Here is a 55698-nt window from a genome sequence, read left to right on the forward strand (position 1 = left end):
AAATCGAATTTTACCCGGCGAAATCCGGCCCACAAAGTGGACATTCCGGGAAATTTGACATACAGACATCTCGCTTTTGAAAAATTATCCGTTCGCGGACTAAGGGAAGGGGCGCCCGAGAGGGGTCCCGTTCTCTTTTTCCGCTCCCGGGCACAGGGGCGCGCCGCTCCTCCGGCCCGCACGGCAGCCGCGCCGAAGCCGCGCGGCCCACGCTTAAAAAACGCAGGTGAAATATGGCTCAACGTGAACAATGGGGCTCCCGCACAGGCTTTGTCCTGGCTGCGGTCGGGTCCGCCATCGGGCTGGGGAACATCTGGCGCTTCCCCTACATGGCCTACGAGAACGGCGGCGGCGCCTTTCTCATCCCGTACATCTTCGCCCTGCTGACCGCGGGCATCCCCTTCATGATCCTCGAATTCGGCATGGGCCAGAAGTTCCGGGGTTCCGCGCCCAAGGTCTTCCGCGCCCTGGGCGGGAAATGGGAGTGGCTCGGCTGGATGCAGGTCATGGTCGCCCTGATCATCTCCATATACTACGTGGCCGTCATCGGCTGGACGATCAACTACACCGGGTTCGCCCTGAACCAGTCCTGGGGCGCCGATCCCAAGGCGTTCTTCTTCGGCGACTATCTGGGCCTGAGCGATTCGCCCCTTGCCCTGGGCGGTATCCGCTGGCCCATCCTGGCCGCCTGCACCCTGGCCTGGGGCATCACCTGGCTGGCCATCACCTCGGGCGTACGCAAGGGCATCGAGCGGGCCTGCAAGATCCTCATCCCCCTGCTCTTCGTCCTGGTCCTGGTGCTCATCGCCCGCGTGGTCAACCTGCCCGGCGCCCTGACCGGCCTGAACTACCTGTTCCACCCCGACTTCTCCAAGCTGGCCGACTTCACGGTCTGGGCCGACGCGTACGGCCAGATATTCTTCTCCCTGTCCATCGGCTTCTCCATCATGCTGGCCTACTCCAGCTACCTGCCCGAGGACTCGGACATCAACAACAACGCGGCCATGACCGTGTTCATCAACTGCGGCTTCTCCCTGCTGGCGGGCATCATGATCTTCTCGGTGCTCGGCAACATGGCCCACGCCACCGGGCAGGACGTGTCCGACGTGGCCGGCGCGGGCGTGGGGCTGGCCTTCATCACCATCCCGGCGGCCATCAACACCATGCCCGCCCCCGCGTTCGTGGGCACCCTGTTCTTCCTCTGCCTGACCATGGCCGGGGTCAGCTCGCACATCTCCATCGTCGAGGCCGTGTGCTCGTCCTTTATCGACAAGTTCGGCCTGAGCCGCAAGCGGACCGCCACCCTGGTCTGCGGCTTCGGGTTCCTCATGACCCTGGTCTTCACCACCGGCAGCGGGCTGCTCATCCTCGACATCGTCGACCACTTCGTCAACAACCTCTGCATCCTCGGCCTGGCCCTGGCCGAGATCCTGCTGATGAGCTACATCGTCGGGCTGGACGACATGAACGCGCACGTCAACGCGGTCTCGGACTTCAAGGTCGGCACCGCCTGGCGGCTCTGCCTCAAGCTCGTCACCGTGGCCGTACTCGGCTACACCTTCGTCATGAACATCGTCACCGACCTGGGCACCCCCTACGGCGGCTACGCGCAACCCGACCTGGCCCTGCTCGGCTGGTCCCTGCTGCCCGTGGCCTTCGTCCTGGCCCTGTGCCTGAGCCGTCGCGAGGCCACCTACGGCTTCGTCCGCCAAAACTAAGGAGACACCATGACCACATCCGCCATCATCATGTTGTGCATCGGCATCGGCGTCACCTGGGGCGGCGCCGCCTTCTGCATCCGCCTGGCCATACGGAACAACCGCCACTAGGCTGCGCTTGGTACGTACCTGACAAGCGGTGCGGCATCTGCGATGCCGCACCGCTTTTTTTGCCTCCCCTTACCCCGGAGCCGTTGCATCCGCCCGAACCGCTGGCATTCGCGGGGCGGCGGGTTGACAACCGGGCCCCGGCCTGGGTACATAATTGCTGCTCTGGCACAAAAGGGTCCTTTTGTGCGTCTCATTTCCATACCCTTTCGCTTCCGGTCCTCTTTCCGGCGCTTTGTGCCGCAGTGGAGTCCGATCATGTACCTGAAGCGCTATCTCTTCGCCCTGGCCCTGTACTACCTGCCCTACATCCTGTTGGTGCAGTGGGTGAACGCCAAGGGCGCCCAGCCCGATGAAGCCCATGCCGTCGCCCAGGTCATCATGGCCCTTATCTTCGTGCTCATGAGCCTGCACCTGGTGGTCCTCCGCCCCCAGGCGCGCTTCGCCTTCGAATCCCGGATGCGGCGGGTCATGCGCTGGGCGCTGTACCTGGTCCTCTACGCCGGACTGGTCCTGCTGCCCGCCCTGTTGCTGCTGTTCAACGATTCCGATGCGTTCCACATCACCTTGGCGATGCCGTCCCTGCTCTTTCTGGGCATGCTCTATTCGCCCGGGGAAGAGAACGAGCCGGAGGGAGGCGAGGTGGACAGGGTCCTGGCCGACGACGGCCCCAGGCGCTGGCTGACCTATTACGGCCTGTATCTGGCCGTGCCCTTTGCCGGGGGGCTGCTCATCGCCATGCTGGTTCCCAAGGCGTACGCCCTCCCGGCCCTGGCCCTGTTCGGCCTGTTCGTGATGGGCATGGGACTGTGGATGCTCTACCGGCTGACCGTGGCCCGGCCCAACGTCCGCTTCGTCGCCCTGACACGCGGGCAGCGCTGGAAGCGGTTCGGGATCTACGCGGGCCTGTACCTGGCCCTGGTCCTCGTCCTGCCCCGCGTGCTGGCGACCCTGTTCGGCCATGGCCCGGCCATGGACACCTGGGTCATGCTTCCGCTCCTGGCCTCGGCCGCCTACGGCCCGGACATGGCCCATGCGGGCCTCATCTTCCGCCCCCGCACCCCCGAACAGCCCCGCCCGGAGAGCGACGGCGAGCGCCTGCAGCGCCGCATCCGCGAAATCCGGGCCAAATACCCCCTCTCCCCCGACCGCTGACCCGGCAACGCCACACACCTCCAAAAGAAGCAGGGCACCGGCGGCCAACCCCCGGTGCCCCGCTTCCCCCCAACGTCGGCAGCAAGCGCCCCGACGCCCCTCTTCACGCCCGAAAACGTCGGCAGCCAAGCGCCACGACGCCCCTCCCCCGCACCCGACAACGTCGGCAGCGCAGCGCCCCGACGCCCCCGACGCATCGAGGCTTTCGAGAGTGGTGTGGCAGTGCATTTTTCGAGGGCGCGGCCGACCGCAGCGTATTGCGGCATACGTGAGAATCGGCCGCGTCCTCGAAAAATGTGCTGACGCGCCGCTATCGGAAGCCGACGCTACACGTACCAGTACATGACAACGTAGTGGCAGAACGAGCCGCCGATGACGAAGAGGTGGAATATCTCGTGGAAGCCGAAGCGCCTGGGGAACGGGTCGGGCCACCTGACGGCGTAGATGACCGCGCCCAGGGAATAGACCAGGCCGCCCGCCACGAGCCAGATGAGGGAGGCGGCGGACATGGCCTTGACCAGCGGGTAGATGCCCACCAGGACGAGCCAGCCCATGGCCAGGTAGATGCCGGTGGACAGCCAGCGCGGGGCGTTCATCCAGAAGACCTTCATGACGATCCCGCCCAGGGCCAGGGCCCAGACGCCCCCGAACATGGACCAGCCCCAGGGACCGCGCAGGGGAATGAGGCAGATGGGCGTGTAGGTGGCCGCGATGTAGAAGAAGATCATGGAGTGGTCCACGCGGCGCAGGATGCCGACCCAGTGGTCGCTGACCGGCAGCCAGTGGTACAGGGTCGAGGCGGTGTAGAGCAGGATCATGCCCCCGCCGAAAATGGAGAATGTGACGATGTGCCACGGCAGGGCCGGGCTGGCGGCGCGGACGATGAGCAGGACCGTGCCGAGCACGGCCAGCACCGCGGCGATGCAGTGGGTCAACCCGCTGACCGGGTCACGAAGGGATAAGGTCATGATGGCTCCCTGGCAATTGTGCCAGTTTCACTGTTACACAATCGGCGGAAGCAAACAAGCGTTTGACGATACGCGTTTCGCGGCCGGGGACCGGTTCAGAACCCGCCCCGGCTCCACGGCTCGATGGTGGAGCTCCCGCACTGCTCGGCGTCGTTGATCAGGTCGGCCAGGGTGAAGGTGTTCAGCCGGTCGTACATGGCGTCCGCGGCCTCCTGCCACAACCGGCGGGTCAGGCACTCCTTCATGCGCGCGCACCCCTTGTCGCCGGAGCGGCACTCCACCAGGGAACCGTCGCCCTCCAGGGCGTGGACCACTTCGCCGATGGGAATCTCTGCCGCGGGCTTGGCCAGGGAGTGGCCGCCGCGGGGGCCGCGCTTGGACTTGACGAAACCCACGTCCTTGAGCTTGCGGATGAGCTTTTCCAGGTACTTGGCCGAGACGCCTTGGCGGTCGGCGATGTCCTGGATGCGCACCGGCCCCTCCTTCCCGTTCTGGGCGATGTCGAGCATCATGCGGGTCCCGTAGCGGCTCCGTGTGGTCAGTTTCATATGTTGCCCCCTTTTATGGTTTGCGATCCCAAACAACGTCGGCCCATCGCGGCCGGTCAGCCCACCCCGAACAGGGAGAACACGGTCTGGATGGCCCCCAGCAGGACCACGGCCTTGGCCATGAAGGGCCAGCCCTTGTAGCCCTCGTAGCGGTTCGCGCTGCGCCAGATGGCCACGGAAATGAACACCTGGTAGACGATCATGAAGACCAGGTAGGCCAGCAAGGCCATGGCAAAACCCGCCCGCTGCCCGGCCATGGACAGCAGCAGCAACGACACGCCCTTGAGCGCCACGTTGACGGCAAAACCCCAGCCCCAGAATGTCCGCGCGAGGCCTTCCTCGCCCCGCCAGATTCTTGCAATCAGGCCCATGCCCGTTCCTCCGGCAAACACCGTCCGGATAATTCCGAATGTTTCCGTAGGGGAATTAGCACAAAAAAAAGGCCGCGACAACAATCGCGACCTTTGGGGTCTGATTTTTTGCAGAACCGCGCGGCTTACGGGTTGCGGCGGCTCTTCATGTAGGCGGCCACGCCGAACAGGCCGAAAATCCAGCCAATGCCGCCGAAGATGTCGGTCATGGACGGGCCGGAATCGTACATTTCGGCGAGCATGTGCTTGATGGGGTCCACCTCGCGCCTGACGATGGCCTCCACCTGGGCGGCAGTCAGGCCCCCGGCGGATACGGCCGGGGCGGCTCCGGCGGCGGGAGCGGCGGCCGGGGCGGCTTCGGAAACGGCGGGGTTCTCCTCCGCGACCATGTCGGACACCGGCCGGGGCGCGTCGGCGAACTCGTCGTACTGGACGGTCCATTCGGCCTGGTGCCCCTGCCCGGCCTTGAGCAGCAGGCGCAGGTCCATCTTCTTCTCCCTGGCCGCCTCGGGGATGACGAAGGCGAACTTGCCCTCGGTGTCGGTCTTACCGCTCAACAGCAGGGTCCCGGTGGCGGCATCAAAGACCTCCACCTCGCCGTCGTAGACCCGCTTGGTCCGGCTGTAGCCGCTGTCGGTGACGATCCGGTCGCCGTCGACGTAGGCGAAGATGTTCACCTTGTGGGCCTCGGATACGGCGGACAGGCACAGGGTCGCGGCCAGGGCCAGGCAGGCGGCGATGATCAGACGGTTCATGACGACTCCTCAGGTTGATCGTGTGAAGATTGGGGCAGGATCAGCAGCCCAGGACCTCGGGCTTGACCTTGGACAGGAACGAATAGGCAAAGCCGGTGATGACGCCCTCGATGGCCATGATGGGCAGGTGGGCGACGAACAGCGCCTGGGCCGCCCCGACGAACTCGTCCCCGGACAGGGCCAGGGCCGCGGCGGTCAGGGTGGCGCTGAGCAGCATGGCCAGGAACCCGCAGGCAAAGGCCCCGGCGAATCGGCTGCCCGCCCCGCGCAGCAGCATGGGCCGGAAGAGATAATAGCAGAGCACGGCGGGCGCGGCCATGTTGAAGCAGTTGACCCCGAGCACGGTCAGGCCGCCGTACTGAAAGAGCACGGCCTGGAGGGCCAGGGCCACCAGGATGGACGGAAAGGCCGCCCAGCCCAGGACCACGCCGAGCAGGCCGCCCAGGATCAAGTGCGCGCTGGAAGGGCCGATGGGCACGTGGATGAGCGAGGCAATGAAAAACGTGGCGGACAGGATGGCCACGGACATGATCCGGTCGTAGTCGATCTTCCGCAGGCCGATGGCCGTTCCTGCCACGGTGAGCGCCGCTCCGCCCGCGAGTACCGGCCAGGATAGAACCCCTTCCGAGATGTGCATAGGACCCGCTTTTCGTAATCGCCGGTCAAACAACTACCCGGATTTCGAGAAGATTATACCAGCGTGTTAACAATTGGAAATTTGTATACACCTGCTGCGACGTTTTTACAAGCGGTGTTTGCGCCCTCTCCGCGGGCGGGCGTATTGCCATCCCCGGCCCTTTCCGGCACTGTTGGTGCGCACAGCAACCAAAGGGAGCGTCCATGTCGGTCATCATTCGAAAGAGCCTGCTCGAACTCATCTTTTCCGGCGCGTTCATGAAGCGCTGGAACGACAAGCTGCGGCCCATGGAGCTGGTGGAGGTGGACAAGCAGGGGCACAAGATGATCGTGGCCTGGCTGCTCTTTTTGCTCAACTCGCGGGACATGGACGTGGCCCGCAAGCGGGCGCTCGGCGAGTCGATCATCGAAGGGGGCATCTTCGACTATCTCTATCGGCTGGTCATCACGGACATCAAGCCGCCGGTCTTCTATCGCATCAAGGAAAACGCCGACGACTACCGCACCCTGACCAACTGGGTGCTCAAGGAGCTGAACCCGCGCATCATGCCGCTGGGCAAGGACTTCATGCGCCGCATGGGCGAGTATCTGATGCACCCCGAAGACAGGGGGCTGGCCCGGCGCATCCTGCACGCCGCCCACCTGTACGCCAGCTACTCGGAGTTCAAGCTGCTCAAGTCCATCAACCGCATGGACCACGAGCTGACCGAGATCGAGCAGAGCTTCATCGACCGGCTGGAGGCCATGCGCGACCTGAACGGCGTGGCCGAACTGCTCGACGAGGACGGCACGGTACTCGGCGGGTTCGCGCGCATGTGCGGGCGGCTGCGGTTCCAGAAGCGCTGGTCCCAGACACCGCGCGTGCCCGAGACCTCGGTCCTGGGCCACATGTTCATCGTGGCCGCCTATTCCTGGTTCTTCTCCATGGAGGTCGGCGCGTGCCGCGCCCGCAGCCAGAACAATTTCTTCTCCGGCCTGTTCCACGACCTGCCCGAGCTGCTGACCAGAGACATCATCTCCCCGGTCAAGGCGGCCTCCCACGACATCAGCGAGCTGATCCACGAGTACGAGATCCTGGAGCTGCACCGGGTGGTCCTCAACCCTCTCAAGGAGGGCGGGTACACCGACATCACCGAGCGGCTGGAATATTTCCTGGGTCTGGAGGTGGGCAGCGAATTCAAGGCCACCGTGGTCCTGGACGGCATCATTACCGAGGCCCCGGAATCCGACCTGGCCGGGAAGTTCAACCACGACACCCTGGACCCCAAGGACGGCCCCCTGCTCAAGGTCTCGGACTCCATCGCGGCCTATATCGAGGCCCACACCGCGCTCAGGAACGGCATCTCCTCGGGTCAGCTGCACCACGCCCTGTACCGCATCCAGCAGACCTACAAGGAGCGCCCGGTGGTGGCCGGGGTCCAGGTCAGCGCCCTGCTGGCGGATTTCGACTAAGGTCCGCCACTGAGGGCCTATGCCCGAATCACCTCCGCCAAGGGACATTCCTTGCTCGAAATCACCCTTTTGGGCTAGGCTTAACGCCATAATATGCTGTTACCCACTACACCAAGCCGGACAGTGGAAATGCGGCCATATCGCATCCTCCTGCTTGTCCTCCTCATGTCCCTCGGAGCTCAGGCTTCGGCACGGGCCATGGATAGGCTCATCCTCCCGGCGGACACCTCGCCCAAGGACACACGCTGGCAGTTTCCCATCAAGGCCCTGACCAAGGCCATGCAGGCCACGGAGGACACCGACGGCCCGTTCTCCATCGAACGGCACCGGTTGTCCATGCACTACGACCGCGCTCTGTACGAGCTGAGCGATGGCAATCTGATCAATGTCACCATCGCCTCGGCCAACAAAAGATGGGACCAGCGGGCAATTCCGGTGTGCGTTCCCATCTTCAGGGGGCTGAAAAGTTACCGCCTGCTGCTGGTCAACAGCCACTCCCTCCACAGCTTCCACGACATTCGGACCCTGGAAGATTTACGCCCGTGTAGGGCCGGGGTAGTCTATCAATGGGCCACCGAAAACATTCTCGACAAGGCCGGATGCAAGCTGGTCAGGGCCTCGACTTACGAGGGGCTGTTCTCCATGCTCGCCGCCCGCCGCTTCGACTACATCCCGAGGGCTGTCAGCGACATCTATCGTGAAATCGAGATACGGACCAAGAAGAACCCGGACCTTCGCGTGGAGCCGACCCTGGCCCTCTACATCCCGAACCCGCAGTACTTCTACGTCGCGCCCGCCTTTCCCCGCCTGGCCGACCGCATCCGGCGAGGCATGGGCATTATCGCAGCCAACGGGACCCAGGAGCGAATATTTCACGAGGCCTTCGACGAGGCTATTCGCCGGGCCGACCTCAACCACCGCCGCATCATCCGCATCGAAAACCCCGACCTGCCCGAAGACATCCCGCCGGACGACCCCATCCTGCGTATCCGACCGTGACCCGTCCGCCCAGCACACGGTCCCCGGCGGCGATCTCCATGCATTGATGCGTGACGGACGACGGCGGACGCGAGGATTCCCGCGCCCGGCCAAAGAAAGGACGGATCATCGGATCGACCGCGTCAGGCCCGGCACGCGCCCGGCAGCACGCCGGGAGCCCGCCTAGAAGCCGACCGGGCAGCCGACGAACCGACGGCAGTAATCCATCCCCACATCCCCGAGCCCCATCTCCTTGGCGTTCTCGCGGCGGCTGCGCAGCGCCAGTTCCTGCACGTAGCCCGGCATTTCCGGGAACAGGCCCAGACAATGGGCGAGCGTCTCCCGACGGGACCCGTCGCCGCTCAGGTGGCGGTCCATGTTGTCCTCCACGTGCCGGGAATGCAGCAGCAGCGAGTGGGTGATGCAGGGCAGATACTCGGACGCGTCCTCTTCCTGGTAGCGCAGGCTGCACCGCTCCATGGCCCGCCGGGTCCCCTGGGACATGGGGTGCATGAAGCTCCAGGGAGTCAGGCGGCGGCTCAATTGCGGGGGGAGCATCCGGGTCTTGAGCCCGTGCGCCCCGGCGGCCCCGGCCCAGGTCTCGGGATAGATCTGGAAGATCAGGGGCCAGATCAGGCTGTAGGGGAACTCCCAGAAATCGTGGGAATAGCCGATCCGGCTGTGGTTGAAGAAAAGGCCGTCGGGCGAAAGCTTGGAAAAGATGTCGTCCGCGCTCCGCTTCTGGTCGCAGGCGTAGGCCAGGGCGTTGATGCTGACCAGGAGGTCGATGGCTCCCTCTTCGAAATCGAGGGGGGTGGAGATGTCGTGCTTGAGGAAGGTCAGGTTCGGCTCGTCAAAGGAGGTGCGGGCCATCTCCAGGGCGGCGTCCGACAGTTCGAGCCCGAAGACCTGCGCATCGGGGTAGCACCGGGCCAGGCCCGCGGTGGTGTAGCCCAGGCCGCTGCCGAGGTCGACAATGAGCCGGGGCGGCCGGGGCAGGATCGGCTCGGCGAACCGTTCGACCAGGTGCGCGTAGTTGCCGGTATTGACTGCTGTCTTCCGGCCCCATTCCTCGGGCGGCGTGTCGGCCAGGAGGCTCTTGTCCCGGACCCAGGCCTGCTCGTTGTAGTTGACCGTGTTGCGCGGGATGGTCACGTGATATTCGCCCTCGCGGGGCTCCTGGGGCACGGCGCCGGTCAGTTGCCGGAACGGTATCAACTCGGCCTCCTCGCCCGTGGCCGCCGCATGATCGGCCAGGGCCGCTATGAAGACCGCCTTGTCGCCGCCGAGATACAGCCAGTCCACTTCCTCCAGGCAATGCATGGGCTGCCGGAATTCACCGCGCAGAAGCGACATGACGAAGGGGAAGGCGAACGGCGTCCTGGCGTAGGCGTCGATCCCCTCGAAGGAGAGGAACATGCAGCGCAGGCCGCCGAGATCGAGTTCGGGTCGGGGCCTGCCCTTGCGGTTGGGGATGCGGGCTTCGAGGATGCCGGGGAGCAGTCCGACGTAGTCGTCCATCGGGATATAGACTTTGGTAACCATGATTCACCATGCGAGCGGAGGTTGCGGCCGCCCCCTGTGGGGCGTGCCAAATTTTCCCACCGGGGGAGCCTCCGCGAGAGGTGCTAATAATGTGCCAAACAGGCTGAAGGGCGGGATTCCCGATGGCTACTCCGCCTCGGGCCGGAGCTCCCCGGCCTCGGTGACGAGCTTCACCCTGGTGACGATGCGTTTGGGGACCCGCCGGCCTTCGAGGGCGTCGCAGGCCGTGCTCACCCCGAGGTAGCCCATGCGGTAGGGCTGCTGGATCATGAAGGCGTCGATGAGCCCGTCGCGCAGGGCCTGGCGGATCTCCGGGGTCTGGTCGAAGACCAGAGCGTGGACCTTGTGCGCCAGGTTCACCTCGCGGAGCGCCTGGACGCACCCGATGGATAATCTTTCCGACGAGGCGAAGACGGCCGTGACGTCCGGGTGACGCCGCAGCAGGGCCAGGGTATGGTGGTAGGCATTGCCGGTGCTGACGCCGATGAACCCGGAGGCGATGAGTTCGGTGCCCGGTGACCGGGCCGCCATGGCTTCCGCAAAGCCCTCCTCCCGGTCAAGGGTGGACCCGTTGTCGTCCGAATGACGCAGGAGCAGCACAGCCCCATTGCCGCGGGTGCGCCCGAGCAGGTACGCTGCGGCCTCCCGCCCGGCCGCCTTGTTGTCCGTGGCGATGAAGCTGGTCAGCTTCACCCCTTTCATGGAAGAATCGATGCCCAACACGAGAGCGCCGCGTTGTCGGGCCTCGTTCAGGGTGTCGGCCAAGAGCGTGGTATGGGTCGGTGCGATGACGATGGCGTCGAACCTGCTCTGCATCTCCTCGGCGATGATGGCCCGTTGCGCCTTGGCCTCCTCATGGAGCATCGGCCCCCGGAAGACGACCTCCGCGCCCCGCTCCCTGCCCGCGTCCATGGCCCCCCGCTTGACGGCCTGCCAATACCGGCTCGATTCGGCCTTGGGAACGACCAGGACCTTGAATTCGCCGGCCATTGCGGCCGCCGGGAGTGAGGCCCAAAAGACAAGGCACAACAACACCTTCAGCAGGGACGCTCCGCCCGCGTTGGCGCCGCGTCCGGCGCCGGATCGTCTCGACCTATCCGTCATGGGTAAAACTCGCACCTTTTCATCTTCAAAATCATTACGCTCCGTTCCGTTGCGACCGGATCCCGGCCGGGAAACGGTCCTCCGGGCTATCTCAATTCCAGCAGCGCCACGGTCTCGATGTGGTGTGTGTGCGGGAACATGTCCACGGCGCGGGCGCGCTTGAGCGCGTATTTGTCCGAGAGCCGCTTCACGTCGCGGGCCAGGGTAGCAGGGTCGCAGGACACGGCGATGATCTTCGGGGAGCCCAGGTCCAGGATGGCCCGGGCCGTATTTTCGTGCAGGCCCGCGCGCGGCGGGTCGATGATCAGCACGTCGTTCTCGGGCAGCCCCTTGAGGTTGGCGGCGGTGTCCAGGGTGCCCACGGCGAACTCGCAGTTCTCCAGGCCGTTGAGCTTGGCGCTGGACCACGCCTTAGCCACCGCCTCCTCGCTGATCTCGAAGCCGATGACCCGCTCGACCTTGTCCGCCAGGAAGATGCCGATGGCGCCGATGCCGCAGTACAGATCGAGCACGGTCTCGGCCCCGGTGAACCCGCCGAACTCGCGGACGGTGCCGAACAGCTCGCCCGCGGCCGCGGTGTTGGTCTGGAAAAAGGCGTTGGGCCCGATGTGGTAGCGGGCCTGCCGATCATCGTGTTCGACCATCTCCTCCACCGCGCGGGTCCCCAGGCGGAAGACCAACTTCTCGCCCACGGCCGCCAGGGAGCGGCGGGCGCGCGAGGAATGAACGAAGGAGGTCAGGTCCGGGAAACGGTCCACCAGAAGCTTGCCCAACTCCTCGGCCCGGGCGTAGTGGCGCGTCTCCTCGGCGGTGATCAGATGGACCATGATCTCGTTGAGTGCGGTGTGGCGGACGACCAGGTGCCGCCAGAAGCCGGCGTTCTCCGCGGGGTCGAAGGCGGGCAGGCCCGAGGCGCGGGCGAACTCGCGGGCCGCGCGCAGGATCTCCACGTCCCGCCGGGCGCAGAGGTGGCACTCCTCGATGTCCAGGACCGGGGCGAGCCCCTTTCCCCCGGCCGGGAGGTTGGAGCGCAACCCCAGGTGCGGGCCGTCCGGACGTTGCTCAAAGGCGAACTCCATCTTGTTGCGGTAGTTCCAGACGGCGGGCGACGGCGCCGGAGCGTCCATGACGAACCCTTCCGCCCCGCCGATGCGCTTGAGGGCGTTCTCCACCTGGGCCGCCTTCTGGGCCACCTGCTCGGGGTAGTCCAGGTCCTGCACGGCGCAGCCGCCGCACTGGCCGAAATGCGGGCACTTGGGCTTCACGCGGTGGACGGACGGCGTGACCAGGGATTCGAGCGCGGCCTCGGCAAAGCGCTTCTTGGCCTTGACCACGCGGGCCGTGACCGTGTCGCCGGGCAGGCCGCCCGCCACGAACACGGCCATGCCGTCCACGTGGGCCACACCCCGGCCGCCAAAGGCCAGGGACTCGATGGAACATTTTATGATTTCGTCTTTCTGCAAGGGCATGAAGCGCCTCCTGTGGTTCCGGGTATTCTCTATTGTGGCACGCCGGGACGCTGTATACAATGATTGGTCGCGGAAAGCGGGTTTGACACGGATCGGAGCGGCTGTCTATGGTTTACGCCATGCTCGACAAGGCCACCGCCCTGCCCGCCCTGCTGCGCACACTCGACCGGTTGCCCCTGGGCCACGCCCTGGACCTGCGCACCTACAAGCGCAACCGCTCGGTGCTCGTCCGGCGCGTGGGCGAGGACGCCTTTGCCGTGGCCGAGGACGGCTTCCACCGCGAGGACTTCCGCGTCCCGTTCTCCGGCCTGAAAAAACTGCTCAAGACCCTGCTGAAGCGGGAGTTCCCCCGCTCGACCAAGATCCGGGTCTACGATCTCGGCGCGGCCTGCGGCGAGGCCCTGCCCACGGGGCGCAAGGTCATATGATCGACCTCGGCGCGGCCCTGTCCACGGCCCTCTCCCGGCTGAAGAAGCTGCCCGACGGCGCCGTGCTGGAGCTCCTGACCTTCAAGCGCGACCGCGGCGTGGCCGTACGCCGGGTCGGTGCGGCCTTCGAGGTCCGCGAATTCGGCTACCGGGACGAGACCGGCACCGAGGACGCCGCCGGGCTCCGCAAGCGGCTCAAGGCCATCCTCAAGCGGGAGTTCCCCCGGTCCAACAAGGTTCACCTGCGCGAACGCCGGGCGGAAGAACGCTAGCCCCTGGCGGGCGGGTAGTACTCGCGCAGGGTCATGGAGAAGTAGCCGACCACCACCTTGGACTTGACCTTGACCGGGATGCGCCGTTCGTCGGCCGAGAACCAGACGTACAGCTCGGCCTTCTTGGACTTCTTGAACACCCCGGACAGGTGCTTGATGTCCAGGCGCACGCGAAAGGCCTCCACGTCGCCGATGCCGGTCTCCACGGTCTCCTTGTCCTCCACGAAGGCCTTGCCCACCACCGACACCTTGCCGTCCGACACGTTGGCGTCGAACTCCATGCCCTTGTACAGGGGCTGCTTGCGGAAGGCGAACAGGATGGACATGGGGTCGAAGACGTCCTCGGGCTGGTCCAGGGTGTGCTGGAGCGTGCCCCTGGCCCAGCGGTAGGACTTGCCGGCCTTTCTGTCGAAGACCAGCTCCACCTTCTTGTGGTAGGAGCCCTCGTTCTGATCCTTCTTGTAGCGCAGAGCGTAGTTCACATCCATGTCGGTCCAGGCCTCCATGGTGTCCCGGACCTTGTAGAAGTTGTCCACCCAGCCCAGGGTCCGGGCCTTGGCGAAGAAGTAGCGGGCGGGCTCGCCGTCCATCTTCGTGTCCGCCATGCAGAGCAGCTCGGCCTTGCCCGCGTGGATCACGGTCCAGTAGATGTCGTAATAGAGCCTTTCGCCCGGTCCGAAAGGAGGGGACGGGTCCTCTGCGGACAGGGCCGGAACGGCCAGGAGGCATACCAAAACGGCGGTCAGGAGAATTTTACGCATGCCACATAGTCGCCACGAACCGCGCCCAAGTCAAGGACACCCCGTAAACACGCCGTTGTAATGGACAAATATCCGTACACGCGGTACGAGAGGCAAAGAAGAGGCCCTGACTCAAGCAAGTTATCGGAGGAATAGCCCCTATGATGCTCAGAAAACGCGCCTGGGACATGATGCGCGACGAATACCCTACGGTACAGGAAGACGCCAGTCTGGCCGAGGCCATCCGCGTCATGCGCGAGGCCATGGTCGAGGCTCCGGACTCGCAGGTGGTGGTGGTCAAGACCAAGGGCGGCAAGCTCAAGGGGACCATCAACCTCTGGCAGCTCTTCAAGGCGGTCAAGCAGTCCGTACTCAAGGACGAGAACCTGACCCTGGACGGCGAGGTCGACTGGGACCAGCAGTTCGCCAACGCCTGTCTGATCTGCACCCAGCTTCGGCTCGACGAGTACATCATCCCCAACCCGCCCCGGCTCAAACCCAACGACCCCATCCTGGTGGTCCTGGACGTGTTCCTCAAGTCCCGCCGGGACTGGGCCCTGGTGGTCGAGGCCGAAAAGGTCATGGGCGTTGTCTACGTGACCGACGTGTACCGCGACATGACCCGCGACATGGTCCAGATCTTCAAAAAGTAGCCGGCCTCGCTGCCGGACTGCGTCCAAGGACGACAAACCGATGCAACTCGACGACGACATTCTGGGATTCCTCCGGGGGGAGCAGTTCTCCTCCGGCTGCTGCCTCAGACTCTCCGGCGACTTCAAGGAGCGCAGCAGGCTCACCTACATGCAGCGGGTGGTCAAGGGCGCGTCCGTGCTGCACATCGGATGCGTGGACCATACCCCGGAGAAGGTCCGCCGGAAACTCGCGCGCGGCGTCTGGCTGCACAAGCTGCTCATGGACAGCGCCGAACTGTGCGCCGGGGTGGACATCAACGAATCCGGCGTCAAGTACCTGAGCGAGGACATGGGCCTGCCGCACATCCACTGCGGCGATATCCTGCGCGACACCATCCCGGGGGTGAACGACCGGCAGTGGGACTTCGTGGTCCTCGGCGAACTGCTGGAGCACACGGACAACCCGGTGGACTTCCTGGCCACCCTGCGCAGCCGTCCAGGCCTGGAGCGGGCCGCCTGCATCATCACCGTGCCCAACGCCTTCTACTACAAGAATTTCAAAAAGGCCCTGAAGCAATACGAGGACATCAACTCCGACCACCGCTACTGGTTCACCCCGTACACCCTGGCCAAGGTGCTGACCAGGGCCGGATACGCGGTGGACGACCTGCAACTGACCCAGGACCGGGCCTTCAAGTTCTTTCCGCCCATCCCGTGGTTCATCCTGAGCCGCTACCCCCTGCTGCGGAGCAAGGTCGTGGCCCTGGCGTCGCCGATCCCAGGCCGAGAATAGCAAAAGGCCCGGACCAACGTCCGGGCCTTTTTCATGCCGTGCGGGGAACTCCGCCTCATTTCATCTTGAGGTCGATCAGCAGGAGCATCTGCAGTGCCTTGGTGATCTCCGGGTCATAGCGCGGGTCCTGGGCCAGGGCCGTGGCCGCCTGGACGTAGCCCATGGCCTCGGCGTACGGCCGCTTGGTGATCATGGCGCAGAAGGAGTCGGCGACCGCGGTCAGCCGGCCGGGGAACTCCTGCTTGACCGACTTGAGCGGATAGCCCGAGCCGTTCAGCCGCTCGTGGTGCTCGGACACGCACTGGTCCATCTCGGCGTAGCGCAGGCCGAGCTTGCCGAGCATCTCAAAGCCCACCTTGGTGTGGGCGTTGACCTTGCTGCGCTCGTCGCCGGTCAGGGGCTTGTCCTTGGTGCGGATGAAGACGGGCACCTTGGCCATGCCCAGGTCGTGCAGGAAGAGCCCGGCCAGGACCCGGTCGAAGGTGGTCCGCTTGACCGCGTCCGAAAAGCCCTTGTCCTTGAGCTTGCCCCACAGGGCCAGGCCGAGGAAGCCGGTGTTCATGGAGTGGTTCTCCAGGGTGTGCTCCCGATGCAGCCGCCGGACCAGGGCACGGGCGCGGCGGATGTCCGCGTAGAGGTATTCGGACAGGACCATGAGGTCCACCCAGAGCTTTTCGAAGACCGCGTTCACGGGCTGCTCGAAGAACTCGGCCAGCCTGCGGGTCAGGGCCTGGGTGAAGATGTCCGCGATCTCCTTTTCCTTGAGGTTCTTGTCCACCAGGACCAGGTCGAGCTGGAAGCTGATGTGCTTGACGTAGACCGGATGGTCCTCGCGCGAAACGAAGACCAGCCCCTCGTTGGTCAGGACGGCCAGTTCGGCCACCTGGTCGTTGGAAAGCCTGCCGCCCACCTTGTAGTACGGCACCACCCTGGCGACGTCCTCTTTGAAGGTGAAGATGTTCAGGGGAGGGCGATACTTGTTGAAGCTGCCCAGGATGTCCTCGCTGACCTGGTAATACTCTTCATTGAGTCCATCGGGAATGTCGTGCTTCTGGTCGGCTCGCATTGCTGGGCTAGTCCTCTTCCTTGATCAGTTTCTCGTACAGCTTGACCACGTTGGTCTGAGTGGCGGACTTGCCCCGCTCGGGCTGGCCCGCCGTGATGATGACGATGTCTCCCTCCACGAAATCCTCGCACTGGCGGACAAAGACCTCGGCCCGCTCCTGGTGGTCGTGGATCACGTCCAGCGGTATGGCAGGGATAACCCCCCAGGACAAATTTGTGAAGTGTCGGACCGTATGGTCGGACGACAGGGCGTAGACCGACTGCCGGGGGCGGCAGGACGAGAGCAGCCGGGAGGTGGCCCCGGAGGTGGAGTGGCAGACGATGGCCCGTGCGTTGGTCTTGCCCGCGAGCATGGCCGCGGCATAGGCCAGGAAGGTCGAGGGGTTGTCCTTGGCCCCGCCCCGGTCCAGTTCCTCGGGCCCGGACTCGAACATGAAGGCCTCGATCTCGTAGGCGATCTTGCGCATGAACCGGACGGTCTCGCCGGGATAGTTGCCGATGGCCGTCTCCTCGGAGAGCATGACGCAGTCCGCGCCGTCCAGGATGGCGTTGGCCACGTCCGTGGTCTCGGCCCGGGTGGCCATGGGCGAATTGACCATGGAGAGCAGCATCTGGGTGGCCACGATGACCGGCTTGCCCGCCTGGTTGCATTGCTTGATGATGCGCTTCTGGGCCACGGGCAGCTCGGCCAGATCCAGCTCCAGGCCGAGGTCGCCGCGCGCGACCATAATGCCGTCGGCCTCCCGCAGGATCTCGTCCAGACAGTCCAGGGCCGCGGTGCGCTCCAGCTTGGCGATGATGGGCAGGGCCTTGCCGTGCTTGAGCATCTCCTTGCGCAGGTGACGGATGTCCTCGGGCTTCTGGACGAAGCTCATGGCCACCACGTCCACGCCCAACTCCATGCCGATGGCCAGGTCCGCCTTGTCCTTTTCGGTCAACGGGGCCAGCGGGGTCTTGGTGCCAGGGAAGGTGATGCCCTTGCGCGGCGGGCACATGCCCGAGTTGATGGCCTTCAGCCGGATAAGGTTCTCACCCTCGATCTTGACCACGTTGAAACGGATCATGCCGTCGGACAGGGCCACGGGGTCGCCGACCTTCACGCCGTGGAACATCTCGGGGATGTCCAGGCAGATGAACGGCTCGTTCACGCCCTCGGCCTTGTCCGGGGTGCCGAGCAGGACCTCGGTGCCCTTGGTCACCTCGATGGCCCCCAGGCCCACGTCGCAGGTGCGGATCTTGGGCCCGGACAGGTCCTGGAGCACGGTCAGGGTCAGGCCGGTCTCCTGCTCCAGCCGACGGATGATCTCGACCATCTTGGCGAAGAACTCCTTGCCCCCGTGGGAAAAGTTGAGCCGGAAGATCTTGGCCCCCGAGCGGACCAGCTCCTTGACCGCCTCATAGGTCTCGGTCGCCGGTCCCAGCGTGGATATGATCTTTATGTGCCTGTCCATGACGGCCTCCCCTGCCCCGGCTCCCGCCCTTTGGGCGTTCCGGCCGGAGCTTGTCTTGAGTTTTGAATTTACAGAACAATTGCCGAAGGCACTCGTTCAAGATTGGTGCAAGTCTAGGCTTCGGACGTAAAAAAATCAATTAAACTCGGTGAATTTTGGTCAGCATTTCCGTGAGAACGGTTGACTTTCCCTTGATTTTCCCGCAGAGGTGGGAAGAAGTGGAATTTAGTGTAGACATGGTGTAAAGGTGTGGAGCAAGATGGTGTTCCGGGGAAAATGATGAAGTTCAGAGGTCACGCACACAGAAGCCTGGACGACAAGGGACGGCTGATCCTGCCGCCCGAGTTCCGGGATGCGATCCGCGCGGAATTGCCCGACGCGGTCATCGTGCTGACCATCTTCGACAAGCATGTCGTGGGCATCACCCCGGACCAGTGGAGCAAGCTCGAACGCGAACTGGAGTCCATCAAGTCGCCCAGCCGCGCGCTGCAGAACACCATTCGGCTGCTGAACCTGGGGTACACCGAGACCCCGGTGGGCAAGCAGGGGCGCATCGCCATTCCCGCGCACCTGCGCAAGTCCGGCAAGCTGGACAAGGAAGTGGTGGTCATCGGCGCGGGCAGGCGGCTGGAGATCTGGTCCGCCGAGGCATTCGAAGACCTGCTCGACCAGGACTACGACGTGTCCTCGGAGCTGGCGGAAAACAACGTCTCCCTGCCCTTCTAGATGAAGCCGGGAGAGGTCAACCCCGCATCGCTGCACACCACGGTTCTTTTACATGAAGTGGTTCGGTGGCTGCGCCCCCGCCCGGGAGGCCGTTACATGGACGGCACGCTGGGCATGGGCGGCCACAGCCTGGCGCTCATGGAAGCGGCGGGCGAGGGGGCCGAGCTCGTGGGGCTCGACCGGGACCGGGAGGCATTGGCGCTCGCGACCAAGCGGCTTGAGCCGTTCAAGGACCGTGTGCACCTCTTTCACCTGCCCTTCTCCCGGTTTGAGGAAGCCCTGGACGAGGTCGGCTGGGAGTCGATCGACGGCGCGGTCCTGGACCTCGGCGTCTCCTCCCTCCAACTGGACGAGGCTGATAGAGGATTCAGCTTCATCCACGACGGGCCTCTGGACATGCGCATGGACCCGGACGTCGGCCCGTCGGCCGAGGTGCTGGTCAATACGCTGAAACACGGGGAGTTGGCGCGGATCATCCGGGTCTACGGGGAAGACCCCCTGGCCGGGAAGATCGCGTCCGCAATAGTGAGGGAACGGGAAAAGGGAGCGATCACGAGGACGCTCCGGCTGGCCGAGATAGTGCGGCTGGCCTACCCGCCGAAGATGCGGCATACGGCCCGCAACCACCCGGCAACCCGGACCTTCCAGGGACTGCGCATAGCGGTCAACAGGGAAACTGAGGAACTTGAACATTACCTTGCAACCATAGTCGGACGCCTGCAACCGGGCGCGAGGCTGGCCATAATCTCGTTTCACTCCCTGGAGGACAGGGCCGTGAAGCACGCATTTCGGGATGCCGCCAAGGGGTGCAAATGCCCCCCGCACCAACTCCACTGCACCTGCGGCGGAGTGCCCGAGATAAAAGTGCTGACCAGAAAACCGGAGGCCGCCTCGGATGCCGAGCGGGACGCGAACCCCCGCGCCAGGAGCGCCAAGCTCCGGGTGGCGGAGAGGCTCGGACCCGACGGAGAAGAAGCATGAGCAAGACCGACAAGACGCTCCTCTGGATGGTGCTGGGCCTTTTGGGCATGGCGCTGTGCCTCGGTTTGGGAGCGGTCTGGTTGAACATCGAGCGCATGGATCTGGCATACGACCTGCGCAAGATGGAGCAGAGCCTGGGCCGGAAAGAGGATCTGGCCGCGAAACTGACGGTTGAGAGGAACAACCTAGTTTCGCCCTACAGGCTGAAAAAGCTCGCGGGCCAACTCGGCCTGGGAGTGGCGGCGCCGGGTCAGATACGGCGCATTGCCTCGCAATAGCGACGCGCATTGAGCCATACAACGCGCCGCCATAGTGGGAAACAGGGAATACGATGGCAACGGACAAGACAAGGCGCACGGATCACAGCGGGATCAAGATGGGGTTCGTCATGGCCCTCTTCTCGATCGCGCTCGGTGCTCTGTGGGTGCGCACCGGATGGGTGCAGCTCCATGACGGCGACGACCTGGCCGATCAGGCCTCCAGGCAGAGCCGCGCCGCCGAATACGAATACGGCGAGCGGGGCCGCATCTTCGACCGCAACGGCGAGATGCTGGCCACGTCCGTGGAAGCCCAGTCCGTGTTCGCCCGCCCCTACGAAATCGAAAACGTGGACGTGGCCGCCGACACCCTGTCCCGGGACCTCAAGCTGTCCCGCCGCGAGGTCTACCGCAAGCTCAAATCGCGCAAGAAATTCATCTGGATAAAACGGCAGGTCACGGACCGCGAGGCCGCCGCCCTGAACCGGGCCGATCTCAAGGGCATCCGCCTGACCACGGAATATTCCCGCATCTATCCCAACGGGCATCTCGCCGGGCAACTGCTCGGCTTCACCGACATCGACGGCCGGGGCCGCGAGGGCATCGAGCGCGTCTTCAACAAGCGGCTCGCCCCGAGCAAGGCCGAGTTCGTGGTCCATCGCGACGCCACGGGCCGGCTCCTCTACCTGGACGCCCACGGCCGGGAGATGGACGTCAACGGCCAGGACGTGCAACTGACCATCGACACCCACATCCAGCACGCCGCCGAGCAGGCCCTGGCCGACTCCATCGCCAAGTACGAGGCCAAAGCGGGCATCGTCCTGGTGGTGGACGTCAAGTCCGGCGACATCCTGGCCATGGCCAGCGAGCCGTTCTTCAACCCGAACACGGTGCGCTCGTCCAGGCCGTCCCAGCGCCGCTTGCGGCCCCTGACCGACATCTACGAGCCCGGCTCGACCATGAAACCGTTCCTGTTCGCCGCCGCCATCCAGGAGGGGACCATCACCCCGGACACCCTGATCGACTGCGAGAACGGCCGCTGGACGGTGGCCCGCCGGGTCATCCGGGACACCCACCCCTCCAGATGGCTCCCGGCCCACAAGGTCCTGCGCTACTCCTCGAACATCGGCTCGGCCAAGATCGGCATGAACCTCGGCTCGGGCGTGTACTACGACTATTTGACCAAACTCGGTTTCGGTGAGAAGACCCATCTCGGCCTGCCCGGCGAGTCCTCGGGCATCCTCCGGCCGCCGGGGTCCTGGACCTCCGTGGACCTGGCCTGCATCAGCTTCGGCCAGTCCATCGGCGTGACCGCCGTGCAGTTGGCCCACGCCTTCCTCTGCCTGGCCAACCAGGGGGCCACCCGCGACCTGAACCTCATCCTGAGTCCCAAGGAAGCGCGCAAGAACGCCTCCATCCAGGTCTTCACCCCGGAGACCGCGGCCACGGTTCTCAAGATGATGGAGGAGGTCGTCCAGGAGGACGGCACGGGCCGCAGCGCGCGCATCGAGGGCATCACCATGGCGGGCAAGACCGGCACCGCCCAGAAGGCCTCCAGGCAGGGGGGCTACGGCGACCAGTACCTGTCCTCCTTCGTGGCCCTGGTCCCGGCCGAGAATCCGGAGCTCATGGTCCTGACCATGATCGACGAGCCGCAGAAGGCCAACTACGGCTCCATGGTCGCGGCCCCGGTCTGCCGCGAGGTGGCCGTGCGTACCCTGGCCTACCATAACCAGTTGTCCGAGACCCTGCATGCCGGGGCCGAGGACAACGCCGCCGTGGACAGCCGGGCGGACGAGCCGTTGACCCGGGCCGTGCCCGCGCCCGTGGCCCGCATCGACGACGGCATGGTCCCGGATATCCAGGGCATGCCCGTGCGCCGGGCGATCGAGACCCTGGCCCGGATGGGGATCGTCCCCGTGCTCAAGGGGCAGGGGATGACGGTCAAGCGCCAGGAGCCCGCGGCGGGGCAGCCCTGGCCCGGAAACCGCACCAAGGAGGGAGCGGATGATGTTTTTGTTCTCTGGCTCTCATAGCGAAAAGGAAAAGGTACGGGGCGTCATGGATTTCGAGACCCTGTTGGAAAAGGCGAAAAAAGGGCTGGTCGTGCGCACGGATTCGCGCAAGATACAGGACGGTGAGTGCTTCGTGGCCATGCCCGGCACGGCCGTGCGCGGCATCGACTACATCCCGAACGCGCTGGACAACGGCGCGCGCTACATCGTGGTCCCGGAGGCGGCCCGCGACCTGGTCGCCCCGGTGGTCGAAAAGAAGGCCCTGGCCGTGTACGTCGACAACCCGGCCATCGCCCTGGGCGAGCTGGCCCGGGCCCACTTCCAGGTCATGGACCGCGACCTCAAGCTGGTGGCCGTCACCGGGACCAACGGCAAGACGACCACTTCCTACATCATCGAGCACCTGCTGGCCCAGAGCGGCCTCAAGGTGGGCGTGCTCGGCACGGTCAACTACCGCTGGCCCGGCTTCATGATGGACGCCCCGCTGACCACCCCGGATTGCTGGATGATCCATGAACTGCTCTTCAACATGAAGAAGGCGGACGTGGACGTGGCCGTCATGGAGGTCTCCTCCCACGCCCTGGACCAGTACCGCGTGGCCGGGCTGGACTTCGACGCCGCCGTGTTCACCAACCTGACCCAGGACCACCTGGACTACCACGGCGACATGGAGACCTATTTCCGGGCCAAGGCCAAGCTCTTCGCCGAATACCCGCGCCCGAACAAGGCGGGGGTGATCAATTTCAACGACCCCTACGGCCGCCGCCTGCTCAAGGAGTGCGAGGGCGGCATCGGCTACGGCATCGGCGAGACCTCCCTGGTGGGACAGGAAGTCGGCGACCGGCCCCTGGTCCAGGGGCGCATCCTGTCCATGACCGGCCAGGGCATGGAGATCGAGACCTCCTTCAAGGGCAAGAGCTGGGTGATCGAGTCCCCGCTGGTCGGCGCGTTCAACGCCATGAACCTGCTGGCCGCCCAGGCCGTGGGGCTGCAACTCGGCCTGAACTGCCGGGACATGCGCAGGCTGTCCACCTTCCCCGGCGTGCCCGGACGCCTGGAGCGGGTCATGAACGATCGCAACCTGGACATCTTCGTGGACTACGCCCACACCCCGGACGCCCTGGAGAACGTGCAGGGCGCCCTGAAGAAGCTGGATTTCAAGCGGCTGATCACCGTGTTCGGCTGCGGCGGCGACCGCGACCGGACCAAGCGCCCGCTCATGGCCGCGTCTGCGGCCCGCTTCGCCGACGTAGCGGTCCTGACCTCGGACAACCCGCGCACCGAGGACCCGGCCGCGATCATGGACGACGCCCGCCCCGGGCTGGCCGGGGCCAAGCGCGTCATGGAGAATCCGGACCGGGCCGAGGCCATCAAAATGGCCGTGGCCGAGATGGAGCCGGGCGACGCCCTGCTCATCGCGGGCAAAGGGCATGAGGACTACCAGATCATCGGCACCACCAAGCGCCACTTCTCGGACAGGGAAGCCGCGCTCAAGGCCATCGAGGAAGTGTATTCGTGAACCTGACCCTGGCTGAAGTCGCACGCTGCCTCGGCACCCTGGCCGACGAGGGATTCGAGGAGACCGTGGTCACCGAGGTGAAGACGGACTCCCGCACCGTGGAGCCCGGCGATCTCTTTTTCTGCATCGCGGGCGAGAATTTCGACGGCCACGAGTTTGCCGCCCAGGCCGCCGCAAGCGGGGCATGCGCCGTCGTCGCCTCGCGCATGATCGAAAAACCCGACGCTCCGGTGATCATGGTCCGCGACACCACGGCCGCCCTGGGCAGGCTGGCCGCCTGCTGGCGCGACACCTGCGGGGCGAAGCTCGTGGCCGTGACCGGCACGGCGGGCAAGACCACGGTCAAGGAAATGCTCTACGGCGTGGCCTCGCGCACGTTCTCCACGGCCAAGAACTACCGCAATTTCAACAACCAGATCGGCCTGCCCGTGTCCATGCTCAAGGCCTCGGCCGACCAGGAGTTGTGGATCATGGAGCTGGGCATCTCCCGCCTCGGCGACATGGAAGAGCTGGCCCCGGTGGCCAGCCCGGACCTGGCGATCATCACCAACGTCGGTCCCGGCCATCTGGAAGGACTCGGCAACGAGGCGGGCGTGGCCAGCGCCAAGACCGGCCTGTTGCGCTACCTGCGCCAGGGCGGCCGGGCCGTGGTCTGCAAGGACTACCCGCTGCTCTGGAACGCGGCCCTGGAACTGATCGACGCGCCCGTGGGCTTCTCGGGCCGGGACGATGCCGACACCGACTTTTTCGCCGTGTTCCTCGGGGCGACCCCCGATGGGCAGGGCCGTTTCCGGCTGAAGACCCCGGACGGCGACGGCGAGCTGACCGCCCCGTTCTGCGGGGTCCACTATGCTGAAAACCTGGCCTGCGTGGCCGCGGCCGCCCACTGCCTGGGCCTGTCCCGCGACGACGTGGTCGAAGGGGTACATGCCATGACTGCGGACCCGCAACGCTTCTGCTGCAAAATCGGCAAGGGCATCACGGTCATCGACGACACCTACAACGCCAATCCCCTGTCCATGGCCAAATCCGTGCGCACCGCCCGCGAGATGGCCGGCGAGCGGCCCCTGATCCTGGTCCTCGGCGACATGCGCGAGCTCGGCAAGGAGGCCATGGACCGCCACGAGGAACTCGGGCACGTGCTCCGCGAGGTCGCGCCCGCGATGGTCTTCTACAAGGGCGACCACTTCCTGGACGTGGAACGCGGCTTCGGCGGGTTCATGCGCCGGGCCGGGGACCCGGACGAATTCATCGAGGCGTGGCGTGAGCTGTGCATCACCGAGGGCGTGATCCTGGTCAAGGGGTCCCGCTCCCTGAAGATGGAGCTTCTGGCCAACGCCCTGTGCCGCGAGCTGAACGCCGAGCCGCGGGGAGGCGCCCTGTGATCTACAACCTGCTCGTCCCGCTCAGCACGGACGTGGGCGTCCTCAACGTCTTCAGGTACATCACCTTCCGCTCGGTCTGGGCCCTGCTCACCGCGCTGATCATCTCCATTCTGTTCGGCCCGGCCATGATCCGCTGGCTGACCCGGATCAAGTGCGGCCAGTACATCCGCGAGGACGGGCCCCGGCACCAGGCCAAGCAGGGCACGCCGACCATGGGCGGGATCATGATCCTGTTCTCCGTGGGCATCTCCACCCTGCTCTGGGCCGACCTGACCAACGTCTACGTCTGGCTGACCCTGCTGGCCTTCACCGGGTTCAGCGCCATCGGCTTCGCCGACGACTACATCAAGGTGGTCAAGCGGCGGAACAAGGGGCTGTCGGCCAAGGCCAAGTTCACCCTGCAATGCCTGGTGGCGGCCACGGCCATCGCCCTGCTCATCAGCGAACCGGCCTACTCCACCCGGCTGTCCGTGCCGTTCTTCAAGAATTTCAACCCGGACCTCGGCTGGTTCTACCTGCCCTTCGCCCTGGTGGTCATGGTCGGCGCGTCCAACGCGGTCAACCTGACCGACGGGCTGGACGGGCTGGCCATCGGGCCCATGGTCGTGGCTATGGCCTGCTTCGCCATCTTCATCTACGTGTCCGGCCACGCGACCATGGCCGAATACCTCCAGGTCCAGAACATCCAGGGCATCGGCGAGGTCACGGTCTTCTGCGGGGCCATGGTCGGCGCGGGGCTGGGCTTCTTGTGGTTCAACGCCCACCCGGCCCAGGTCTTCATGGGCGACGTCGGGTCGCTCGGCCTCGGCGGGGCGCTGGGCTTCGTGGCCGTGCTGGCCAAGCAGGAGCTGCTCCTGGCCATCGTCGGCGGCGTGTTCGTCTTCGAGACCCTGTCGGTCATCCTGCAGGTCGGCTACTTCAAGCTCACCGGGGGCAAGCGCATCTTCAAGATGGCCCCCCTGCACCACCATTTCGAACTCAAGGGCATCCCGGAATCCAAGATCATCGTCCGCTTCTGGATCCTGTCCATACTCATGGCCCTGATGGCCCTGTCCACGCTGAAACTGAGGTAGCCGCCGTGAACCGCATCGTCCGCAACTTCATCAACGAGGCCATCCTCACCGGCAAGCAGGCCGTGGTCGTCGGCACCGGCAAGTCCGGCCTGGCCGCCGCCCGGCTTCTGGACGTGCTCGGGGCGAAAGTGCGCGTGGTCGACCGCGACGAAACGGTCGGCGAAGAGAAGCTCGGCCCGCTCAAGGGCAAGGCGGAGCTGGTCACCGGTCCCCACGAGAAGGCGCACTTCGCGGACGCGGACATGATCGTCTTTTCCCCCGGCGTGCCGGTGCGCAAGCTCGCCCCGGTGCTTGAAGGCATCCCGGCCCGCAACCTGGTCTCGGAGCTGGAGCTCGCCTCCTGGTTCATCGAGGCCCCGATCCTGGCCGTAACCGGGTCCAACGGCAAGACCACGACCACCACGCTGATCTCCGAAATCCTGGAGAAATCCGGCCGCCGCGTGTTCACCGGCGGGAACATCGGCGTGCCCCTGTGCGAATACCTCCTGGACATGGAGCCCGCCGAGATCATCGTGCTGGAGGTCTCCAGCTTCCAGTTGCAGAACTGCCGCCTGTTCAAGCCGCACGTCGGCGTGTTCCTGAATTTTTCCGCCAACCACCTGGACTACCACGAGGACCTGGACGAATACCTGGACGCCAAGCTGCACCTGTTCAGCCGCATGACCCTGGACGATACCGCGCTCCTGCACGAGTCCCTGCACCCCCTGCTCGACGGCCGCACCTTCACCGGCGCGCACATCGAGTGGTTCGGCCCGACTTCCCGGTTCGAGGCCCCGCACCTGTTGGGCGAGCACAACCGCTCCAACGTGGAGGCCGCCTGGCAGGCCGTGAAGCGGTTCGGGGTCAGCGAGGAACAGGCCGCCGAGGCCATCCGCGCGTTCCGTCCCCTGCCCCACCGCATCGAGCCCGTGGTCGAAAAAAACGGCGTGCTCTACGTCAACGACTCCAAGGCCACCACCCTGGACGCGGCCGAGGCCGCGGTGCACGCCTTCGAGCGCCCGGTGCGCATTCTCATGGGCGGCGTGTGGAAGGGCGGCGACGTGGCCAAATTCGCCCAGGGCATCGAGGGCCGCGTGGCGGCGGTCGGGCTGTTCGGCGGCTCGCGCGACATCCTGGAGCCCGAGCTGGGCAGACATTTTTCCGTGACCTGGGACGAGACCCTGGAAGCGGCCGTCAGACGGCAGGCCTCGCTGGCCGCGCCGGGCGACGTGGTCCTGCTCTCCCCGGCCACGTCGAGCTTCGACCAGTACAAGAACATGGCCGAGCGCGGCGCGGATTTCAAACGCGCGGTGGAGGGGCTCGATGGCTAGCTCGCTGAACGGCAAGAAAGGCGGCGAAAAGGGCCGCATGGACTATTGGCTGCTGACCGCCACCCTGATGCTGGCCGGGTTCGGCCTGATCATGGTCCTGTCCTCCTCGGGCATCATGGCCGAGCGCATCTACGGCGACACCTACTATTTCTTCAAGCGCCAACTGATGTTCACGGGCACGGGCATCGTGATCATGGCCGCCCTCGTCCAGATTCCCCGCAAGGCCATCTACTCCCTGACCTACTTCTGGGTCGGGCTGGCCATCGTTCTGCTCGCCCTGTGCATCAGCCCGCTCGGGGCCAGCGTCAACGGGGCCAGCCGCTGGGTGCGCATCGGCCCGGTCAACGTCCAGCCCCTGGAATACGCCAAGGTGGCCCTGGTCCTGTACCTGGCCTACTTCTTCGCCCGCAAGCAGGACCTGGTCCGGACCTTCTCGGTCGGCTTCCTGCCGCCCTTCATGGTCACGGGCCTGCTCTGCGGCCTGCTCCTGCTCCAGCCGGACTTCGGCGGGGCCGTGGTCATGTGCGGCCTGCTCTTCTTCATGTGTCTGGCGGGCGGCACCCGGTTCAGCTACCTGTTCATCTCGCTCATCTCCGCCGGGGGCGCGGGCTGGATGCTCATCTCCTCCTCGCCCTACCGGGTCAAGCGCTGGACCGCCTTCCGGCACCCCTTCGAGGTGGCCCAGAACGAGGGCTACCAACTGGTCCAGTCCCTCTACGCCTTCGGCTCGGGCAAGATCTTCGGCACCGGCATCGGCGCGGGCCAGTGCAAGCTCTTCTTCCTGCCCGAGGCGCACAACGACTTCATCATGGCCGTGGTCGGCGAGGAGCTCGGCTTCGTGGGCATGTCCCTGTTCTTCATCCTGGTCGGGCTGTTCCTGTTCCGGGCCTTCCGCATCGCCTTGAAGCTGGAGGACCTGCAGGACCGCTTCACGGCCTTCGGCACGACCCTGATCCTGGCGCTCGGCATGGTCCTGAACCTGGCCGTGGTGCTGGGTACCGTTCCCCCCAAGGGCGTGGCCATGCCGTTTATCTCCTACGGCGGATCGAGCCTCATCGTGTCCTTCATCTGCGCGGGCATCCTGCTCAACCTCTCCCGGAGGGTGAAGGCATGAGCCTGAACCGCGTCGTTCTGACCACCGGCGGCACCTGCGGCCACATATTCCCGGCCCTGGCCGTGGCCACGGCCCTGCGCGAGTACAACAAGGGCGTGCGCATCCTGTTCATGGGCGGCCCCGGCGTGGAGGGCGAACTGGCCCGCAGGCACGGCCTGGAGTTCCTGGAGCTGCCCGCCAGCGGGGTCATGGGCCGGGGCGTCCCCGGCGTCCTGTCCGGCCTGGGCTGGCTGGGCACGGGCATCCCCAAAGCACTGTACGAAGTCTGGCGGTTTCGGCCCGAGGCGGTCATCGGCTTTGGCGGGTATGCGGGCTTCTGCCCGGTACTGGCCGCGCGCATCCTTGGTATTCCCACGGCCGTGCACGAGCAGAACTCCGTGCCCGGCGTGACCAACAAGGTCCTGGGCAAGATGGTCAAGCGGATTTTCCTGAGCTTCCCGGACACCATGGGCGTGTTCCCGGCCGACAAGACCTTCCTGACCGGCAATCCGGTGCGGCCCGAGATCTTCAAGGCGGGCGAACGGCGGCGAGGCCGGACCGCGGGCAAGCGGCTTTTCGTCTTCGGCGGCAGCCAAGGCGCCCGACCCATCAACGACGCGGTCATCGAGGCCCTGCCCCAGCTCATGGAGGCCGGGGTGGAACTGGTTCACCAGGCGGGCCGGATCGACTTTTCCCGCGTACGCGCAGCCTACCGGGCCGCGGGCGCGGACCCGGCACAGGTCCGGGAATTCATCGACGACATGGGCGCCGAATACGCGGCCTGCGATCTGGTGATCTGCCGGTCCGGGGCGTCCACGGTCTTCGAAATCGCGGCGGCGGGGGCTCCGGCCATCTTCGTGCCCTTCCCCCAGGCCACCCACGACCATCAGACAATGAACGCGCGCGCCATGTCGGACATCGGCGCGGCCGTGCTGCTGCCCCAGTCGGGCTTGAGCGGCGCGTCCCTGGCCGACCGCGTGCTCGAACTGCTCGCCGACCGCGGTCGGCTCGAATCAATGGAAACAGCGGCCAAAGGTATGGCCAGCCAATACGCGGCGCGGGACATCGTGGCCGGGTTGGCCGCCATAGCCGGGCAGGAGTTATAAATTATGGCAGCACAGGGACCCTATCTGACCGTGGGCGGGGAGGCCTGCCCGGCCATGCGGGCCAGGGTGAACAGCATCCACATGGTCGGCATCGGCGGCTCGGGCATGAACGGCATAGCCGAGGTGCTCATCAACATGGGCTTCAAGATCACCGGCTCGGACCTGTCCGCGTCGGCCGCGGTGCGGCGGCTGGAGAAGCTCGGGGCCACGGTCTACATCGGCCACGGGGCCGACAACGTGGGCGAGGCCGACGTGCTCATCAAGTCCACGGCCATCCCGGACAAGAACCCGGAGCTGGTCGAGGCCAGGGAACGCGGCATCCCGATCATCCCCCGCGCCGAGATGCTGGCCGAGCTGATGCGCCTGAAGACCGGCATCGCCGTGGCCGGAACCCACGGCAAGACGACCACCACGTCGCTTCTGGCGACCATCTTCACCGAGGCGGGCCTCGATCCGACGGTCATCATCGGCGGGCGGTTGAACACCTACGGGGCCAACGCGCGGCTCGGCGAGGGCGACTACCTCATCGCCGAGGCCGACGAGTCGGACGGCTCCTTCCTGCGTCTGGCGCCGATCATCACCGTGGTCACGAACATCGACAAGGACCACATGGATTTCTACGACAACCAGGACGCCATCGACCTGTCGTTCATGCGCTTCATGAACTCCGCCCCGTTCTACGGCATGAACGTGGTCTGCGGCGATGACGAGGGCGTACAGCGGCTGCTCCCGCTGATCAAGCGCCCCTACCTGACCTACGGCCTGGGCAAGCAGAACAAGCTTCGGGGCGAGATCATCAGCTCCCACCTGCGCTCCCTGTTCAAGGTCTGGCTCGACGGCGAGGAGTGGGGCGAGGTCACCGTGGCCCAGCCCGGCACGCACAACGTGCTCAACGCCCTGGCCTGCATCGGCGTGGCCCTGGAGGTCGGCCTGGAAAAGGATGAGATCATCAAGGGGCTGGGCAACTTCGGCGGCGTGGGGCGGCGCTTCGAGCGCAAGGGCGAGAAAAAGGGCGTCATCGTGGTCGACGACTACGGCCACCACCCGGCCGAGATCATGGCCAACCTGCGCACGGCCAAGGAGTGCTACCCGGACCGGCGGCTGGTGGTCGCCTTCCAGCCCCACCGTTTCTCGCGCACCCAGGCCCTGTTCGGCGAGTTCTGCAAGGCCTTCGGCGACGCGGACCTGCTGCTGCTGACCGAGATTTATCCGGCCTCGGAGTCCCCCATTCCCGGCGTATCCGGCCTGTCCCTGGCCCAGGGCATCAAACAGGTCTCCGAAACCAAGGTGCAGTTCTTCCCTGACTTCGAGTCCCTGGAAAAACGCCTCAAGGACATTCTCAGGCCCGGCGACCTGTTCATGACCCAGGGCGCGGGCTCCATCTGGAAGATCGGCGAGAACTGGCTCGAACAGGAAGACGGCCGTGAAGACGGCGGCGGAGACGAGGAGCTGTAGGATGCCGCTTGAACTGATCGCCAATCCCCTGCTCTCGGAGCGGACCACCCTGCGCCTCGGCGGCCCCGCCGTGGTCGAGGCCGTGGTGCGCGAAGAGGCCGACCTGGACGAACTCTCGGCCTTCCTGACCAGGGAGACCCTGCCGCCGTTCGTCATCGGCGCGGGCAGCAACCTGCTGGCCGGGGACGATCCCCTGGAGCTGGCCCTGGTCCGCGTGGCCGACTGCCCCGGCCCCGAGCGCGTGGAGCGCGACGGGTCGGCCCTCATCGTCCGCTGCGGCGCGGGACTGAGGCTGCCCGGCCTGCTCGGCTGGGCGCAGAAGGCGGGCTTCACGGGCCTGGAGGGCATGACCGGCATCCCCGGCACCGTGGGCGGAGCCGTGGCCATGAACGCGGGCTCCTACGGCGTGGAGATCGGCGACCTGGTCACCCGGGTACGGATCTGGTCCCCGTCCGGCGGGCTGGCCTGGCTGGACCGCAACCAGTGCATCTTCGACTACCGCCACTTCTCCCCGGTGAAGCTGCCGGGCAAGTGCCTGGTCTGGGAAGTGGAGCTGGCCCTCCGGGAATCCGACCCCAAGGCCGTGCGCCTGTCCATGCGCGACGTCTACGAAAAGAAGAAGGCCGCCCAGCCGGTCGCGGCCCGGACCGCGGGCTGCGTGTTCAAGAACCCGCCGGACGAGAGCGCGGGCAGACTCCTGGACAAGGCGGGTCTCAAGGGCGTGCGCCTGGGGCACATGGCCTTTTCGGACGTGCACGCGAATTTTCTCGTCAACCTGGGCGGCGGCAAGGCCGCCGACGCGCTCGCCCTCATGGACATGGGCCGCAAGCGGGTCAAGGAACAATTCGGCATAACTCTCGAACCGGAGGTCATCGTACTGTGAGCACCCTGACCATGGGCAAACAGAGCCGCCTGAACATCGGCGGAAAGCGCACCGCCCGCGGCAACTCCCGCAAGCGCAGAAAACCCGCGAACCCCCTGCTGACGAGGGAGAGATCCCCGCGCAGACTGGCCGGAGCGGGACGGTTCATGGTCCGCATGGTCATGCTTAGCCTGGCGCTGTCCGTGGTGGCCGTGCTCGGCGTGGGGCTGCTCTACGGGTACCGCTATATCACCGTGCACCCCTATTTCGACCTCAAGGACATCCGCGTGGCGGGCAACGACCGGCTGAGCTACGAGGACATCCTCAAGAGCGCCAAGGTGGAGCTCGGCCTCAACTGCCTGAACATGAACGTGGGCGAGGTCAAGAACCGGCTCGACGCCAACCCCTGGATCGACTCCGTGACCGTACGCCGCGAGCTGCCCAACCGGCTTTTGATCGACGTGCGCGAGAAGGTCCCGGCCTTCTGGGTGCGCCAGGGCGACGGCCTGTATTTCGCGGACGCCGAGGGCCGGGTCATCGCGCCCATGCACCCCGGCGAGCAGGCTTCCCTGCCCATCCTGAGCGTGGCCGAGAACCTGCCCGACGGCCCCGAGGTCCTGACCGGCATCCTCAAGAAGATGGCCGACCAACAGACCCCCTTCACCCAGGCCCAGACCGCCTGGATCAAGCTGACCAGCGCCCACGAACTCGAGATCTACCTGGACAGCGCGGCGGGCGGCAAGGGGCTGACCGTGAAACTGTCCATGGACCGCTGGGAGGTCCAGTTGGAGCGGCTCAAGGTGGTCTGGCGCGACCTCATGCGGCGCAACGAATTTAACGACGCGGCCATTATCGCGGCCAGCGGCGACAAGATCTGGATACAGAAGCGCGAACACCCGGCAGCGGGTTAGCGCCCGACAATATCTCACAGGGAACAACAGAGGAGTCAGTATGGCTAGAAACGATCTCATAGTGGGCTTGGACGTGGGCACCACCAAAATATGCACCGTGGTCGGCGAGGCCACTGATAACGGCGTCGACATCATCGGCATCGGCACCGCTCCCTCCACGGGGCTGCGCCGGGGGGTGGTCGTCAACATCGAGAAGACCGTCCAGTGCATCAAGAAATCCCTGGAGGACGCCGAGCTCATGGCCGGTTGCGACATCCGCACCGTGTACGCGGGCATCGCGGGCAGCCATATCCAGGGCTTCAACTCCCACGGCGTCATCGCGGTCAAGGGCGGCGAAGTGACCCAGCGCGACGTGGACCGGGTCATCGAGGCGGCCAAGGCCATCGCCATCCCCATGGACCGCGAGGTGCTGCACACCCTGCCCCAGGAATTCATCGTCGACGACCAGCGCGGCATCGCCGATCCGCTGGGCATGGCCGGGGTGCGCCTGGAAGTGAAGGTCCACATCGTCACCGGCGCGGTGACCTCGGCCCAGAACATCATCCGCTCCTGCAACCGCTCCGGCCTGGACGTTTCCAACATCGTCCTGGAGTCCCTGGCCTCATCCAAGGCCGTGCTCTCGGCCGAGGAACGCGAGATCGGCGTGGCCCTGGTGGACATCGGCGGCGGGACCACGGACATCGCGGTCTTCTCCAAGGATTCCATCAAGCACACCAGTGTGCTGGCGCTGGGCGGCCACAACCTGACCAACGACATTGCCTACGGGCTGCGCACGCCGATGATGTCCGCCGAGAAGATCAAGATGGACTACGGCTGCGCCATGGCCGACCTGGTCACCAGCGAGGAGATCATCGAGGTCCCGAGCGTGGGCGGCCGCGAGTCGCGCAAGATGAGCAAACGCGTCCTGGCCGAGATCTGCGAGCCCCGCTGCGAGGAGATCCTCGCCCTGGTGGACCAGGAGCTGATCAAGTCCGGGTTCAAGAACATGATCGCCGCGGGCGTGGTCCTGACCGGCGGCACCGTGCTCATCGACGGCATGCAGGAGCTGGCCGAACAGATTTTCGACCTGCCGGTGCGCATCGGCATTCCGGCCGAGGGCATCGGCGGCCTGGCCGAGGAGGTCAGAAGTCCCAAGTACGCCACGGCCGTGGGGCTGCTGCTCCACGGGGCCGAAGAGGAAGGCCTGCACAACAAGGTCCGGCCCTTCAAGATCCGCGACGACTCCGGCTTCGACCGCATCGTCGGCAGGATGAAGAAGTGGTTCTCGGACATCGCATAAACGGGAAGTGATTTTGAGGATACAGGGAAACGCTCAACAGGGAACAAACTGAGGAGGACACGGAAATGGAATATTTCGAAATCGAACATGAAACCAACGCCAAAATCAAGGTCGTGGGTTGTGGCGGCGGCGGCGGAAACGCGGTCAACAACATGATCCAGTCCGCGCTCAAGGGCGTGAAGTTCATCGTTGCCAACACCGACAGCCAGGACATCCACAAGTCCCTGGCCGAACACAAGATCCAGATCGGCGAAAAGCTGACCAAGGGGCTCGGCGCGGGCGCCAACCCCGAGATCGGCCGGTCCGCTGCCATGGAGTCCATGGACCAGATCCGCGAGGCCTTGGACGGCTCGGACATGGTCTTCATCACCGCCGGCATGGGCGGCGGCACGGGCACCGGTTCCGCTCCGGTGGTGGCCCAGGTGGCCAAGGAGCTCGGCGCGCTGACCGTCGGCGTCGTGACCAAGCCCTTCTACTTCGAGGGCAAACGCCGCCTGGAACAGGCCGAGGAGGGCACCCGCGCCCTGGCCGACGTGGTCGACTCCATCATCACCATCCCCAACGACCGCCTGCTCCAACTGGCCGCCAAGAAGGCGTCCTTCTCGGACATGCTCAAGAAGGCCGATGAGGTCCTCTACTACGCGGTCAAGGGCATCGCCGACCTGATCACCGTGCACGGCCTGATCAACCTGGACTTCGCCGACGTCAAGGCGGCCATGTCCAACTCCGGCATGGCCCTCATGGGCACCGGCATCGCCTCGGGCGAATCCCGGGCCAAGGAGGCGGCCATGAAGGCCATCACCTCCCCGCTGCTGGAGGACGTGTCCATCGAGGGCGCCAAGGGCGTGCTCATCAACATCACCTGCGGCCCGGACATGCTCATCGACGAGGTCTCCGAAGCCGCGGACATCATCTACAAGGAAGCCCACGACGACGCCGAGATCTTCTTCGGCACGGTCTTCGACCCGGACGCGGGCGACGAAATGCGCATCACCGTCATCGCCACGGGCATCGAGCCCGCCATGGAGGAGCCGGAACCGGCCCTGTCCAAGGCCGAACAGCAGAAGCTGCTGTTGCTCGGACCCCGCGGCGTGAACAAGTCCGCCGAGCAGCCGCGCCGCGCCGGGCACCAGCGGGTCCTGAACACGGACCGCAACATTCCGGCCTACCTGCGCAAGGCGGGCGGCGAACTGAACACCACGGACCTGCCCTCCCGACAGGTCTCCCAGCGCGCCGTGGCCGGTCCCGGCGAGGAGGAGTTCATCTTCGAGGAAGACAACCTCGACGTTCCCGCGTTCATCCGCAAGAACGTGGACTAGACGCGATATGCGGCGCGTGTAAGGGGGTGCCCTCATCGGTACCCGTACCCTGTATCATGGCGTGTCGGAGCCCCCTGCTCCCGACCTCGGCGGCCGGCTGCCCGTGGCGCTGGCCGTCCCCGGAGGCGACAAGGCGGCCCTGTCCGCGCTCGGCTGGCAGTCCGTATACCGGGCCCTGGCCGAAGCGCCGGGGCTGGCCGTGGAGCGGGTCTTTCCCGACAAGCTCGGTACCACCGAGGGCGCGGAGCCCCGTACGCGCGAATCGAACAGCCCACTATCCTCATTCCCTGTAATAGCCTGGAGCATCACGTTCGAGGAGGATTTCCTCAGCCTTCCTCGAACGCTCCTGGCAGCGGGCGTTCCGCCGCTTGCGGCGGAACGCCCATCTCTTCCCCTGGTCGTGGCCGGAGGGCCGGTGGCCTTTCTCAACCCGGCGCCCATCGCCCCGTTCGTGGACTGCTTCTGGGTGGGCGAGGCCGACGACCGATTTCTCCAATTTTTCGATACCCTGCGCAGACTGGTCTTTGACGGCGCGGACCGGGAAACCATCCTCGAAACGGTCAAGGACATGGACGGCGTGTACGCGCCGGGCCGCTCCAGGACCCCGGTCAGGCGCGTCACCTCGGGCGGACAGGGTCCGCTGACCGACCCGGCGTTTTCCTGCTTCATCTCGGGCCGTGCGGCCTTCCGCGACACCCTGCTGCTGGAGGTCAACCGGGGCTGCCCCTACGGCTGCCGCTTCTGCGCGGCGGGGTACATCTATCGCCCCCCGCGCCACGCGGACCTGGACGAGCTCAAGCGTATCGTAGAGCTGGCCGACCCGCCCAAGGTGGGGCTGGTGGGCACGGCCCTGACCGACTGGCCCGACCTGCTCCCGTTCCTCAAGTGGCTGCACGAACGCAAAAAGAAATTCTCCCTCTCCTCCATGCGCGCGGACGGCATCACCGAGGAGCTGCTCGTCTACCTGCGCGAGCGCGGCATCCGGACCGTCACCCTGGCCCTGGAAGGGGCCTCGGAGCGGCTCAGGCGGATGATGAGCAAGAAGCTCGACCCCAAGGACTTTCTGAACGCGGTCCGGCTATGCGCCCGCTACGGCGTGAACCACCTCAAGATCTACATGATTGCGGGCTGGCCCGGCGAGACGGACGAGGACTACGCGGAACTGGCCGACTTCCTGGCGGAGATCGTGCGCATCCGCGGCGAGGAGCCCGGCGGACGCAAGAAACAGTTCATGCGCATCACCATCGGGGTCAGTTCCCTGGTGCCCAAGCCGTTCACCCCGTTCCAGTGGGCCCCGATGCTCTCCGAGGAGGCCCTCAACGCGCGCATGAAGAGCCTGGAGAAGCTGGCCAAGCCCTACAAGGGCGTGACCCTGCAACACGACGACCCGTTCCAGGCCCGGCTCCAGGGCCTGCTGGCGCGCGGCGGCGAGGAGCTGGCCGAATTCATCCTCCTGGCGGCCGACCATGGCGGCTGGAAGAAAGCGCTCAAAATATGGGGCGGCGACCCCGCGCGGATTCTGGACCGCGAGCGCGGCCGGGACGAGGTCTTCCCCTGGGAGGTCGTGGACATCGGCGTCAGGCGCGAATATATGTGGAAGGAATGGGAGCGCGCCAAGGCCGCCAAGGTCAGCCCCGGCTGCTCGGCCCGAGGCTGCGGGCAGTGCGCGGGCTGCGGCATGGAAACGCCGCCGGGACCATAGGCCCACAGGACACGACGCATGCGCCCCTTCACCCTGCTCCTCGCCTTCCTCTCCCTCTTCGTCGCCCAGCTCTCCGCTCCGCCCGCGCATGCCGCCGACCCCATCGTCATCTTCGGCAACGACAGCAAGCCGCCCAAATCCTGGATGGAAAACGGCCGTGCCAAGGGCATCCTGGTGGACATCCTGCACGAGGTCGAAACGCGCTCCGGCCTGACCGTCGACCTCCGGCTCATGCCCTGGAAACGGGCCTACCTGAACGCCATGGATGCGCGGGGCGGCATCTTCGGCCTGTCCAAGAACAAGGAGCGCCAGGCCTTGTTCGACTTCTCCGAGCTCATGTACGTGGACGAGATGCGCCTGGTGGTCATCAAAGGGCACGAGTTCCCCTATCGCTCGATGGAGGATCTCAGGGGCAAGACCCTGGGCGTCACGCGCGGGGCCTCCTACGGCGACGGGTTCGACCGGGCCAAGGACAGGATATTCACCCCCAGCGAGGACTCCGGAGCAACCTCCCGGCTGCGCATGCTCCTGGCCGGACGCATCGACGCGGCCTTGATCGGTCCGGGCGAGGCCTCGGTCCGCGTGACCATCGCCGGGGACGAGACGCTCATGGAAAACCGCGACCAGTTCGTCATCTTGGACACGCCTTTTGTCCGCGACGACAACTACATCGGCTTTTCCAAGTGCTTGGACCGACGGGAAGTCCTGGAGAAAATCAACCGAGCGCTGCGAGGAATGCACGAGGACGGCACCATACAGCAAATCGAGGCCCGATACTGACCTGCCGATTTTTCTCACACCTGTCGCCCCACCTGTGCTAATCTCCCGGTATTGGACCCTTTCCAAGCCAAGGAGAACGCCATGAAAAAATCACTTATCATATTGTCATTGTTATTGCTTCCGTACACCGCCCTGGCGGCGGACGGGCGGACGGTGGACTACGAGATCGACGGGGAGCCGTTCGAGGGGTATTACATCAGCCCGGCGGCCAAGGCGCCGCTGGTCCTCCTGGTCCACGACTGGGACGGGCTGACCGACTATGAAATGAAGCGGGCCGGGATGCTCGCGGACCTGGGCTATGCCGTGTTCGCCGTGGACCTGTACGGCAAGGGCGTGCGTCCCACCAAGCTTGAGGACAAGAAGCGGCTGACCGGCGAGCTGTACGCCGACCGGCAGACCATGCGCACGCGGCTCATGGCCGGGCTGAACAAGGCCGCCGACCTGGGTGCCAACCTGGCCGACGCCGTGGCCATGGGCTACTGCTTCGGGGGCACGGCGGTCCTGGAGCTGGCCCGGTCCGGAGTGAACCTCAAGGCGTTCGTGACCTTCCACGGCGGCCTGGCCACGCCCGAGGGCCAGGACTACAAGTCCACCAAGGGCTTCATCCTGGTCTTCCACGGCTCGGCCGACCAGTCCGTGCCCATGAGCCAGTTCGCGGCCCTGGCCAATGAACTGGAGGCCACGGGCATCCCTCACGAAATGACCACCTACGGCGGCGCGCCCCACGCCTTCACCGTTTGGGGCACGGACCGCTACCGCAAGGACGCGGACGAAAAGTCCTGGGCCCGGTTCACGCAGTTTTTGAGCCAGACGCTGAGGTAGCCCACCTCAAGGCGCCGCACCCCGCGGAGCGGCCACAAAAAGTTCTGGAGGGGGAGTCCAGAGGGGGAACCTCTCTCAAGAGGTTCCCCCTCTGGCCGCCGGAGGCAAAAAAAGCCCCGGTCCGCACACGCGGACCGGGGCTTTTTAAAGGCGTATCAGGCTCGGCCTACCAGGCGAAGAGCGGGAATTCGCGGGCGAACTCCTCCACTTCTTCGGCGATGTTGGCCAGGGTCTTGTCGTCGCTCATGTTGTCGAGCGCGGCCACGATGGCTTCGGCGACCACGATCATGTCCTCTTCGATCATGCCGCGGGTGGTCAAGGCCGGAGTGCCCAAGCGCACACCCGAGGTCTGGAACGGGGACTTGGTCTCGAACGGGATGGTGTTCTTGTTGGCCGTGATGCCCGCCTTGTCCAGGGCGATCTGGGCGTCCTTGCCGGTGTAGTCCTTTTCAGACAGATCCAGCAGCATCATGTGGTTGTCGGTGCCGCCGGAGACCAGCTTGTAGCCCGCCTCGGTCAGGGAGGCGGCCAGTTGCTTGGCGTTCTTGACCACCTGCTGCTGATACTCCACGAAACCGGGCGACAGGGCCTCGCCGAAGGCCACGGCCTTGGCCGCGATGACGTGCATCAGCGGGCCGCCCTGGATGCCGGGGAAGATATTGGAGTTGAGCTCCTGGCCCAGATCCTCGGAGCTCAGGATCATGCCGCCGCGCGGGCCGCGCAGGGTCTTGTGGGTCGTGGTCGTGGTGTAGTGGGCGTATTCGATGCAGGAGGGGTGCTCGCCCGCCGCGATCAGGCCCGCGATGTGGGCCATGTCGACCATGAGCTTGGCACCGACCTCGTCGGCGATGGCACGGAAACGGGGAAAGTCGATAATGCGCGGATAGGCGGACGCGCCCGCGATGATCATGGTCGGCTTGTGCTCCTTGGCCAGGGCCTCGACCGCGTCGTAGTCGATGGTCTGGGTCTCCTTGTCCACGCCGTAGTGCACCATGTTGAAGAGCTTGCCCGAGAAGTTGACCGGGGAGCCGTGGGTCAGGTGGCCGCCGTGGGACAGGTCCATGCCGAGCACGGTGTCGCCGGGCTCGCAGGCCGCGAAGTACACGGCCATGTTGGCCTGGGAACCGGAGTGCGGCTGGACGTTGGCATACGTCGCGCCGAACAACTCCTTGGCGCGGTCGCGGGCCAGGTCCTCGACCTCGTCCACGAACTCGCACCCGCCGTACCAGCGTTTGCCCGGATAGCCTTCGGCGTATTTATGGGTCATGACCGAGCCCTGGGCCTGGCGCACGGCGGTGGACACGAAGTTCTCGCTGGCGATGAGCTCCAGCTTGGAGACCTGGCGGTCGATCTCGTCGGCAATGGCGGCGGCTACAGCCGGGTCCTGGATAAACAGCTCTTCCATGGTGATATCCTCTGTGGGTAAAATGTGGATGCGAATGGCTTCCCAGCCCAAGCGGGGAGTTTGGCGATCCTCGCGCCACCTCGACGGTCACGGCTTTTTCACCGCTCCCGGCAGGCGCTCCCGCCGTGCCCCGTGCACTGGAGATCCGTCCTTATATCAATACGGAACACTCGTTCAAGCTGTCCCGGTTGTGCCATGGGTGGAGGAAGAATGCCTCTGGACACCCCTTCAAAACTTTTTACCGCCGCTTCGCGGGGTGCGGCGCTAACCCTCACGCCCGCCCCTTGTATCCGGCATATAGACGATAAGGCAAGACGGTTTACCCCATTAATCCGAATTTACTTTCCCTGCGTCCCCGCGAAGCGCCCAGAAGGTTCAGGAGGGGAGAGGGATGGGAGTCCGGGGAAGGGAGAGGGAACCCTTTCTCAAAGGGTTCCCTCTCTCCCGGCCGCCGGAGGCGCAGAAGAGGGCCGCTCAAGCGGCCCTTTTAATTTCGTAATCGCCGGTTACCCGGTGAAGCGTTTGAACAGGACGCAGGCGTTGGTGCCGCCGAATCCGAAGGAGTTGGACAGGGCGTATTCGGCCTGTATCTTCTGCGGACCGTCGGCGCAGACGTCGAGGTCGCATTCCGGGTCGGGTGTTTCGCGGTTCATGGTGCCCGGGATGACGCCCTCGGCCAGGGTCTTGACGGCGAAGACCGCTTCGACGCCGCCCGCTGCGCCGAGCAGGTGCCCTATCTGGGACTTGTTGGCGCAGATCTTGATGTTGTAGGCGTGGTCGCCGAAGACCTTCTTGATGGCCCGCGTCTCGCAGAGGTCGTTCAGGTAGGTGGAGGTGCCGTGGGCGTTGATGTGGTCGATCTTCGAGGGATCGACCTTGGCCTCGCGGATGGCGGCGGCCATGGCAAAGGCCATGCCCGCTCCGTCCTCGGGCGGGGCGGTCATGTGGTAGGCGTCGCCGGACGCGCCGTAGCCGACCACCTCGGCGAGGATGTTCGCGCCGCGCGCCTGGGCGTGTTCCAGGCTCTCCAGAAGCAGCAGGCCGCAGCCTTCGCCCATGATGAAGCCGGAGCGGTCCTTGTCAAAGGGACGGGAGGCCTTCTCGGGCTCGTCGTTGCGCACGGACAGGGCTTTCATGGCGTTGAACCCGGCCACGGCCAGGTGGGAGATGGTCGATTCGGACCCGCCGCAGATCATGGCGTCCACGCGGCCCATGGCAATGTCGGTGTAGGCCGTGCCGATGCCGTGGGTGCCGGAGGCGCAGGCGGTGGTGGTGCAGATATTCGGTCCCATGGCACCGGTCTCGATGGACACCTGCCCGGCGGCCATGTTGGCGATGAAGATGGGGATGAAGAAGGGCGACACTTTTTTCGGGCCACGCTTCAGCAGCTTCGAATGGCATTCCTCGATGCTTTCGAGGCCGCCCAGACCGACGCCGATGATGGTGCCGACCCGGGAACGCTCGTCCTCGGGAATGGTCCAGCCCGCATCCTGAAGGAGCATGCGCGAGGCGGCCACCGCGTACTGGGTGAACGTCTCCATGCGGCGCACTTCCTTCTTGCCGATGTACTGTTCGGGATCGAATCCCCGGACCTCGCCCGCGATGGTCGTGGCATAGTCCGTGGTGTCGAACTTGGTGATCTGGCCGATGCCGGATTTCCCGGCCAGGAGGTTCTGCCAGCTGGTCTCGACGTCATTGCCAGGGCGTGACGGCGGCAACACTGGTAACAACTACCCTGTTCATAATACCTGCCCGTTGATGTGTCTGGGTTGGGGTAACGAAAAGGAGCGTCTTACACCACCGGGGTGCGTAAGACGCTCACAATATATGTACTTTACTCGGTCAAACTTAGATGGCCTTCTCGATGTGCGAGATGGCATCGCCGACCTTGAGAATCTTCTGCGCTTGCTCGTCATCGATCTCCAGGTCGAACTCCTCTTCCATGGCCATGATCAGCTCGGTCAGGTCCAGGGAGTCGGCGCCCAGGTCCTCGACAAACGCGGCGCTCTCGATGACTTCGTCTTCGGACACGCCCAGCTGATCCACGATGATCTCTTTCACTTTCGCTGCTACGTCGGACATAGTTTCCTCCACTACACAAATGAGTTTTTTTGCTAGATTACATGTACATGCCGCCGTTCACGCCCAGCACCTGACCGGTGATGTACCCGGCTCCGGGGCCGGCCAGGAAGGAGACGGCGGCTGCGATATCCCCGGACTGCCCGAGGGTTTTTAATGGAATTTGTTCGAGCATGGCCTCGACGACCTTTTCGGGCAGCTCGGCGGTCATGTCGGTCTCGATGAAGCCGGGGGCCACGGCGTTGACCGTGATGTTGCGCCCGGCCAATTCGCGGGCGGCGGACTTGGTCAGGCCGATGAGGCCCGCCTTGGCCGCACAGTAGTTGGCCTGGCCCGCATTGCCCATCTGGCCGACGATGGACGAAATATTGATGATCCGGCCAAAGCGCTGCTTGCCCATGATCTTGGAGGCTTCCTTGAGAAAGGCGAAGCAGCCGGTGAGGTTGATGTGGATGACCTTGTCCCAGTCCTCGTCCTTCATGCGCATCATCAGGCCATCGCGGGTGATGCCCGCGTTGTTGACCAGGACCGCGAGCTCGGCCTTGCCCTTGATCTCGTCCTTGAAGAACGCTGCGATGGCCTCGCGGTCACCGGAATCGAGCTGGAAGGCGCGGGCCTTGCCGCCCGCCTTTTCGATGGACGCCACCACCTCTTCGGCGGCCTCGGGGCGGCTCACGTACGTCAGGAAAACCTCGAAACCGTCGGCGGCCAACGTCTCGGCCACGGTACGGCCGATGCCTCGGGAACCGCCCGTAACCAGGGCGACTTTGGGAAGATCGCTCATCTCATACCCTCTTGTCGTTCTCTTGTGGTCAGGACCCAATATACCAATTGGTCACGGACTGCAAATTGGCCCCTGGATCGTAACCAAAAAGTTTATTCACCATCTGTCCGCAAAAAGCAAACAAACAGCCGTTTCAAATCCTAGAACCGAATCAGGGCCGCGCCCCAGGTGAACCCGCCGCCGAAGGCGGGGATGAGGACCAGGTCGCCGGGCTTGATGAATCCGGTGTGCACGGCCTCGGTCAGGGCCACGGGAATGGCCGCGGCCGAGGTGTTGCCGTACTTGTGGATGTTGGAAAAGACGCGTTCCTCGGGGATGTCGAAGCGGCGCCCCACGGCGTCTATGATGCGGTAGTTGGCCTGGTGCGGCAGGAGCACGTCCACGTCGGACTTGGCCAGGCCGTTGCGCTTGAGGATGGCCTCGGAAATCTCGGTCATGTTGCGCACGGCGTGCTTGAAGACCTCGCGGCCCTGGAACTCGACGAAATATTCGGGACCGACGGGTTCGCCCAGCTTGTAGGAGTAGGCCGAGCCGCCGCCGTTGACCGTGAGCAGGTCGCCCAGCGAGCCGTCGGCGGCGAGCATGACGTCCAGGACTTCGGGGCCGTCGCCGGGTTCGCCGGCGGTCAGGACCGCGGCCCCGGAGGCGTCGCCGAAGAGCACACAGGTGGCCCGGTCCTCCCAGTTCATGCGCCGGGTGATGATCTCGCTGGCGACCACCAGGACCTTGGCTTCCGGCTCCAGGCAGAGCAGACCGCGCGCGGTCTGCAGGGCGTAGAGGAAGCCGGAGCAGGCGGCCGCTACGTCCATGCACATCTGTCCGGTGATGCCGAACCGCTCCTGCAGGCGGCAGGCGGCGGACGGGATGAGGGAGTCCGGGGTGAAGGTGGCGCAGATGATGTGGGTCAGTTCGGACGGGGCGATGCCCGCCTCCTCCAGTGCCTGCTTCGAGGCCTCAAGGGCCAGATCGGAAGCGGCTTGCCCCTCGGCGGCAAGATGCCGCTCCTTGATCCCGGTGCGAGAGGTGATCCACTCGTCCGAGGTATCGACGATTTTCTCGAGATCGGCGTTGGTCAGGACCTTGTCAGGGGCGTACAGGCCAAAGCCGCGAAGAATGAAATTGGTCATGGATTGGGTGTTTATGACAATGGTACGGCGCGGTCAAGCTGCGCAAGATCTTTCACATCCCGCCGGTGCGGGATACGTCAGGCCGCGTCCCTGTCGGGCTTTGCGGCCAGCCCCTTGTGGGCGGCCACGCCTTCGGCCAGGTGGCCGTAGGCATTGTTGCGGACGCTGGTGGCGGCCATGCGGATACAATTGGTAATGGCCAGCTCGTTGGACTTGCCGTGGGCCACGATGACGATGTCGCGCAGGCCGAGCAGCGGGGCTCCGCCGTATTCGGCGTAGTCCACGATCTTCTTGAACCGCTTGAACGCGCCGAACGAGAGCAGCGTGCCGAGCATGGACAGCCAGCTCGACTTGAGCTCGTCCTTGAGGATGCGGCTCAGGGAGCGGGCCAGCCCTTCGGAGAGCTTCAGGGCCACGTTGCCGACAAAGCCGTCGCAGACCACGATGTCCACCTCGCCGGTGAAGATGTCACGGCCCTCGACGTTGCCGATGAACCGCAGCTGCGAACGCTTGAGCAGGTCAAAGGCCTCGCGCACGGCGGCGTTGCCCTTGCCCTCCTCCTCGCCGATGGACAGGATGCCCACGGACGGGTCCTCGATGCCCAGGACGTGCCGGGCCAGGACGTCGGCCATGAGGCCGAACTGGAGGAGATGCTGGGGCTTGGAATCCACGTTGGCGCCCACGTCGATGAGCACCACCGGGTTCTTCTCGGTGGGCAGGATGCCGGCCAGGGCCGGGCGCTGCACGCCGGGAATGCGCCCGAGGACGAACATGCCGCAGGCCACGCTCGCACCGGAGTTGCCGGCCGAAACCACGCCGTTGGCCCTGCCTTCCTTGACCAGGCGGCAGGCCACCTGGATGGAGGAGTCCTTCTTGCGGCGCAGGGCGTCGGCGGGCTTGTCGTCCATCTCGACCACCTGGGAGCAGTGGACAACTTCGATGTCCAGCCCCTTGGTGTCGAGCTTGGCGAGCTCGGCCCGAACCTTTTCCTCGTCGCCGACGAGCACTATGGCGATGCCTTCGCGTGCGGCGCTGACCGCTCCGGGCACGACGACGCCGGGCCCGAAGTCTCCCCCCATGGCGTCCACGGCGATGCGCGGAGCCTGGATTCCGTCGGTCTTAGGCATCTTCGCCGTCAATGACCTGGCGTCCCTTGTAGGAGCCGCAGACAGAGCAGGCACGATGGGGCAGAGTGGGCTCACCGCACTCGCAGTAGATGACGTTGGGAGCGGCGATCTTGTCGTGGGAACGGCGCATGCCCTTGCGGGACTTGGACGTTTTCTTCTTGGGGACAGCCATGATATATACCTCGTATTGATTTGTTCTCAGCCGGTTGCCGGAGCGCTCCGGGCAAGGGCGTTACTTTATCTTCAAGTCGCGGAAAACCGCAAGCCTTTCGTCGCCCTCATCCGGCTTGCAGGTGCACTTGCCGGTATTGAGGTTGGCGCCGCAGCCGGGGCAGACGCCCTTGCAGTCCTCGCCGCACAGGGGCTTGAACGGCAGGGCCAGGGCGAATTCCTCCCAGAGGATGGCGCCCATGTCGAGTTCCAACCGGCCGTTCTCCACGCGGATGCGCGGCTCGCCGTCGGTCTCCTCGCCGTCGGGCAACTGCTCGAAGGCGTCGAAGGCCGTGTCGATCTCGAACGGAAACGGCTCGGCGCAACGGTCGCAGACCAGCAGGACGGAACCCTTGAGGGTGCCGCGCACCAGCGCCCCATCGTCGGACTGGGGGCAGGACCGTGTATTCGGCCACCAGGTCGCGGTCCGGACGGATCTCCAGCTTGAATTCGCGCCACGCCTCGCGCCAGAAGTTCTGGTCGTCGAAGGTGAAGCCCCGGCCCTCTGCGGCAATGTCGCTGATCGTCAGCCAGAATTCAACCATGGTATTCTCCGTTTTTCTCCGGTCCGTTTCGTCCCGGCGCGGCCCGGCCCCACGGCCGGACAACCGGTGCTTCCTATATGGTAATAAAATCTCCTGTCAAGAAAAAAACCCTTGCCATTTGTTGCCGGGCTCGGTAAGGATTCTCTCCCGCTGCCTGGAGAAGCTACCATGATCCGGCGGCCTTTTACGAGCGAAAACGAATCATTTCCTTAGAATACATCAGGAGGTCGCAATGTCCCAGGTTTGCGATATTTGTGGAAAGGGTCCCCAGAGCGGCAACAACGTCAGCCACTCCCACATCAAGACCAAGCGCCGCTTCATGCCCAACCTGCAGAAGGTCCGGCACCAGTTGGAGTCCGGCCAGGTCGTCAGCATCAAGGCCTGCACCCGCTGCATCCGCAACGGTGCGGTGGTCAAGCCGGTGGCTTCCCAGAAGCCCGAAGCCTAAGCCCCGCAACACATTTCGAGTGCGAGAAGTTGCCGCCGAATACTCGGCGGCAACTTTTTTGCGCCTTGCGGCCAGCGGTTGAACCTGCCCTGTCCCGCGCCCGTCCGGGCGCGCGGCGCTCTCCTCTCCCAGCCTCTCCACGCCTTCTTGTGCAAGATAATGCCCGCTCTGGGCGCAAGCCTTTGCACCCTTGCACGTCCCCAGCTCTGGACTGATTCTGACAACACACTGAAATATCATCGTAAATATTTTGGCACGGTCCATGCTTATTCCAGACAAACACGCTCTGGAGGCTCCATGAACTATCTGACCACATTCGGAAACTGGTGTTCCGGCCCGGGATTCGGGCACGGCGCAGGCTTCGGCGGCTGGTCCGGCAGCATGAGCATGGGCCTGGGCTTTCCTTTCGGGGGGGATCGTCCAGCTTCTTATCCTGGGCCTGATCATATATTTCACGGTGCGCCTGATCCGGAAACCCGCCACACATTCGGGACCGGGCACGCCGGTGGATGTCCTCAAACGCCGATACGCGGCCGGTGAAATCGACCGGGAAACGTATCGCGCCATGAAGGATGAGCTCAGCAACAGCTAATGGACATACACACCTCCCCAAGCAAAGGCCCCCGCCGGACTCTCCTTCCGGCGGGGGCTTTTCGCGTCCCTTTTCAAGGGGAAAGCGGGGCGAACCGGCTGACGCCGGAAACCGCTACAACTCCACCGCCCTCCGGATGCGGGCCAAGGTCTGCTCCCTGCCGAGCACGACCATGGTCTCGAACAGGCCGGGCGACTGGGTCTTGCCGGTGATGGCCACGCGGATGGGCTGGGCGATGACCTTGAACTTGATGCCCTTCTCCTCGATGAACTGCCGGTGCACGTCCTCCAGGGCGGCCTCGGTGAACTCGGAAAGCGCTTCCAGGCGGTCCGCGATCTCCGCGAGCAGCGGCTTGGTCTCCCCCGGTCAGGAACTTCTGCACCGCGGCCTCGTCGTAGGACAGGAAGGACGCGTCCACGATGAACGGCCGCGCCTGCTCCAGCATGTCGAGCACGGACTTGGCACGCGGCTGCAACAGCGGCGCGATCCTGGCGAACTGCTCTCGGGTCACGGACCCGGCCTCCTCCTCGCCCACTTCGCGGGCCAGGAAGTCGCAGAGCATCCCGGCCAGCCGGTCCGGGTCGGCCTTCTGCATGTACTGGCCGTTGACCCACTCGAACTTGGTCAGGTCGAAGACCGACGGCGAGTTGCCCAGGCCGTCCGTGGTGAACAGCTCGACCATTTCGTCCATGGTGAACAGCTCCTGGTCGCCGTGGGACCAGCCCAGCCGCGCCAGATAGTTGGTCACGGCCTCGGGCAGATAGCCCATCTTCTCGTACTCCATGACCGACAGCGCGCCGTGGCGCTTGGAAAGCTTCTTCTTGTCCGGGCCGAGGATCATGGGCACGTGGCCGAACTCCGGCACGTCCCAGCCCATGGCCCGGTAGATCAGAATCTGGCGCGGGGTGTTGTTCACGTGGTCGTCGCCGCGCAGCACGCGGTTCACGTCCATGTCGTGGTCGTCCACCACCACGGCCAGGTTGTAGGTCGGCGTGCCGTCCGAGCGGCGCAGGATCATGTCGTCCATCTCGGCGTTCTCCACCGAGATGTACCCCTTGACCATGTCCTTGTACCCGGTGGCGCCCTCCTGCGGGGCCTTCAGCCGGACCACGCCCGAGGTCAGCCCCTTGTCGCGGCAGGTGCCGTCGTACTTGGGCTTGCGGCCTTCCTTCATGGCCCGCTCGCGCATGGCGTCCACGTCTTCCTTGCTGCAATCGCAATAATAGGCGTGGCCCGAGGCGATGAGCTGGTCGATGACTTCATTGTGCCGGTCCGCGCGGGTGGACTGGAAGACGATCTCGCCGTCGTGTTCGAGCCCCAGCCAGCGCATGGAATCGATGATGGCGTCGGTCGCCTCCTGCGTGGACCGCTCGCGGTCCGTGTCCTCGATGCGCAGGCGGAACTCACCGCCCTGGGACCGGGCCAGCAGCCAGGAAAACAACGCGGTGCGCGCACCGCCGATATGCAGAAACCCGGTCGGGCTCGGCGCAAAACGGGAAACGATCTTGGTCATATGAATGCCTCCGGCGGCCAGGGAACCTTTTGAAAAAGGTTCCCTGGACCCTCCAAAACTTTTTATCGCCGCTTCGCGGATGGTGCGAACGCGGTGTACATTAAATTATATGTACCGCCGACGCGGGGGTGCCTCCGGCGGCCAGGGCGCTGCCCTGGACCCGCTTAAGAACCTTTTGGAAAAGGTTCTTAAGGATCTCCAAAACTTTTTAGCGCCGCTTCGCGGGGTGCGGCGCTAACCCTCACGCCCGCCCCTTGTATCCGGCATATAGACGATAAGGCAAGACGGTTTACCCCATTAATCCGAATTTACTTTCCCTGCGTCCCCGCGAAGCGCCCAAAAGGTTCAGGAGGGAGAGGGATGGAGGTCCGGGGAAGAGGAGAGGGAACCCTTCTCTAAAGGGTTCCCTCTCCCTCCCGGCCGCCGGAGGCGCAAAAAAAGGGCCGCTCAAGCGGCCCTTTTAATTTTGTAATCGCCGGTTACCCGGTGAAGCGTTTGAACAGGACGCAGGCGTTGGTGCCGCCGAATCCGAAGGAGTTGGACAGGGCGTATTCGGCCTGTATCTTCTGCGGACCGTCGGCGCAGACGTCGAGGTCGCATTCCGGGTCGGGTGTTTCGCGGTTCATGGTGCCCGGGATGACGCCCTCGGCCAGGGTCTTGACGGCGAAGACCGCTTCGACGCCGCCCGCTGCGCCGAGCAGGTGCCCTATCTGGGACTTGTTGGCGCAGATCTTGATGTTGTAGGCGTGGTCGCCGAAGACCTTCTTGATGGCCCGCGTCTCGCAGAGGTCGTTCAGGTAGGTGGAGGTGCCGTGGGCGTTGATGTGGTCGATCTTCGAGGGATCGACCTTGGCCTCGCGGATGGCGGCGGCCATGGCAAAGGCCATGCCCGCTCCGTCCTCGGGCGGGGCGGTCATGTGGTAGGCGTCGCCGGACGCGCCGTAGCCGACCACCTCGGCGAGGATGTTCGCGCCGCGCGCCTGGGCGTGTTCCAGGCTCTCCAGAAGCAGCAGGCCGCAGCCTTCGCCCATGATGAAGCCGGAGCGGTCCTTGTCAAAGGGACGGGAGGCCTTCTCGGGCTCGTCGTTGCGCACGGACAGGGCTTTCATGGCGTTGAACCCGGCCACGGCCAGGTGGGAGATGGTCGATTCGGACCCGCCGCAGATCATGGCGTCCACGCGGCCCATGGCAATGTCGGTGTAGGCCGTGCCGATGCCGTGGGTGCCGGAGGCGCAGGCGGTGGTGGTGCAGATATTCGGTCCCATGGCACCGGTCTCGATGGACACCTGCCCGGCGGCCATGTTGGCGATGAAGATGGGGATGAAGAAGGGCGACACTTTTTTCGGGCCACGCTTCAGCAGCTTCGAATGGCATTCCTCGATGCTTTCGAGGCCGCCCAGACCGACGCCGATGATGGTGCCGACCCGGGAACGCTCGTCCTCGGGAATGGTCCAGCCCGCATCCTGAAGGAGCATGCGCGAGGCGGCCACCGCGTACTGGGTGAACGTCTCCATGCGGCGCACTTCCTTCTTGCCGATGTACTGTTCGGGATCGAATCCCCGGACCTCGCCCGCGATGGTCGTGGCATAGTCCGTGGTGTCGAACTTGGTGATCTGGCCGATGCCGGATTTCCCGGCCAGGAGGTTCTGCCAGCTGGTCTCGACGTCATTGCCCAGGGGCGTGACGGCGGCAACACTGGTAACAACTACCCTGTTCATAATACCTGCCCGTTGATGTGTCTGGGTTGGGGTAACGAAAAGGAGCGTCTTACACCACCGGGGTGCGTAAGACGCTCACAATATATGTACTTTACTCGGTCAAACTTAGATGGCCTTCTCGATGTGCGAGATGGCATCGCCGACCTTGAGAATCTTCTGCGCTTGCTCGTCATCGATCTCCAGGTCGAACTCCTCTTCCATGGCCATGATCAGCTCGGTCAGGTCCAGGGAGTCGGCGCCCAGGTCCTCGACAAACGCGGCGCTCTCGATGACTTCGTCTTCGGACACGCCCAGCTGATCCACGATGATCTCTTTCACTTTCGCTGCTACGTCGGACATAGTTTCCTCCACTACACAAATGAGTTTTTTTGCTAGATTACATGTACATGCCGCCGTTCACGCCCAGCACCTGACCGGTGATGTACCCGGCTCCGGGGCCGGCCAGGAAGGAGACGGCGGCTGCGATATCCCCGGACTGCCCGAGGGTTTTTAATGGAATTTGTTCGAGCATGGCCTGAGCGACCTTTTCGGGCAGCTCGGCGGTCATGTCGGTCTCGATGAAGCCGGGGGCCACGGCGTTGACCGTGATGTTGCGCCCGGCCAATTCGCGGGCGGCGGACTTGGTCAGGCCGATGAGGCCCGCCTTGGCCGCACAGTAGTTGGCCTGGCCCGCATTGCCCATCTGGCCGACGATGGACGAAATATTGATGATCCGGCCAAAGCGCTGCTTGCCCATGATCTTGGAGGCTTCCTTGAGAAAGGCGAAGCAGCCGGTGAGGTTGATGTGGATGACCTTGTCCCAGTCCTCGTCCTTCATGCGCATCATCAGGCCATCGCGGGTGATGCCCGCGTTGTTGACCAGGACCGCGAGCTCGGCCTTGCCCTTGATCTCGTCCTTGAAGAACGCTGCGATGGCCTCGCGGTCACCGGAATCGAGCTGGAAGGCGCGGGCCTTGCCGCCCGCCTTTTCGATGGACGCCACCACCTCTTCGGCGGCCTCGGGGCGGCTCACGTACGTCAGGAAAACCTCGAAACCGTCGGCGGCCAACGTCTCGGCCACGGTACGGCCGATGCCTCGGGAACCGCCCGTAACCAGGGCGACTTTGGGAAGATCGCTCATCTCATACCCTCTTGTCGTTCTCTTGTGGTCAGGACCCAATATACCAATTGGTCACGGACTGCAAATTGGCCCCTGGATCGTAACCAAAAAGTTTATTCACCATCTGTCCGCAAAAAGCAAACAAACAGCCGTTTCAAATCCTAGAACCGAATCAGGGCCGCGCCCCAGGTGAACCCGCCGCCGAAGGCGGGGATGAGGACCAGGTCGCCGGGCTTGATGAATCCGGTGTGCACGGCCTCGGTCAGGGCCACGGGAATGGCCGCGGCCGAGGTGTTGCCGTACTTGTGGATGTTGGAAAAGACGCGTTCCTCGGGGATGTCGAAGCGGCGCCCCACGGCGTCTATGATGCGGTAGTTGGCCTGGTGCGGCAGGAGCACGTCCACGTCGGACTTGGCCAGGCCGTTGCGCTTGAGGATGGCCTCGGAAATCTCGGTCATGTTGCGCACGGCGTGCTTGAAGACCTCGCGGCCCTGGAACTCGACGAAATATTCGGGACCGACGGGTTCGCCCAGCTTGTAGGAGTAGGCCGAGCCGCCGCCGTTGACCGTGAGCAGGTCGCCCAGCGAGCCGTCGGCGGCGAGCATGACGTCCAGGACTTCGGGGCCGTCGCCGGGTTCGCCGGCGGTCAGGACCGCGGCCCCGGAGGCGTCGCCGAAGAGCACACAGGTGGCCCGGTCCTCCCAGTTCATGCGCCGGGTGATGATCTCGCTGGCGACCACCAGGACCTTGGCTTCCGGCTCCAGGCAGAGCAGACCGCGCGCGGTCTGCAGGGCGTAGAGGAAGCCGGAGCAGGCGGCCGCTACGTCCATGCACATCTGTCCGGTGATGCCGAACCGCTCCTGCAGGCGGCAGGCGGCGGACGGGATGAGGGAGTCCGGGGTGAAGGTGGCGCAGATGATGTGGGTCAGTTCGGACGGGGCGATGCCCGCCTCCTCCAGTGCCTGCTTCGAGGCCTCAAGGGCCAGATCGGAAGCGGCTTGCCCCTCGGCGGCAAGATGCCGCTCCTTGATCCCGGTGCGAGAGGTGATCCACTCGTCCGAGGTATCGACGATTTTCTCGAGATCGGCGTTGGTCAGGACCTTGTCAGGGGCGTACAGGCCAAAGCCGCGAAGAATGAAATTGGTCATGGATTGGGTGTTTATGACAATGGTACGGCGCGGTCAAGCTGCGCAAGATCTTTCACATCCCGCCGGTGCGGGATACGTCAGGCCGCGTCCCTGTCGGGCTTTGCGGCCAGCCCCTTGTGGGCGGCCACGCCTTCGGCCAGGTGGCCGTAGGCATTGTTGCGGACGCTGGTGGCGGCCATGCGGATACAATTGGTAATGGCCAGCTCGTTGGACTTGCCGTGGGCCACGATGACGATGTCGCGCAGGCCGAGCAGCGGGGCTCCGCCGTATTCGGCGTAGTCCACGATCTTCTTGAACCGCTTGAACGCGCCGAACGAGAGCAGCGTGCCGAGCATGGACAGCCAGCTCGACTTGAGCTCGTCCTTGAGGATGCGGCTCAGGGAGCGGGCCAGCCCTTCGGAGAGCTTCAGGGCCACGTTGCCGACAAAGCCGTCGCAGACCACGATGTCCACCTCGCCGGTGAAGATGTCACGGCCCTCGACGTTGCCGATGAACCGCAGCTGCGAACGCTTGAGCAGGTCAAAGGCCTCGCGCACGGCGGCGTTGCCTTGCCCTCCTCCTCGCCGATGGACAGGATGCCCACGGACGGGTCCTCGATGCCCAGGACGTGCCGGGCCAGGACGTCGGCCATGAGGCCGAACTGGAGGAGATGCTGGGGCTTGGAATCCACGTTGGCGCCCACGTCGATGAGCACCACCGGGTTCTTCTCGGTGGGCAGGATGCCGGCCAGGGCCGGGCGCTGCACGCCGGGAATGCGCCCGAGGACGAACATGCCGCAGGCCACGCTCGCACCGGAGTTGCCGGCCGAAACCACGCCGTTGGCCCTGCCTTCCTTGACCAGGCGGCAGGCCACCTGGATGGAGGAGTCCTTCTTGCGGCGCAGGGCGTCGGCGGGCTTGTCGTCCATCTCGACCACCTGGGAGCAGTGGACAACTTCGATGTCCAGCCCCTTGGTGTCGAGCTTGGCGAGCTCGGCCCGAACCTTTTCCTCGTCGCCGACGAGCACTATGGCGATGCCTTCGCGTGCGGCGCTGACCGCTCCGGGCACGACGACGCCGGGCCCGAAGTCTCCCCCCATGGCGTCCACGGCGATGCGCGGAGCCTGGATTCCGTCGGTCTTAGGCATCTTCGCCGTCAATGACCTGGCGTCCCTTGTAGGAGCCGCAGACAGAGCAGGCACGATGGGGCAGAGTGGGCTCACCGCACTCGCAGTAGATGACGTTGGGAGCGGCGATCTTGTCGTGGGAACGGCGCATGCCCTTGCGGGACTTGGACGTTTTCTTCTTGGGGACAGCCATGATATATACCTCGTATTGATTTGTTCTCAGCCGGTTGCCGGAGCGCTCCGGGCAAGGGCGTTACTTTATCTTCAAGTCGCGGAAACCGCAAGCCTTTCGTCGCCCTCATCCGGCTTGCAGGTGCACTTGCCGGTATTGAGGTTGGCGCCGCAGCCGGGGCAGACGCCCTTGCAGTCCTCGCCGCACAGGGGCTTGAACGGCAGGGCCAGGGCGAATTCCTCCCAGAGGATGGCGCCCATGTCGAGTTCCAACCGGCCGTTCTCCACGCGGATGCGCGGCTCGCCGTCGGTCTCCTCGCCGTCGGGCAACTGCTCGAAGGCGTCGAAGGCCGTGTCGATCTCGAACGGAAACGGCTCGGCGCAACGGTCGCAGACCAGCAGGACGGAACCCTTGAGGGTGCCGCGCACCAGCGCCCCATCGTCGGACTGGGGCAGGACCGTGTATTCGGCCACCAGGTCGCGGTCCGGACGGATCTCCAGCTTGAATTCGCGCCACGCCTCGCGCCAGAAGTTCTGGTCGTCGAAGGTGAAGCCCCGGCCCTCTGCGGCAATGTCGCTGATCGTCAGCCAGAATTCAACCATGGTATTCTCCGTTTTTCTCCGGTCCGTTTCGTCCCGGCGCGGCCCGGCCCCACGGCCGGACAACCGGTGCTTCCTATATGGTAATAAAATCTCCTGTCAAGAAAAAAACCCTTGCCATTTGTTGCCGGGCTCGGTAAGGATTCTCTCCCGCTGCCTGGAGAAGCTACCATGATCCGGCGGCCTTTTACGAGCGAAAACGAATCATTTCCTTAGAATACATCAGGAGGTCGCAATGTCCCAGGTTTGCGATATTTGTGGAAAGGGTCCCCAGAGCGGCAACAACGTCAGCCACTCCCACATCAAGACCAAGCGCCGCTTCATGCCCAACCTGCAGAAGGTCCGGCACCAGTTGGAGTCCGGCCAGGTCGTCAGCATCAAGGCCTGCACCCGCTGCATCCGCAACGGTGCGGTGGTCAAGCCGGTGGCTTCCCAGAAGCCCGAAGCCTAAGCCCCGCAACACATTTCGAGTGCGAGAAGTTGCCGCCGAATACTCGGCGGCAACTTTTTTGCGCCTTGCGGCCAGCGGTTGAACCTGCCCTGTCCCGCGCCCGTCCGGGCGCGCGGCGCTCTCCTCTCCCAGCCTCTCCACGCCTTCTTGTGCAAGATAATGCCCGCTCTGGGCGCAAGCCTTTGCACCCTTGCACGTCCCCAGCTCTGGACTGATTCTGACAACACACTGAAATATCATCGTAAATATTTTGGCACGGTCCATGCTTATTCCAGACAAACACGCTCTGGAGGCTCCATGAACTATCTGACCACATTCGGAAACTGGTGTTCCGGCCCGGGATTCGGGCACGGCGCAGGCTTCGGCGGCTGGTCCGGCAGCATGAGCATGGGCCTGGGCTTTCCTTTCGGGGGGATCGTCCAGCTTCTTATCCTGGGCCTGATCATATATTTCACGGTGCGCCTGATCCGGAAACCCGCCACACATTCGGGACCGGGCACGCCGGTGGATGTCCTCAAACGCCGATACGCGGCCGGTGAAATCGACCGGGAAACGTATCGCGCCATGAAGGATGAGCTCAGCAACAGCTAATGGACATACACACCTCCCCAAGCAAAGGCCCCCGCCGGACTCTCCTTCCGGCGGGGGCTTTTCGCGTCCCTTTTCAAGGGGAAAGCGGGGCGAACCGGCTGACGCCGGAAACCGCTACAACTCCACCGCCCTCCGGATGCGGGCCAAGGTCTGCTCCCTGCCGAGCACGACCATGGTCTCGAACAGGCCGGGCGACTGGGTC

General features: G+C 64.9%; 56 protein-coding genes and 3 pseudogenes (1 of these 59 cut by a window edge). 31 read left to right on the forward strand and 28 right to left on the reverse strand.

All coding sequences use genetic code 11. The features are described from left to right. Positions 1-233 precede the first annotated feature (233 nt). The 3 genes from V8V93_RS18655 (at position 234) to V8V93_RS18665 (ending at position 2981) form a co-directional block, all read left to right on the forward strand. On the forward strand, positions 234-1718 hold the full coding sequence (locus V8V93_RS18655; RefSeq protein WP_338668142.1) for a sodium-dependent transporter: 1485 nt from the start codon (positions 234-236) through the stop codon (positions 1716-1718). A gap of 9 nt (positions 1719-1727) precedes the next feature. Then, positions 1728-1829: a MetS family NSS transporter small subunit gene (locus V8V93_RS18660; protein WP_338668143.1), complete on the forward strand. Its 102-nt coding sequence runs from the start codon at positions 1728-1730 to the stop codon at positions 1827-1829. A 255-nt stretch (positions 1830-2084) separates the two neighbouring features. Further along, positions 2085-2981 carry a hypothetical protein gene (locus V8V93_RS18665; protein WP_338668144.1) on the forward strand — a complete coding sequence of 299 codons (897 nt, stop codon included), beginning with the start codon at positions 2085-2087 and terminating at the stop codon, positions 2979-2981. A 326-nt stretch (positions 2982-3307) separates the two neighbouring features. On the opposite strand, the gene trhA is transcribed toward V8V93_RS18665, so the two are convergent. The 5 genes from trhA to cbiM all read right to left on the reverse strand — a co-directional run bounded on the left by trhA (position 3308) and on the right by cbiM (position 6260). Then, entirely contained in the window at positions 3308-3949 is a 642-nt protein-coding gene (trhA, locus tag V8V93_RS18670; RefSeq protein WP_338668145.1) for a PAQR family membrane homeostasis protein TrhA, read from the reverse strand. Positions 3950-4044: 95 nt separating this feature from the next. Then, complete coding sequence (locus tag V8V93_RS18675) at positions 4045-4497, reverse strand: RrF2 family transcriptional regulator (RefSeq protein ID WP_338668146.1); 453 nt, start codon at positions 4495-4497, stop codon at positions 4045-4047. Positions 4498-4553: 56 nt separating this feature from the next. Further along, a complete protein-coding gene (locus V8V93_RS18680; protein ID WP_338668147.1) occupies positions 4554-4868 on the reverse strand; it encodes a hypothetical protein in 315 nt (104 codons plus the stop codon). 125 nt (positions 4869-4993) lie between these two features. After that, positions 4994-5623, reverse strand: coding sequence for a hypothetical protein (locus V8V93_RS18685; protein ID WP_338668149.1), 630 nt, complete (start codon positions 5621-5623; stop codon positions 4994-4996). 40 nt (positions 5624-5663) lie between these two features. After that, the gene (gene cbiM, locus V8V93_RS18690) at positions 5664-6260 is read right to left on the reverse strand and encodes a cobalt transporter CbiM (RefSeq protein WP_338668150.1); all 597 of its coding nucleotides are present in this window, start codon (positions 6258-6260) and stop codon (positions 5664-5666) included. Positions 6261-6463: 203 nt separating this feature from the next. Here cbiM and V8V93_RS18695 point away from each other — a divergent pair, with 203 nt between their 5' ends. Both V8V93_RS18695 and V8V93_RS18700 read left to right on the forward strand, forming a co-directional pair. Next, complete coding sequence (locus tag V8V93_RS18695) at positions 6464-7711, forward strand: HD domain-containing protein (RefSeq protein ID WP_338668151.1); 1248 nt, start codon at positions 6464-6466, stop codon at positions 7709-7711. A 198-nt stretch (positions 7712-7909) separates the two neighbouring features. Beyond that, a complete protein-coding gene (locus V8V93_RS18700; protein ID WP_338668152.1) occupies positions 7910-8710 on the forward strand; it encodes a hypothetical protein in 801 nt (266 codons plus the stop codon). Between the two features lie 162 nt (positions 8711-8872). Here the strand turns inward: V8V93_RS18700 and V8V93_RS18705 are convergent, their stop codons facing one another. The 3 genes from V8V93_RS18705 to rlmD all read right to left on the reverse strand — a co-directional run bounded on the left by V8V93_RS18705 (position 8873) and on the right by rlmD (position 12807). Continuing rightward, positions 8873-10234, reverse strand: coding sequence for a class I SAM-dependent methyltransferase (locus V8V93_RS18705; RefSeq protein WP_338668153.1), 1362 nt, complete (start codon positions 10232-10234; stop codon positions 8873-8875). A gap of 126 nt (positions 10235-10360) precedes the next feature. Next, positions 10361-11224: a substrate-binding domain-containing protein gene (locus V8V93_RS18710; protein WP_338668154.1), complete on the reverse strand. Its 864-nt coding sequence runs from the start codon at positions 11222-11224 to the stop codon at positions 10361-10363. A gap of 200 nt (positions 11225-11424) precedes the next feature. Beyond that, the gene (gene rlmD / locus V8V93_RS18715) at positions 11425-12807 is read right to left on the reverse strand and encodes a 23S rRNA (uracil(1939)-C(5))-methyltransferase RlmD (RefSeq protein WP_338668155.1); all 1383 of its coding nucleotides are present in this window, start codon (positions 12805-12807) and stop codon (positions 11425-11427) included. Positions 12808-12926: 119 nt separating this feature from the next. Here rlmD and V8V93_RS18720 point away from each other — a divergent pair, with 119 nt between their 5' ends. Then, positions 12927-13235 (forward strand): hypothetical protein, encoded by a 309-nt coding sequence (locus V8V93_RS18720; protein WP_422394428.1) that lies wholly within the window; start codon positions 12927-12929, stop codon positions 13233-13235. Then, entirely contained in the window at positions 13232-13507 is a 276-nt protein-coding gene (locus V8V93_RS18725) for a hypothetical protein (protein WP_338668157.1), read from the forward strand. Before V8V93_RS18720 ends, V8V93_RS18725 begins: the two co-directional genes overlap by 4 nt. On the opposite strand, the gene V8V93_RS18730 is transcribed toward V8V93_RS18725, so the two are convergent. Further along, positions 13504-14268, reverse strand: a complete 765-nt coding sequence (locus V8V93_RS18730; protein WP_338668158.1) for a DUF3108 domain-containing protein — start codon at positions 14266-14268, stop codon at positions 13504-13506. The genes V8V93_RS18725 and V8V93_RS18730 overlap by 4 nt on opposite strands. Positions 14269-14408: 140 nt before the next feature. Between V8V93_RS18730 and V8V93_RS18735 the strand changes: the two genes are divergently transcribed. Together V8V93_RS18735 and V8V93_RS18740 are read left to right on the forward strand one after the other, a co-directional pair. Then, positions 14409-14900: a CBS domain-containing protein gene (locus V8V93_RS18735; RefSeq protein ID WP_338668159.1), complete on the forward strand. Its 492-nt coding sequence runs from the start codon at positions 14409-14411 to the stop codon at positions 14898-14900. 40 nt (positions 14901-14940) lie between these two features. Then, positions 14941-15672: a methyltransferase domain-containing protein gene (locus tag V8V93_RS18740; protein WP_338668160.1), complete on the forward strand. Its 732-nt coding sequence runs from the start codon at positions 14941-14943 to the stop codon at positions 15670-15672. Positions 15673-15727: 55 nt separating this feature from the next. Here V8V93_RS18740 and V8V93_RS18745 read toward each other — a convergent pair whose 3' ends face one another. Beyond that, positions 15728-16738: an HD-GYP domain-containing protein gene (locus V8V93_RS18745; protein ID WP_338668161.1), complete on the reverse strand. Its 1011-nt coding sequence runs from the start codon at positions 16736-16738 to the stop codon at positions 15728-15730. 7 nt (positions 16739-16745) lie between these two features. Further along, on the reverse strand, positions 16746-18188 hold the full coding sequence (pyk, locus tag V8V93_RS18750) for a pyruvate kinase (protein WP_338668162.1): 1443 nt from the start codon (positions 18186-18188) through the stop codon (positions 16746-16748). Between the two features lie 279 nt (positions 18189-18467). Here pyk and V8V93_RS18755 point away from each other — a divergent pair, with 279 nt between their 5' ends. The 18 genes from V8V93_RS18755 (at position 18468) to V8V93_RS18840 (ending at position 38783) form a co-directional block, all read left to right on the forward strand. Beyond that, complete coding sequence (locus V8V93_RS18755; RefSeq protein ID WP_338670207.1) at positions 18468-18914, forward strand: division/cell wall cluster transcriptional repressor MraZ; 447 nt, start codon at positions 18468-18470, stop codon at positions 18912-18914. Further along, positions 18915-19895, forward strand: coding sequence for a 16S rRNA (cytosine(1402)-N(4))-methyltransferase RsmH (gene rsmH / locus V8V93_RS18760; RefSeq protein ID WP_338668163.1), 981 nt, complete (start codon positions 18915-18917; stop codon positions 19893-19895). It begins immediately after the preceding gene. Next, positions 19892-20173, forward strand: coding sequence for a hypothetical protein (locus tag V8V93_RS18765; RefSeq protein ID WP_319583336.1), 282 nt, complete (start codon positions 19892-19894; stop codon positions 20171-20173). Before rsmH ends, V8V93_RS18765 begins: the two co-directional genes overlap by 4 nt. A gap of 53 nt (positions 20174-20226) precedes the next feature. Beyond that, on the forward strand, positions 20227-22188 hold the full coding sequence (locus V8V93_RS18770) for a penicillin-binding transpeptidase domain-containing protein (protein ID WP_338668164.1): 1962 nt from the start codon (positions 20227-20229) through the stop codon (positions 22186-22188). Further along, positions 22163-23686, forward strand: a complete 1524-nt coding sequence (locus V8V93_RS18775; protein WP_338670208.1) for a UDP-N-acetylmuramoyl-L-alanyl-D-glutamate--2,6-diaminopimelate ligase — start codon at positions 22163-22165, stop codon at positions 23684-23686. Before V8V93_RS18770 ends, V8V93_RS18775 begins: the two co-directional genes overlap by 26 nt. Next, positions 23683-25071, forward strand: a complete 1389-nt coding sequence (locus V8V93_RS18780) for a UDP-N-acetylmuramoyl-tripeptide--D-alanyl-D-alanine ligase (RefSeq protein ID WP_338668165.1) — start codon at positions 23683-23685, stop codon at positions 25069-25071. The genes V8V93_RS18775 and V8V93_RS18780 overlap by 4 nt, the downstream gene beginning before the upstream one ends. After that, positions 25068-26144, forward strand: coding sequence for a phospho-N-acetylmuramoyl-pentapeptide-transferase (mraY, locus tag V8V93_RS18785; protein WP_338668166.1), 1077 nt, complete (start codon positions 25068-25070; stop codon positions 26142-26144). The genes V8V93_RS18780 and mraY overlap by 4 nt, the downstream gene beginning before the upstream one ends. 5 nt (positions 26145-26149) lie before the next feature. After that, positions 26150-27454 (forward strand): UDP-N-acetylmuramoyl-L-alanine--D-glutamate ligase, encoded by a 1305-nt coding sequence (murD, locus tag V8V93_RS18790; RefSeq protein WP_338668167.1) that lies wholly within the window; start codon positions 26150-26152, stop codon positions 27452-27454. Next, positions 27447-28568, forward strand: a complete 1122-nt coding sequence (ftsW, locus tag V8V93_RS18795; protein ID WP_338668168.1) for a putative lipid II flippase FtsW — start codon at positions 27447-27449, stop codon at positions 28566-28568. Before murD ends, ftsW begins: the two co-directional genes overlap by 8 nt. A 2-nt stretch (positions 28569-28570) precedes the next feature. After that, a complete protein-coding gene (gene murG, locus V8V93_RS18800; protein WP_422394429.1) occupies positions 28571-29653 on the forward strand; it encodes an undecaprenyldiphospho-muramoylpentapeptide beta-N-acetylglucosaminyltransferase in 1083 nt (360 codons plus the stop codon). Positions 29654-29707: 54 nt separating this feature from the next. Further along, entirely contained in the window at positions 29708-31108 is a 1401-nt protein-coding gene (murC, locus tag V8V93_RS18805; protein WP_338670209.1) for a UDP-N-acetylmuramate--L-alanine ligase, read from the forward strand. Between the two features lies 1 nt (position 31109). Then, positions 31110-31991: a UDP-N-acetylmuramate dehydrogenase gene (murB, locus tag V8V93_RS18810; protein ID WP_338668170.1), complete on the forward strand. Its 882-nt coding sequence runs from the start codon at positions 31110-31112 to the stop codon at positions 31989-31991. Beyond that, positions 31988-32881 carry a cell division protein FtsQ/DivIB gene (locus tag V8V93_RS18815; protein WP_338668171.1) on the forward strand — a complete coding sequence of 298 codons (894 nt, stop codon included), beginning with the start codon at positions 31988-31990 and terminating at the stop codon, positions 32879-32881. Before murB ends, V8V93_RS18815 begins: the two co-directional genes overlap by 4 nt. A 40-nt stretch (positions 32882-32921) precedes the next feature. Further along, entirely contained in the window at positions 32922-34160 is a 1239-nt protein-coding gene (gene ftsA, locus V8V93_RS18820; protein WP_338668172.1) for a cell division protein FtsA, read from the forward strand. 65 nt (positions 34161-34225) lie between these two features. Next, positions 34226-35479, forward strand: coding sequence for a cell division protein FtsZ (gene ftsZ / locus V8V93_RS18825; RefSeq protein ID WP_338668173.1), 1254 nt, complete (start codon positions 34226-34228; stop codon positions 35477-35479). A 61-nt stretch (positions 35480-35540) separates the two neighbouring features. Then, positions 35541-37181 carry a radical SAM protein gene (locus V8V93_RS18830; RefSeq protein WP_338668174.1) on the forward strand — a complete coding sequence of 547 codons (1641 nt, stop codon included), beginning with the start codon at positions 35541-35543 and terminating at the stop codon, positions 37179-37181. 18 nt (positions 37182-37199) lie between these two features. After that, positions 37200-37961: a substrate-binding periplasmic protein gene (locus V8V93_RS18835; RefSeq protein ID WP_338668176.1), complete on the forward strand. Its 762-nt coding sequence runs from the start codon at positions 37200-37202 to the stop codon at positions 37959-37961. A gap of 81 nt (positions 37962-38042) precedes the next feature. Further along, positions 38043-38783 carry a dienelactone hydrolase family protein gene (locus tag V8V93_RS18840; protein WP_338668177.1) on the forward strand — a complete coding sequence of 247 codons (741 nt, stop codon included), beginning with the start codon at positions 38043-38045 and terminating at the stop codon, positions 38781-38783. Positions 38784-38949: 166 nt separating this feature from the next. On the opposite strand, the gene glyA is transcribed toward V8V93_RS18840, so the two are convergent. The 8 genes and pseudogenes from glyA to V8V93_RS18880 form a co-directional block, all read right to left on the reverse strand. Further along, the gene (gene glyA / locus V8V93_RS18845) at positions 38950-40188 is read right to left on the reverse strand and encodes a serine hydroxymethyltransferase (RefSeq protein WP_338668178.1); all 1239 of its coding nucleotides are present in this window, start codon (positions 40186-40188) and stop codon (positions 38950-38952) included. Positions 40189-40694: 506 nt separating this feature from the next. Continuing rightward, a pseudogene (gene fabF, locus V8V93_RS18850) lies at positions 40695-41931 on the reverse strand (beta-ketoacyl-ACP synthase II). 105 nt (positions 41932-42036) lie between these two features. Next, complete coding sequence (locus tag V8V93_RS18855; RefSeq protein ID WP_338668179.1) at positions 42037-42270, reverse strand: acyl carrier protein; 234 nt, start codon at positions 42268-42270, stop codon at positions 42037-42039. Between the two features lie 37 nt (positions 42271-42307). Beyond that, complete coding sequence (gene fabG, locus V8V93_RS18860) at positions 42308-43051, reverse strand: 3-oxoacyl-[acyl-carrier-protein] reductase (protein WP_338668180.1); 744 nt, start codon at positions 43049-43051, stop codon at positions 42308-42310. Between the two features lie 140 nt (positions 43052-43191). Further along, positions 43192-44178, reverse strand: a complete 987-nt coding sequence (locus tag V8V93_RS18865; protein ID WP_338668181.1) for a beta-ketoacyl-ACP synthase III — start codon at positions 44176-44178, stop codon at positions 43192-43194. Between the two features lie 77 nt (positions 44179-44255). Further along, on the reverse strand, positions 44256-45287 hold the full coding sequence (gene plsX / locus V8V93_RS18870; protein ID WP_338670210.1) for a phosphate acyltransferase PlsX: 1032 nt from the start codon (positions 45285-45287) through the stop codon (positions 44256-44258). Positions 45288-45297: 10 nt separating this feature from the next. Then, entirely contained in the window at positions 45298-45477 is a 180-nt protein-coding gene (gene rpmF / locus V8V93_RS18875) for a 50S ribosomal protein L32 (RefSeq protein ID WP_338668183.1), read from the reverse strand. Positions 45478-45537: 60 nt separating this feature from the next. Next, on the reverse strand, positions 45538-45885 hold the full coding sequence (locus V8V93_RS18880) for a YceD family protein (protein ID WP_338668184.1): 348 nt from the start codon (positions 45883-45885) through the stop codon (positions 45538-45540). Positions 45886-46292: 407 nt separating this feature from the next. Here V8V93_RS18880 and rpmB (V8V93_RS18885) point away from each other — a divergent pair, with 407 nt between their 5' ends. Beyond that, positions 46293-46508: a 50S ribosomal protein L28 gene (gene rpmB, locus V8V93_RS18885; protein ID WP_338668185.1), complete on the forward strand. Its 216-nt coding sequence runs from the start codon at positions 46293-46295 to the stop codon at positions 46506-46508. A gap of 505 nt (positions 46509-47013) precedes the next feature. Further along, entirely contained in the window at positions 47014-47100 is an 87-nt protein-coding gene (locus tag V8V93_RS18890; protein ID WP_338670211.1) for an SHOCT domain-containing protein, read from the forward strand. Positions 47101-47214: 114 nt separating this feature from the next. On the opposite strand, the pseudogene gltX (V8V93_RS18895) reads toward V8V93_RS18890, so the two are convergent. The 8 genes and pseudogenes from gltX (V8V93_RS18895) to V8V93_RS18930 form a co-directional block, all read right to left on the reverse strand. Beyond that, positions 47215-48613, reverse strand: a pseudogene (gltX, locus tag V8V93_RS18895) (glutamate--tRNA ligase). A 479-nt stretch (positions 48614-49092) separates the two neighbouring features. Then, positions 49093-50331, reverse strand: a complete 1239-nt coding sequence (gene fabF, locus V8V93_RS18900) for a beta-ketoacyl-ACP synthase II (protein ID WP_338668186.1) — start codon at positions 50329-50331, stop codon at positions 49093-49095. A 105-nt stretch (positions 50332-50436) separates the two neighbouring features. Further along, positions 50437-50670, reverse strand: coding sequence for an acyl carrier protein (locus tag V8V93_RS18905; protein ID WP_338668179.1), 234 nt, complete (start codon positions 50668-50670; stop codon positions 50437-50439). A gap of 37 nt (positions 50671-50707) precedes the next feature. Continuing rightward, complete coding sequence (fabG, locus tag V8V93_RS18910; RefSeq protein WP_338668187.1) at positions 50708-51451, reverse strand: 3-oxoacyl-[acyl-carrier-protein] reductase; 744 nt, start codon at positions 51449-51451, stop codon at positions 50708-50710. Between the two features lie 140 nt (positions 51452-51591). After that, positions 51592-52578: a beta-ketoacyl-ACP synthase III gene (locus V8V93_RS18915; protein ID WP_338668181.1), complete on the reverse strand. Its 987-nt coding sequence runs from the start codon at positions 52576-52578 to the stop codon at positions 51592-51594. A gap of 77 nt (positions 52579-52655) precedes the next feature. After that, a pseudogene (plsX, locus tag V8V93_RS18920) lies at positions 52656-53686 on the reverse strand (phosphate acyltransferase PlsX). 10 nt (positions 53687-53696) lie between these two features. Then, entirely contained in the window at positions 53697-53876 is a 180-nt protein-coding gene (gene rpmF, locus V8V93_RS18925) for a 50S ribosomal protein L32 (RefSeq protein ID WP_338668183.1), read from the reverse strand. A 71-nt stretch (positions 53877-53947) separates the two neighbouring features. Next, positions 53948-54457 (reverse strand): YceD family protein, encoded by a 510-nt coding sequence (locus V8V93_RS18930; RefSeq protein WP_338668188.1) that lies wholly within the window; start codon positions 54455-54457, stop codon positions 53948-53950. A 232-nt stretch (positions 54458-54689) separates the two neighbouring features. Here V8V93_RS18930 and rpmB (V8V93_RS18935) point away from each other — a divergent pair, with 232 nt between their 5' ends. Both rpmB (V8V93_RS18935) and V8V93_RS18940 read left to right on the forward strand, forming a co-directional pair. Next, positions 54690-54905 carry a 50S ribosomal protein L28 gene (gene rpmB / locus V8V93_RS18935; RefSeq protein ID WP_338668185.1) on the forward strand — a complete coding sequence of 72 codons (216 nt, stop codon included), beginning with the start codon at positions 54690-54692 and terminating at the stop codon, positions 54903-54905. A 297-nt stretch (positions 54906-55202) separates the two neighbouring features. Next, positions 55203-55496, forward strand: a complete 294-nt coding sequence (locus V8V93_RS18940) for an SHOCT domain-containing protein (RefSeq protein WP_338668189.1) — start codon at positions 55203-55205, stop codon at positions 55494-55496. Positions 55497-55610: 114 nt separating this feature from the next. On the opposite strand, the gene gltX (V8V93_RS18945) is transcribed toward V8V93_RS18940, so the two are convergent. Continuing rightward, positions 55611-55698, reverse strand: partial view of a glutamate--tRNA ligase gene (gltX, locus tag V8V93_RS18945; protein ID WP_338668190.1) — the final stretch only. It continues 1310 nt past the right edge of the window; only the last 88 of its 1398 coding nucleotides appear in the window; its start codon lies off the right edge, out of view; its stop codon occupies positions 55611-55613.

Source organism: Pseudodesulfovibrio sp. 5S69 (assembly GCF_037094465.1).
Classification (GTDB): Bacteria; Desulfobacterota; Desulfovibrionia; order Desulfovibrionales; family Desulfovibrionaceae; genus Pseudodesulfovibrio; species Pseudodesulfovibrio methanolicus.

What these genes read in the sequence shown, in the direction of transcription:
- V8V93_RS18655 (WP_338668142.1), top strand. Translation starts at nt 234, where the DNA reads ATGGCTCAACGTGAACAATGGGGCTCCCGCACAGGCTTTGTCCTGGCT.
- V8V93_RS18660 (WP_338668143.1), top strand. Translation starts at nt 1,728, where the DNA reads ATGACCACATCCGCCATCATCATGTTGTGCATCGGCATCGGCGTCACC.
- V8V93_RS18665 (WP_338668144.1), top strand. Translation starts at nt 2,085, where the DNA reads ATGTACCTGAAGCGCTATCTCTTCGCCCTGGCCCTGTACTACCTGCCC.
- trhA (WP_338668145.1), bottom strand. Translation starts at nt 3,949, where the DNA reads ATGACCTTATCCCTTCGTGACCCGGTCAGCGGGTTGACCCACTGCATC.
- V8V93_RS18675 (WP_338668146.1), bottom strand. Translation starts at nt 4,497, where the DNA reads ATGAAACTGACCACACGGAGCCGCTACGGGACCCGCATGATGCTCGAC.
- V8V93_RS18680 (WP_338668147.1), bottom strand. Translation starts at nt 4,868, where the DNA reads ATGGGCCTGATTGCAAGAATCTGGCGGGGCGAGGAAGGCCTCGCGCGG.
- V8V93_RS18685 (WP_338668149.1), bottom strand. Translation starts at nt 5,623, where the DNA reads ATGAACCGTCTGATCATCGCCGCCTGCCTGGCCCTGGCCGCGACCCTG.
- cbiM (WP_338668150.1), bottom strand. Translation starts at nt 6,260, where the DNA reads ATGCACATCTCGGAAGGGGTTCTATCCTGGCCGGTACTCGCGGGCGGA.
- V8V93_RS18695 (WP_338668151.1), top strand. Translation starts at nt 6,464, where the DNA reads ATGTCGGTCATCATTCGAAAGAGCCTGCTCGAACTCATCTTTTCCGGC.
- V8V93_RS18700 (WP_338668152.1), top strand. Translation starts at nt 7,910, where the DNA reads ATGGATAGGCTCATCCTCCCGGCGGACACCTCGCCCAAGGACACACGC.
- V8V93_RS18705 (WP_338668153.1), bottom strand. Translation starts at nt 10,234, where the DNA reads ATGGTTACCAAAGTCTATATCCCGATGGACGACTACGTCGGACTGCTC.
- V8V93_RS18710 (WP_338668154.1), bottom strand. Translation starts at nt 11,224, where the DNA reads ATGGCCGGCGAATTCAAGGTCCTGGTCGTTCCCAAGGCCGAATCGAGC.
- rlmD (WP_338668155.1), bottom strand. Translation starts at nt 12,807, where the DNA reads ATGCCCTTGCAGAAAGACGAAATCATAAAATGTTCCATCGAGTCCCTG.
- V8V93_RS18720 (WP_422394428.1), top strand. Translation starts at nt 12,927, where the DNA reads ATGCTCGACAAGGCCACCGCCCTGCCCGCCCTGCTGCGCACACTCGAC.
- V8V93_RS18725 (WP_338668157.1), top strand. Translation starts at nt 13,232, where the DNA reads ATGATCGACCTCGGCGCGGCCCTGTCCACGGCCCTCTCCCGGCTGAAG.
- V8V93_RS18730 (WP_338668158.1), bottom strand. Translation starts at nt 14,268, where the DNA reads ATGCGTAAAATTCTCCTGACCGCCGTTTTGGTATGCCTCCTGGCCGTT.
- V8V93_RS18735 (WP_338668159.1), top strand. Translation starts at nt 14,409, where the DNA reads ATGATGCTCAGAAAACGCGCCTGGGACATGATGCGCGACGAATACCCT.
- V8V93_RS18740 (WP_338668160.1), top strand. Translation starts at nt 14,941, where the DNA reads ATGCAACTCGACGACGACATTCTGGGATTCCTCCGGGGGGAGCAGTTC.
- V8V93_RS18745 (WP_338668161.1), bottom strand. Translation starts at nt 16,738, where the DNA reads ATGCGAGCCGACCAGAAGCACGACATTCCCGATGGACTCAATGAAGAG.
- pyk (WP_338668162.1), bottom strand. Translation starts at nt 18,188, where the DNA reads ATGGACAGGCACATAAAGATCATATCCACGCTGGGACCGGCGACCGAG.
- V8V93_RS18755 (WP_338670207.1), top strand. Translation starts at nt 18,468, where the DNA reads ATGAAGTTCAGAGGTCACGCACACAGAAGCCTGGACGACAAGGGACGG.
- rsmH (WP_338668163.1), top strand. Translation starts at nt 18,915, where the DNA reads ATGAAGCCGGGAGAGGTCAACCCCGCATCGCTGCACACCACGGTTCTT.
- V8V93_RS18765 (WP_319583336.1), top strand. Translation starts at nt 19,892, where the DNA reads ATGAGCAAGACCGACAAGACGCTCCTCTGGATGGTGCTGGGCCTTTTG.
- V8V93_RS18770 (WP_338668164.1), top strand. Translation starts at nt 20,227, where the DNA reads ATGGCAACGGACAAGACAAGGCGCACGGATCACAGCGGGATCAAGATG.
- V8V93_RS18775 (WP_338670208.1), top strand. Translation starts at nt 22,163, where the DNA reads ATGTTTTTGTTCTCTGGCTCTCATAGCGAAAAGGAAAAGGTACGGGGC.
- ftsW (WP_338668168.1), top strand. Translation starts at nt 27,447, where the DNA reads ATGGCTAGCTCGCTGAACGGCAAGAAAGGCGGCGAAAAGGGCCGCATG.
- murC (WP_338670209.1), top strand. Translation starts at nt 29,708, where the DNA reads ATGCGGGCCAGGGTGAACAGCATCCACATGGTCGGCATCGGCGGCTCG.
- murB (WP_338668170.1), top strand. Translation starts at nt 31,110, where the DNA reads ATGCCGCTTGAACTGATCGCCAATCCCCTGCTCTCGGAGCGGACCACC.
- ftsA (WP_338668172.1), top strand. Translation starts at nt 32,922, where the DNA reads ATGGCTAGAAACGATCTCATAGTGGGCTTGGACGTGGGCACCACCAAA.
- ftsZ (WP_338668173.1), top strand. Translation starts at nt 34,226, where the DNA reads ATGGAATATTTCGAAATCGAACATGAAACCAACGCCAAAATCAAGGTC.
- V8V93_RS18835 (WP_338668176.1), top strand. Translation starts at nt 37,200, where the DNA reads ATGCGCCCCTTCACCCTGCTCCTCGCCTTCCTCTCCCTCTTCGTCGCC.
- V8V93_RS18840 (WP_338668177.1), top strand. Translation starts at nt 38,043, where the DNA reads ATGAAAAAATCACTTATCATATTGTCATTGTTATTGCTTCCGTACACC.
- glyA (WP_338668178.1), bottom strand. Translation starts at nt 40,188, where the DNA reads ATGGAAGAGCTGTTTATCCAGGACCCGGCTGTAGCCGCCGCCATTGCC.
- V8V93_RS18855 (WP_338668179.1), bottom strand. Translation starts at nt 42,270, where the DNA reads ATGTCCGACGTAGCAGCGAAAGTGAAAGAGATCATCGTGGATCAGCTG.
- fabG (WP_338668180.1), bottom strand. Translation starts at nt 43,051, where the DNA reads ATGAGCGATCTTCCCAAAGTCGCCCTGGTTACGGGCGGTTCCCGAGGC.
- V8V93_RS18865 (WP_338668181.1), bottom strand. Translation starts at nt 44,178, where the DNA reads ATGACCAATTTCATTCTTCGCGGCTTTGGCCTGTACGCCCCTGACAAG.
- rpmF (WP_338668183.1), bottom strand. Translation starts at nt 45,477, where the DNA reads ATGGCTGTCCCCAAGAAGAAAACGTCCAAGTCCCGCAAGGGCATGCGC.
- rpmB (WP_338668185.1), top strand. Translation starts at nt 46,293, where the DNA reads ATGTCCCAGGTTTGCGATATTTGTGGAAAGGGTCCCCAGAGCGGCAAC.
- fabF (WP_338668186.1), bottom strand. Translation starts at nt 50,331, where the DNA reads ATGAACAGGGTAGTTGTTACCAGTGTTGCCGCCGTCACGCCCCTGGGC.
- V8V93_RS18905 (WP_338668179.1), bottom strand. Translation starts at nt 50,670, where the DNA reads ATGTCCGACGTAGCAGCGAAAGTGAAAGAGATCATCGTGGATCAGCTG.
- fabG (WP_338668187.1), bottom strand. Translation starts at nt 51,451, where the DNA reads ATGAGCGATCTTCCCAAAGTCGCCCTGGTTACGGGCGGTTCCCGAGGC.
- V8V93_RS18915 (WP_338668181.1), bottom strand. Translation starts at nt 52,578, where the DNA reads ATGACCAATTTCATTCTTCGCGGCTTTGGCCTGTACGCCCCTGACAAG.
- rpmF (WP_338668183.1), bottom strand. Translation starts at nt 53,876, where the DNA reads ATGGCTGTCCCCAAGAAGAAAACGTCCAAGTCCCGCAAGGGCATGCGC.
- V8V93_RS18930 (WP_338668188.1), bottom strand. Translation starts at nt 54,457, where the DNA reads ATGGTTGAATTCTGGCTGACGATCAGCGACATTGCCGCAGAGGGCCGG.
- rpmB (WP_338668185.1), top strand. Translation starts at nt 54,690, where the DNA reads ATGTCCCAGGTTTGCGATATTTGTGGAAAGGGTCCCCAGAGCGGCAAC.
- V8V93_RS18940 (WP_338668189.1), top strand. Translation starts at nt 55,203, where the DNA reads ATGAACTATCTGACCACATTCGGAAACTGGTGTTCCGGCCCGGGATTC.